At 46.4% G+C, this 56856-nt stretch carries 59 protein-coding genes, 1 tRNA gene, 1 other RNA gene, 1 pseudogene and 1 riboswitch (2 of these 63 cut by a window edge); of the genes and pseudogenes, 40 read left to right on the top strand and 22 right to left on the bottom strand.

Going from position 1 to position 56856, the window contains the following annotated elements; all coding sequences use genetic code 11:
* From DESRU_RS13940 to DESRU_RS13930, 3 genes are all read right to left on the bottom strand, one after another.
* Positions 1-1128 carry the 5' portion of an Msr family ABC-F type ribosomal protection protein gene (locus DESRU_RS13940; RefSeq protein ID WP_013842730.1) on the bottom strand. Its footprint begins 339 nt before the window's first position, so 1128 of the gene's 1467 nt are visible here — the first part of the coding sequence; the start codon lies at positions 1126-1128; the stop codon falls past the left edge of the window.
* A gap of 620 nt (positions 1129-1748) precedes the next feature.
* Positions 1749-1937: a hypothetical protein gene (locus DESRU_RS13935; RefSeq protein WP_049786759.1), complete on the bottom strand. Its 189-nt coding sequence runs from the start codon at positions 1935-1937 to the stop codon at positions 1749-1751.
* Positions 1938-2087: 150 nt separating this feature from the next.
* Positions 2088-2477: a MerR family transcriptional regulator gene (locus DESRU_RS13930; protein ID WP_013842729.1), complete on the bottom strand. Its 390-nt coding sequence runs from the start codon at positions 2475-2477 to the stop codon at positions 2088-2090.
* A 282-nt stretch (positions 2478-2759) separates the two neighbouring features.
* Between DESRU_RS13930 and DESRU_RS13925 the strand changes: the two genes are divergently transcribed.
* From DESRU_RS13925 to DESRU_RS13920, 3 genes are all read left to right on the top strand, one after another.
* Positions 2760-4439 (top strand): ABC1 kinase family protein, encoded by a 1680-nt coding sequence (locus DESRU_RS13925; protein ID WP_041275429.1) that lies wholly within the window; start codon positions 2760-2762, stop codon positions 4437-4439.
* Positions 4440-4515: 76 nt separating this feature from the next.
* Positions 4516-4668, top strand: a complete 153-nt coding sequence (locus tag DESRU_RS21815) for an S-layer homology domain-containing protein (RefSeq protein WP_081462020.1) — start codon at positions 4516-4518, stop codon at positions 4666-4668.
* A 225-nt stretch (positions 4669-4893) separates the two neighbouring features.
* On the top strand, positions 4894-5532 hold the full coding sequence (locus DESRU_RS13920) for a YigZ family protein (protein WP_013842727.1): 639 nt from the start codon (positions 4894-4896) through the stop codon (positions 5530-5532).
* Positions 5533-5609: 77 nt separating this feature from the next.
* On the opposite strand, the gene DESRU_RS13915 is transcribed toward DESRU_RS13920, so the two are convergent.
* The 7 genes from DESRU_RS13915 to DESRU_RS13890 all read right to left on the bottom strand — a co-directional run bounded on the left by DESRU_RS13915 (position 5610) and on the right by DESRU_RS13890 (position 8866).
* Positions 5610-5975 (bottom strand): arginase family protein, encoded by a 366-nt coding sequence (locus DESRU_RS13915; RefSeq protein WP_081462019.1) that lies wholly within the window; start codon positions 5973-5975, stop codon positions 5610-5612.
* A 164-nt stretch (positions 5976-6139) separates the two neighbouring features.
* Positions 6140-6223 carry a putative holin-like toxin gene (locus DESRU_RS21810; protein WP_419763399.1) on the bottom strand — a complete coding sequence of 28 codons (84 nt, stop codon included), beginning with the start codon at positions 6221-6223 and terminating at the stop codon, positions 6140-6142.
* 172 nt (positions 6224-6395) lie between these two features.
* Positions 6396-7091 carry a flavodoxin family protein gene (locus DESRU_RS13910; RefSeq protein ID WP_013842726.1) on the bottom strand — a complete coding sequence of 232 codons (696 nt, stop codon included), beginning with the start codon at positions 7089-7091 and terminating at the stop codon, positions 6396-6398.
* The gene (locus DESRU_RS13905) at positions 7088-7459 is read right to left on the bottom strand and encodes a GIY-YIG nuclease family protein (RefSeq protein WP_013842725.1); all 372 of its coding nucleotides are present in this window, start codon (positions 7457-7459) and stop codon (positions 7088-7090) included. The genes DESRU_RS13910 and DESRU_RS13905 overlap by 4 nt, the downstream gene beginning before the upstream one ends.
* Before the next feature lie 6 nt (positions 7460-7465).
* Complete coding sequence (locus tag DESRU_RS13900) at positions 7466-7819, bottom strand: DUF2087 domain-containing protein (RefSeq protein WP_013842724.1); 354 nt, start codon at positions 7817-7819, stop codon at positions 7466-7468.
* Positions 7820-7841: 22 nt separating this feature from the next.
* The gene (locus DESRU_RS13895) at positions 7842-8597 is read right to left on the bottom strand and encodes a DUF2087 domain-containing protein (protein ID WP_013842723.1); all 756 of its coding nucleotides are present in this window, start codon (positions 8595-8597) and stop codon (positions 7842-7844) included.
* 193 nt (positions 8598-8790) lie between these two features.
* Positions 8791-8866 (bottom strand) — tRNA-Met (locus DESRU_RS13890).
* Positions 8867-8992: 126 nt separating this feature from the next.
* On the opposite strand from DESRU_RS13890, the pseudogene DESRU_RS13885 reads away from it, so the two are divergent.
* The 6 genes and pseudogenes from DESRU_RS13885 to DESRU_RS13860 all read left to right on the top strand — a co-directional run.
* Positions 8993-9289, top strand: a pseudogene (locus DESRU_RS13885) (PEP-utilizing enzyme); the annotation flags it as partial.
* 368 nt (positions 9290-9657) lie between these two features.
* Positions 9658-10833 carry an ABC transporter substrate-binding protein gene (locus tag DESRU_RS13880; protein ID WP_013842722.1) on the top strand — a complete coding sequence of 392 codons (1176 nt, stop codon included), beginning with the start codon at positions 9658-9660 and terminating at the stop codon, positions 10831-10833.
* Positions 10834-10917: 84 nt separating this feature from the next.
* A complete protein-coding gene (locus DESRU_RS13875) occupies positions 10918-11811 on the top strand; it encodes a branched-chain amino acid ABC transporter permease (protein WP_041275796.1) in 894 nt (297 codons plus the stop codon).
* 3 nt (positions 11812-11814) lie between these two features.
* Complete coding sequence (locus DESRU_RS13870; RefSeq protein ID WP_013842720.1) at positions 11815-12888, top strand: branched-chain amino acid ABC transporter permease; 1074 nt, start codon at positions 11815-11817, stop codon at positions 12886-12888.
* Complete coding sequence (locus DESRU_RS13865) at positions 12881-13672, top strand: ABC transporter ATP-binding protein (RefSeq protein ID WP_013842719.1); 792 nt, start codon at positions 12881-12883, stop codon at positions 13670-13672. Before DESRU_RS13870 ends, DESRU_RS13865 begins: the two co-directional genes overlap by 8 nt.
* Entirely contained in the window at positions 13665-14372 is a 708-nt protein-coding gene (locus tag DESRU_RS13860) for an ABC transporter ATP-binding protein (RefSeq protein ID WP_013842718.1), read from the top strand. Before DESRU_RS13865 ends, DESRU_RS13860 begins: the two co-directional genes overlap by 8 nt.
* A 65-nt stretch (positions 14373-14437) precedes the next feature.
* Here the strand turns inward: DESRU_RS13860 and speE are convergent, their stop codons facing one another.
* Positions 14438-15268, bottom strand: a complete 831-nt coding sequence (speE, locus tag DESRU_RS13855; RefSeq protein WP_013842717.1) for a polyamine aminopropyltransferase — start codon at positions 15266-15268, stop codon at positions 14438-14440.
* A 298-nt stretch (positions 15269-15566) separates the two neighbouring features.
* On the opposite strand from speE, the gene DESRU_RS13850 reads away from it, so the two are divergent.
* Positions 15567-16745, top strand: coding sequence for an IS110 family RNA-guided transposase (locus DESRU_RS13850; protein ID WP_041275794.1), 1179 nt, complete (start codon positions 15567-15569; stop codon positions 16743-16745).
* 382 nt (positions 16746-17127) lie between these two features.
* Here the strand turns inward: DESRU_RS13850 and DESRU_RS13845 are convergent, their stop codons facing one another.
* On the bottom strand, positions 17128-17979 hold the full coding sequence (locus tag DESRU_RS13845; RefSeq protein ID WP_013842715.1) for a DUF6544 family protein: 852 nt from the start codon (positions 17977-17979) through the stop codon (positions 17128-17130).
* A gap of 236 nt (positions 17980-18215) precedes the next feature.
* On the opposite strand from DESRU_RS13845, the gene DESRU_RS13840 reads away from it, so the two are divergent.
* Together DESRU_RS13840 and DESRU_RS13835 are read left to right on the top strand one after the other, a co-directional pair.
* A complete protein-coding gene (locus DESRU_RS13840) occupies positions 18216-19085 on the top strand; it encodes a stalk domain-containing protein (protein WP_013842714.1) in 870 nt (289 codons plus the stop codon).
* A gap of 153 nt (positions 19086-19238) precedes the next feature.
* A complete protein-coding gene (locus tag DESRU_RS13835; RefSeq protein ID WP_013842713.1) occupies positions 19239-20069 on the top strand; it encodes a methyl-accepting chemotaxis protein in 831 nt (276 codons plus the stop codon).
* Between the two features lie 86 nt (positions 20070-20155).
* Here the strand turns inward: DESRU_RS13835 and DESRU_RS21530 are convergent, their stop codons facing one another.
* Positions 20156-20287, bottom strand: coding sequence for a hypothetical protein (locus tag DESRU_RS21530; protein ID WP_273483391.1), 132 nt, complete (start codon positions 20285-20287; stop codon positions 20156-20158).
* 270 nt (positions 20288-20557) lie between these two features.
* A riboswitch (FMN riboswitch) is annotated at positions 20558-20705 on the top strand.
* Between the two features lie 116 nt (positions 20706-20821).
* On the opposite strand from DESRU_RS21530, the gene ribB reads away from it, so the two are divergent.
* Positions 20822-21463, top strand: a complete 642-nt coding sequence (ribB, locus tag DESRU_RS13830) for a 3,4-dihydroxy-2-butanone-4-phosphate synthase (protein WP_013842712.1) — start codon at positions 20822-20824, stop codon at positions 21461-21463.
* Positions 21464-21586: 123 nt separating this feature from the next.
* On the top strand, positions 21587-22096 hold the full coding sequence (locus tag DESRU_RS13825) for a nitroreductase family protein (RefSeq protein ID WP_013842711.1): 510 nt from the start codon (positions 21587-21589) through the stop codon (positions 22094-22096).
* Between the two features lie 65 nt (positions 22097-22161).
* On the opposite strand, the gene DESRU_RS20920 is transcribed toward DESRU_RS13825, so the two are convergent.
* Entirely contained in the window at positions 22162-22305 is a 144-nt protein-coding gene (locus DESRU_RS20920) for a hypothetical protein (protein ID WP_013842710.1), read from the bottom strand.
* A gap of 182 nt (positions 22306-22487) precedes the next feature.
* Here DESRU_RS20920 and DESRU_RS13820 point away from each other — a divergent pair, with 182 nt between their 5' ends.
* On the top strand, positions 22488-23123 hold the full coding sequence (locus DESRU_RS13820) for a LysE family translocator (protein ID WP_013842709.1): 636 nt from the start codon (positions 22488-22490) through the stop codon (positions 23121-23123).
* A gap of 35 nt (positions 23124-23158) precedes the next feature.
* Here DESRU_RS13820 and DESRU_RS13815 read toward each other — a convergent pair whose 3' ends face one another.
* On the bottom strand, positions 23159-23527 hold the full coding sequence (locus DESRU_RS13815; protein ID WP_013842708.1) for a response regulator: 369 nt from the start codon (positions 23525-23527) through the stop codon (positions 23159-23161).
* 761 nt (positions 23528-24288) lie between these two features.
* Between DESRU_RS13815 and DESRU_RS13805 the strand changes: the two genes are divergently transcribed.
* The gene (locus DESRU_RS13805) at positions 24289-24606 is read left to right on the top strand and encodes a ferritin family protein (RefSeq protein ID WP_013842707.1); all 318 of its coding nucleotides are present in this window, start codon (positions 24289-24291) and stop codon (positions 24604-24606) included.
* A 76-nt stretch (positions 24607-24682) separates the two neighbouring features.
* Here the strand turns inward: DESRU_RS13805 and DESRU_RS13800 are convergent, their stop codons facing one another.
* Positions 24683-25072 carry a hypothetical protein gene (locus DESRU_RS13800; protein ID WP_013842706.1) on the bottom strand — a complete coding sequence of 130 codons (390 nt, stop codon included), beginning with the start codon at positions 25070-25072 and terminating at the stop codon, positions 24683-24685.
* Between the two features lie 187 nt (positions 25073-25259).
* Here DESRU_RS13800 and DESRU_RS13795 point away from each other — a divergent pair, with 187 nt between their 5' ends.
* From DESRU_RS13795 to DESRU_RS13765, 8 genes are all read left to right on the top strand, one after another.
* Positions 25260-25445 carry a hypothetical protein gene (locus DESRU_RS13795; RefSeq protein WP_013842705.1) on the top strand — a complete coding sequence of 62 codons (186 nt, stop codon included), beginning with the start codon at positions 25260-25262 and terminating at the stop codon, positions 25443-25445.
* 55 nt (positions 25446-25500) lie between these two features.
* Positions 25501-25678: non-coding RNA, 6S RNA (ssrS, locus tag DESRU_RS20335), on the top strand.
* A 141-nt stretch (positions 25679-25819) separates the two neighbouring features.
* The gene (locus DESRU_RS13790; RefSeq protein ID WP_013842704.1) at positions 25820-26782 is read left to right on the top strand and encodes a cation diffusion facilitator family transporter; all 963 of its coding nucleotides are present in this window, start codon (positions 25820-25822) and stop codon (positions 26780-26782) included.
* A gap of 98 nt (positions 26783-26880) precedes the next feature.
* Complete coding sequence (locus DESRU_RS13785; RefSeq protein ID WP_013842703.1) at positions 26881-27381, top strand: 2-thiouracil desulfurase family protein; 501 nt, start codon at positions 26881-26883, stop codon at positions 27379-27381.
* Positions 27382-27455: 74 nt separating this feature from the next.
* Positions 27456-27995, top strand: a complete 540-nt coding sequence (locus DESRU_RS13780; RefSeq protein ID WP_013842702.1) for a BON domain-containing protein — start codon at positions 27456-27458, stop codon at positions 27993-27995.
* 154 nt (positions 27996-28149) lie between these two features.
* Positions 28150-28575: a Fur family transcriptional regulator gene (locus DESRU_RS13775; protein WP_013842701.1), complete on the top strand. Its 426-nt coding sequence runs from the start codon at positions 28150-28152 to the stop codon at positions 28573-28575.
* 35 nt (positions 28576-28610) lie between these two features.
* Complete coding sequence (locus DESRU_RS13770) at positions 28611-29354, top strand: metal ABC transporter ATP-binding protein (RefSeq protein WP_013842700.1); 744 nt, start codon at positions 28611-28613, stop codon at positions 29352-29354.
* Between the two features lie 14 nt (positions 29355-29368).
* Positions 29369-30223: a metal ABC transporter permease gene (locus DESRU_RS13765; protein WP_013842699.1), complete on the top strand. Its 855-nt coding sequence runs from the start codon at positions 29369-29371 to the stop codon at positions 30221-30223.
* A 284-nt stretch (positions 30224-30507) separates the two neighbouring features.
* On the opposite strand, the gene DESRU_RS13760 is transcribed toward DESRU_RS13765, so the two are convergent.
* A complete protein-coding gene (locus DESRU_RS13760) occupies positions 30508-30729 on the bottom strand; it encodes a hypothetical protein (RefSeq protein ID WP_013842698.1) in 222 nt (73 codons plus the stop codon).
* 176 nt (positions 30730-30905) lie between these two features.
* On the opposite strand from DESRU_RS13760, the gene atoS reads away from it, so the two are divergent.
* From atoS to DESRU_RS13740, 4 genes are all read left to right on the top strand, one after another.
* Complete coding sequence (atoS, locus tag DESRU_RS13755) at positions 30906-32717, top strand: two-component system sensor histidine kinase AtoS (protein WP_238446303.1); 1812 nt, start codon at positions 30906-30908, stop codon at positions 32715-32717.
* Complete coding sequence (locus DESRU_RS13750) at positions 32714-34072, top strand: sigma-54-dependent transcriptional regulator (RefSeq protein ID WP_013842696.1); 1359 nt, start codon at positions 32714-32716, stop codon at positions 34070-34072. The genes atoS and DESRU_RS13750 overlap by 4 nt, the downstream gene beginning before the upstream one ends.
* 265 nt (positions 34073-34337) lie before the next feature.
* Positions 34338-35267 carry a sulfite exporter TauE/SafE family protein gene (locus DESRU_RS13745; RefSeq protein WP_013842695.1) on the top strand — a complete coding sequence of 310 codons (930 nt, stop codon included), beginning with the start codon at positions 34338-34340 and terminating at the stop codon, positions 35265-35267.
* The gene (locus DESRU_RS13740; protein ID WP_013842694.1) at positions 35264-36070 is read left to right on the top strand and encodes a TIGR02186 family protein; all 807 of its coding nucleotides are present in this window, start codon (positions 35264-35266) and stop codon (positions 36068-36070) included. The genes DESRU_RS13745 and DESRU_RS13740 overlap by 4 nt, the downstream gene beginning before the upstream one ends.
* 106 nt (positions 36071-36176) lie before the next feature.
* On the opposite strand, the gene DESRU_RS13735 is transcribed toward DESRU_RS13740, so the two are convergent.
* Complete coding sequence (locus DESRU_RS13735; protein WP_238446302.1) at positions 36177-37457, bottom strand: acetyl-CoA hydrolase/transferase family protein; 1281 nt, start codon at positions 37455-37457, stop codon at positions 36177-36179.
* A gap of 429 nt (positions 37458-37886) precedes the next feature.
* Between DESRU_RS13735 and DESRU_RS13730 the strand changes: the two genes are divergently transcribed.
* The 3 genes from DESRU_RS13730 (at position 37887) to DESRU_RS20330 (ending at position 40509) form a co-directional block, all read left to right on the top strand.
* A complete protein-coding gene (locus tag DESRU_RS13730) occupies positions 37887-38045 on the top strand; it encodes a hypothetical protein (protein ID WP_013842692.1) in 159 nt (52 codons plus the stop codon).
* A 22-nt stretch (positions 38046-38067) separates the two neighbouring features.
* A complete protein-coding gene (locus tag DESRU_RS13725) occupies positions 38068-39084 on the top strand; it encodes a sulfite exporter TauE/SafE family protein (protein ID WP_013842691.1) in 1017 nt (338 codons plus the stop codon).
* Positions 39085-39160: 76 nt separating this feature from the next.
* A protein-coding gene (locus DESRU_RS20330; RefSeq protein ID WP_143758727.1) for an IS3 family transposase occupies positions 39161-40509 on the top strand; the annotation gives its coding sequence in 2 pieces (ribosomal slippage) (positions 39161-39614 and positions 39614-40509; 1350 coding nt in all).
* 55 nt (positions 40510-40564) lie between these two features.
* Here the strand turns inward: DESRU_RS20330 and uraA are convergent.
* The 3 genes from uraA to DESRU_RS13700 form a co-directional block, all read right to left on the bottom strand.
* The gene (uraA, locus tag DESRU_RS13710) at positions 40565-41845 is read right to left on the bottom strand and encodes a uracil permease (protein WP_013842690.1); all 1281 of its coding nucleotides are present in this window, start codon (positions 41843-41845) and stop codon (positions 40565-40567) included.
* A gap of 170 nt (positions 41846-42015) precedes the next feature.
* A complete protein-coding gene (gene upp / locus DESRU_RS13705; RefSeq protein WP_013842689.1) occupies positions 42016-42654 on the bottom strand; it encodes a uracil phosphoribosyltransferase in 639 nt (212 codons plus the stop codon).
* Positions 42655-43016: 362 nt separating this feature from the next.
* Positions 43017-43274 carry a glutaredoxin family protein gene (locus DESRU_RS13700; protein WP_013842688.1) on the bottom strand — a complete coding sequence of 86 codons (258 nt, stop codon included), beginning with the start codon at positions 43272-43274 and terminating at the stop codon, positions 43017-43019.
* 183 nt (positions 43275-43457) lie between these two features.
* Here DESRU_RS13700 and DESRU_RS13695 point away from each other — a divergent pair, with 183 nt between their 5' ends.
* The 3 genes from DESRU_RS13695 to DESRU_RS20915 all read left to right on the top strand — a co-directional run bounded on the left by DESRU_RS13695 (position 43458) and on the right by DESRU_RS20915 (position 46001).
* Positions 43458-43937 (top strand): cell division protein SepF, encoded by a 480-nt coding sequence (locus tag DESRU_RS13695; protein WP_013842687.1) that lies wholly within the window; start codon positions 43458-43460, stop codon positions 43935-43937.
* A gap of 410 nt (positions 43938-44347) precedes the next feature.
* Positions 44348-45490: a DUF3885 domain-containing protein gene (locus tag DESRU_RS21345; protein ID WP_013842686.1), complete on the top strand. Its 1143-nt coding sequence runs from the start codon at positions 44348-44350 to the stop codon at positions 45488-45490.
* Positions 45491-45650: 160 nt separating this feature from the next.
* A complete protein-coding gene (locus tag DESRU_RS20915) occupies positions 45651-46001 on the top strand; it encodes a hypothetical protein (protein WP_049786757.1) in 351 nt (116 codons plus the stop codon).
* Between the two features lie 179 nt (positions 46002-46180).
* Here DESRU_RS20915 and DESRU_RS13680 read toward each other — a convergent pair whose 3' ends face one another.
* Positions 46181-46939: a tRNA lysidine(34) synthetase gene (locus DESRU_RS13680; RefSeq protein WP_013842685.1), complete on the bottom strand. Its 759-nt coding sequence runs from the start codon at positions 46937-46939 to the stop codon at positions 46181-46183.
* 142 nt (positions 46940-47081) lie between these two features.
* On the opposite strand from DESRU_RS13680, the gene DESRU_RS13675 reads away from it, so the two are divergent.
* The 6 genes from DESRU_RS13675 to DESRU_RS13655 all read left to right on the top strand — a co-directional run.
* The gene (locus tag DESRU_RS13675; RefSeq protein ID WP_013842684.1) at positions 47082-47240 is read left to right on the top strand and encodes a small, acid-soluble spore protein, alpha/beta type; all 159 of its coding nucleotides are present in this window, start codon (positions 47082-47084) and stop codon (positions 47238-47240) included.
* 223 nt (positions 47241-47463) lie between these two features.
* Positions 47464-47601 carry a hypothetical protein gene (locus DESRU_RS20910; protein WP_013842683.1) on the top strand — a complete coding sequence of 46 codons (138 nt, stop codon included), beginning with the start codon at positions 47464-47466 and terminating at the stop codon, positions 47599-47601.
* A 457-nt stretch (positions 47602-48058) separates the two neighbouring features.
* Positions 48059-48616, top strand: coding sequence for a 4Fe-4S dicluster domain-containing protein (locus DESRU_RS13670; protein ID WP_013842682.1), 558 nt, complete (start codon positions 48059-48061; stop codon positions 48614-48616).
* A gap of 39 nt (positions 48617-48655) precedes the next feature.
* Positions 48656-49504 carry a CoB--CoM heterodisulfide reductase iron-sulfur subunit B family protein gene (locus DESRU_RS13665; protein ID WP_013842681.1) on the top strand — a complete coding sequence of 283 codons (849 nt, stop codon included), beginning with the start codon at positions 48656-48658 and terminating at the stop codon, positions 49502-49504.
* A gap of 28 nt (positions 49505-49532) precedes the next feature.
* Entirely contained in the window at positions 49533-53984 is a 4452-nt protein-coding gene (locus DESRU_RS13660) for an FAD-dependent oxidoreductase (protein WP_013842680.1), read from the top strand.
* Positions 53985-54000: 16 nt separating this feature from the next.
* On the top strand, positions 54001-56856 hold the 5' portion of the coding sequence (locus DESRU_RS13655) for a CoB--CoM heterodisulfide reductase iron-sulfur subunit A family protein (protein WP_013842679.1). It continues 168 nt past the right edge of the window; the window shows 2856 of its 3024 coding nt (coding positions 1-2856); the start codon lies at positions 54001-54003; the stop codon falls past the right edge of the window.

Here is a 56856-nt window from a genome sequence, read left to right as displayed (position 1 = left end):
AAAGGCTATGACACATTGATCACGGTTGAATTTATAGCCGCTTTGGGCAAAATAGCCAATTTCTGCCTTTGGAGAAACGGAGATGCCGTCTTCCCGATTCAGAATCATATGGAACAGAGTCGTCTTACCTGTCCCGTTCCCTCCGGTGAATGCTACCTTCCCTCCAAGGGGAATTTGAAAGGAGGTGCTGTCGAAAATCACTTTATCAGCAAATCGTTTGTTGATTTCTGTTCCTGTAATCGGATAGGGATTATGCAGAGCCAGGGCCTGGCTTTGACGGAAGCGAACGGTTCTGACTTTTTCAGGAGCCTGCACCTCCTCCATGGCAGCCATGCGGTGTTCCATGGATTTAGCGGAGTTGTAGAGAGATTTTTGTTTGCTGCCCATGGTTTTCTGATGCCCTAGGCGGCTGCCGCTTTCTGTCATCCCTTTTTTAGCGGTTTCTTTGGATTTTTGATCAATCTTCCTTGCCTGCTTTCGCTTTTCTTCGGCGGCTCGCTCCAGGCGTTCCCGCTCGGATACAAACTGTTCGTAGCGAACCGCCTGATTTCGCCGTTCTTCCTCTTTCTGATGGAGGTAATTGGAATAATTTCCCCAATACTCAGTGATTTTGCCGTCCTTTAGCTCCCAGATTTTATTCACGACGGCATCAAGAAAATAGCGGTCATGGCTGATGATTAGCAGCGCGCCTGAAAAATACTGGAGCTGACCGATAAGGAAATCAATCCCTTCTCGATCAAGATGGCAGGTGGGTTCATCGGCAAAAATGCCATGCACCTGACAGGAAAGTGCCTGTGCCACTTTCAGCCGAGTCTCTTCACCGCCGCTCATGTTTTGCTTATCCAGCTTGTTGACGCCGAGTTTGCTAAACAGGGCATGATCCGTGGAGCACTGAACATGCGCTTCTTCCAATTGAGGAATGTGTGCAAAATTTCCTGAGCGTTTTACCCTGCATCCGGGCGGCGTGAATTCCCCCAGCAGCACCTTGAGCAGAGTGCTTTTTCCTGCTCCGTTGCTGCCAATCAAGCCGATACGGTCATAATCATACAACTCCAGTTCATTAATATCCAATACCTCGCGGCCTGTATATTCCACACAAATATCACTTGCTTTTAATAATAATTCCATTGTTGTTCCTCCTGTTTTAAATCGCATATTTTCATTGAGTGGATCGCAGGAAAATCCTGCGATTTAAACAGGATGGTTTATATAAAGATATAATACATTGTGGTTGCTCCTTCTTTATTTTTATTGTTGATTTTATTTCCGATTTCCCGATTCAAGCAATAAAAAATACAGGCCCAAGTCCGCAATGCGGGCTTTGGATCTGCATATCAACGAGAAAAGGCAAACAAAGAGAAAGGGATAGCGGGAAAAAGCCATACCTAACCTGTATCCATGCCCTGATTCGTAAAAATAAGCACAACAAAAAGCCCACAATCGTGGATAGTTTTACCACTTTTTTATTGCCGGCTTATCTTAAACGAATAGAATGCAAAGATACTTGTCTCCTTTATTAATACAATTTTATTTTAATATAGCATTTTGATTTTAATATTGTCAATTTGCATTAATATCCTTAATCCGTCAACGTACGTGGCGTCTCAAGAAAAACAAGACATCAAGCACCGTCACAAGAGGATGTTCATATTGGGAACAATGATTTGAATGATTTGGGGATAAAACGACACGAGCGAAAACTGGCCCGCTGTTGCACCAGTAGGCTTATCTGACGAAGCTGTTAAAATTTAAAAATGAATTGTTCCTCCGATTTCATACAGTGCTCCGGGGACCAATTCACAGCCCATGACATATTCATCAGGAATATTGGGTTTGTGTTTGATGCCGAAATGAGCCGCGGATTTAAAACCAAATCGATGGTAATAAGCAGGATCGCCAACAAGAAATACAGATGTGTATCCCAGCTTTTTTGCCAATTGCCAGCTTTCCTTGATTAAGCTGGAGCCAACTCCTTTGTTTCGATGATCATATTTATGAAGTCCTCCATTAAATACTGCAAGTTAACCGCTTTTTATTGCATTTGCACAGATTGTACCGTTAAAGAAGCCGGGATCTAGGTGCTGCTTCTATTTCTGGGGGCTTAGGACTTTTGGACTGCAATCTCCTATGATATCATAGTGCGCCAATTTTTTGTTGACTAACTTTAAAAGGTCCGTGTATTCCTGAATGTGTGTTTCAATAATTTCTTTCTGCTTGAGAATAATCTGACGCCTTTGGGGTACGGTATCTTCTCCCAGGCGGCATAGATCCACATAGTTCTTGATATAAGCGATGGACATCCCGGTGGCTCTCATACAGCAAACAAGCTGAAGCCATTCCAGGTCAACGTCGGTATAATCTCTAACCCCGTTTTGAGCGCGCTGAATCGAGGGTAAAAGTCCTTCTTTTTCATAGTAGCGTAGTGTATAGGGGGTTATATTAAACTTTTCAGATACTTCTTTAATGGAATAGCTCAACTTTTTCACTCCTCAAAAGGGTTTTGAATTTTAGCTCAAAGCATCAATTGTATAGATCAATCTTATTATATAGTTTGTTGTTCGCCGGAATCAATATTCTTTCTCTAGGGCCATGGAAAGGCCGAATTTATTTCAGGAATGAATGGAGGGGGCCAAGGGACCGGTACTTGTTTCAGACGATGAAAAACCCGGCTGAGAAGTATGCAGATCCTGTGAAGAGGGGATATTCCTAATAAGAATTGAAAAGCGTATAAACAGTCAAACTGTTTATCGTCAGGGGGTATGCAGTTGGGCAGGCGCATCCGGCATATCAACCGGTACCGGGAGATCGCTGCAGCAATGATTAGTCAGGGATTTCATTATATTGTTGAAGAGATGGGCTTAATTGAAAAAGTGCCCTATTATCAACGGTTACGACCGCTGGCAAGAGATAAATCATCCGGGGGTATCGGGGAACGCATCCGGCTGGTTCTCCAACAGTTGGGCCCAACCTATATCAAATTAGGGCAGATTGCAAGTACACGACCGGATATTCTCCCTCCGGCAATCCTTAGTGAACTGGAAAAGCTGCAGGATAAAGTCCCGCCTTTTTCCTTTGCCCAAGTAACTTCAGTGATAGAACAGGAACTGGGAGCTGAACTGGAAGAAATTTTTGAGCAATTTGATCCGGACCCCCTGGCGGCGGCTTCCATCGGACAAGTTCATCAGGCGGTTCTGCGAACCGGTGAGAAGGTTGCGGTAAAAATTCAACGTCCCGGCATTGCTGCCAATATTGAGACCGATTTAGAGATTTTGTATGAACTGGCCCGTCTTGCGCAGCGGCGCTTTCAGTGGGCGGAAGCCTATCAAATTGTGGATATTGTTGATGAGTTTGCGAAATCTCTTGGTAATGAACTGGATTATACCATTGAAGCACGTAATGCGGAAAAAATTTATAAACAATTCCAAGATAATGCTCAAATTTATATTCCTAAAGTATATTGGGATTATTCTAGCAAAAAGGTACTGACTGCAGAATATATTGCAGGCATCAAAATTAGTGAAAGAGATTCTTTAGCCCAACAAGGTTATCATCTTTCTCTTTTAGCCGAGCGTTTTGCCAAAGGGATTTTTCACCAAATTTTTATAGAAGGTTTTTTTCACGGTGATCCCCATCCCGGCAATGTAGTGGTACTGCCCGGAGAGATCATTGCTTTTTTGGATTTTGGTATGGTCGGGCGCCTTAGTCCCGATATGAAATATCATCTATCTTCCATCGTAATCGGTCTTATGCGTCAGAACTCGGATGATTTGCTCAAAACCCTCCTGCGCATGGGGATTGTTCCCGATGATGTGAATATGGTAAAGCTGAGGGACGATATAGAGATATTAAGGGAAAAATATTACGGAGTTCCCCTAAGTCAAATCAGTCTGGGGGAGGCAGTCAATAACATCTTTGCGGTTACCCTGACCCATAAAATAAAAATGCCTGCAGATTTCGCCCTGGTAGGGAAGGCACTGTTGACCATGGAGGGGATTGCTGAGAAATTAGACCCCAAATTGAGTATTCTTGATATTGCCCAGCCCTTTGGACGGAAATTGTTAATGGAACGGCTGCGGCCAATGGGGATGGCTAAAACTTTAGGCAAAAACGCGGCTGATTTTGCTGAACTTCTCTTAAGTATACCTAAGCACTTCCAGGATTTAAGTGCTGTTATTAAACGAGGGCGGTTGGGCCTGGAGGTTTCTGTTCCGGAAATGGAACTCTTTTTAAAGAATCAAGACCGGATGGGGAACCGCTTGTCTTTCAGCATTATTCTGCTTGCCTTTAGTATTATTATGGCCAGTATCATTATTAGCCTGCCGTTGGCCGGCCAATCCTCCCCTTTATGGAAAATTCCCATTGTGGAAATTGGTTTCGGCATGGCTATGCTAATGTTCCTCTGGTTGCTTTATGCCATTGTCCGCTCGGGTAAGCTTTAATTTCCTTAAGCAGCAAATTATCCTATGATAGGCATTAAAACTGAACCGTGGTGATCATGGGCTTACGGAAACGGAAATGCAAAACCTGCTCATGAACTTTAAAGATGATGCAAGGATTGCTTCCTGGGCTCGCGAAGGTGTCGCTGTGTCGGCAAAAACCGGAATCATACCGGGCAATAGCGACCAAGCATTTGCACCTCAAAGTAATGCCTCCAGAGCGAAAGCGTAGTCATTCTAAAAGGGCTACGCAATCTCAATAATACGGAAGAAGGTGTCTCAAAACAGATTTAACCTGTTAGAGATACCTTCTCTTATATGGCGGCATCCCTAGGCCTAAATACGATCAAACTCCATACAGAGGCCGGCCAATTATTGCAAAAACTTTATCATTGGCGGACGATAACTTATAATACTAGTATATATTGCGTATTTTAGAGCCCGGAGAGGTGTTTTTATGTTACCTGTCTATCGTACTGTAAAGCAAATGAGTGAGATAAAGATAGAAATCAACAAATCCCTGTTTATTGCCTATGCCAGCCCTGCCGAAAACGAAGCAGCGGCTGTCAGCTTCATTGGAGAGATTAAAAAGCGGCACCGAGAAGCGAGCCATAATTGCTCGGCCTATGTAATCGGCCGGCGTGCAGAGCAGCAAAAGGCCGATGACGACGGCGAACCCTGCGGCACGGCCGGCAGACCAATATTGGAAGTGATCAATAAGTCCGGTGTTAAAAATACCGTTATTGTTGTCACCCGTTACTTCGGCGGCGTCAAGCTGGGCGCCGGCGGACTGATTCGCGCCTATACCCAGGCCGCAGCCGCCGGGCTGGAAGCGGCCGTTATTGTGGAGAAACAGCTCCATACCCGGCTGGCTATTGAAGTAGACTATGCTTTACTGGGAACGCTGGAAAATCAATTACGGCTTAATCATTATCCCATTGAAACCAAAGAGTACACCGCCGTAGTCAAACTTACCGCCCTGGCCCCCAAAGGCCAGGAAGACAAACTCAGCCAACTGGTGGCCGACTGTACGTCTGCCCAGGCCATTGTCCGGGAAACCGGCGCAATATACCTGGAGGTCATGCCGGAAATATGAGCAAAGACCAAGTCTGCAAGTCCTTCAGAGCGCCGGCGGAAACCTTGATTTTCTTGACCTCAGGAGAAAATAATATTTTAAAGCATGATTCCCATATGAATGATTTCTTCCAGAATTTTAATGGTTTTCTTTTCCGATGGCTGATATTCAACAAGGCATAAGCCAATGATATTTAGTTTTTCATGCAGTTCTTTTAACAAAGTCGAGAGGGTTGTCACTGTTAACCCTCCGGGGGGAGGGACTGGAACATGGGGAAAGGCAACAGGATCAAGTGCGTCCAGGTCGATGTGAACATAAATATTTTGCGACCCTTTGGATTGAATGACATTCATAACATCATCAATCTTAGCTTCAATATCCTCGGTTTTTAACACCGTAATATTTTGTTCATGAATATTGGCAGCTTCCGGGTATAGAGGACTTTGTTGAAGAAAACTGGAAATTCACTTGAAATTGTGGTATCATCTTTTCAAGTGAACTATAGAAAATAAAAAGACTGTAGGTGCGGTAACACCCACAGTCAGGTACAACGGTGTCTCTAAAGGGGCCGGCCCATATGTCTAAATAAGAATAGACCTCCCGCTGCTTGGCTAGGCTCAAGGGAGGTCTACATCTTTCTCTCATGCGACAACATAGCAACGATTAAGATGCCAAAAGTTAGCATCAGCATTAACGCTTCAAATGCTGTCATTAACTCACCCCCTGTCTTAAGGGGATGAGCCAGACCACCCTTGAGGAGCCTTTTCCATTGTACAGGAATATTATACCATAGACCCTTTGACCAAAGTTACTTTTATTTGTTCTAATAAGGAGTTTAGAAGGATTTCTACGGAAGTAAAAAGAGACAAAAAAAGGAAAGCCTTTTATTGGCTTTCCTTTTTAAATACAGTATTATTCGCTATAAAGCTTTGCTCCAACTGTTTATTCGTGCTATCCGACAATTTCAGGTGGGTAGCAATTTCATTCCCTGCCTTTTCTAAAAGCTGTAGGTAATTGGACAGGGCAGGTCTCAATTCTTCAGGGGGATCCGTTAGAAATTTTCCTTGAGGGGCATAGATTTCCCCAATTAAGTCTGTGTGCGTCTTAAGAGCCACCCGCTGAATCCAATGAGAGATTACTTGAAATTCCGTCTGATCGGGATAGCCGCAGTTGGCAATCATGACGAACTTAGGGGTTGTTGTTTCCACGGGCTTTGATGGTTCACTTTTTTCCCTTGATGCTTTCTGGGAATGAGGATTACCCGTCATTGTCAGTCGATCCATAAATACCTTTAACATCCCTGAAATATTTTCAAAATATACGGGTGTGGCTAAAACAATAACTCTTGCACCGCCCACAAGGGACAAAACCTCCATCATATCATCCTCTATTACGCATTGTCCGGGATGATTAAGCCAACAGGAGTGACAGCCTCTACAGTGTTGAATCTCTTTTTGGGCTAAAAAGATGTTTACTGTTTCCGCCCCTGCTGTCCGCGCTCCTTTTAAAAAGGCGCTGACCATAACGTTTGTGTTACTGGCTTCTCCTTTAGGGCTCCCGTTAATGGCTACAATTTTCATGGCTGCGTCTTTTTCCTTTCTTTTAGCTGATGATAGCCCCGCGGATCAAAGGGCTGAAGCTGATCCAGCCATTTTTCCTCAAGCTTTTTTAAAGCGTCTTTGGCATTGAAATAACCTTCTTCCTTTTGCTTCAAAACTTCTAATACCTCAAAAACAAAGGAGTCCGGGCCAAAGGTGTTCCATTCCTGCTGCAGTAATTTATTCTGGTGACAATTATGCTCTAATTGAAAGCGTTGTCCATTCATGATATTAAAATCTAGGCAGCTTTTTAGAAAGACTTTTTCGTTTTGCATGTTTTTAATTTGGAATACACCCGCAGGGGTTTTGTTTTCCTTATATATTTGTTTTAATTCCTTTTTATGATCCATAACGTTCTATCCTTTCCGGGTATTTTTATCCCTTAACCAATATTGACTGCCGTCCGGCTTCCGATTTAAATAACCATGTTCAATTAAATATCTTCTTAAAGTGACGTAATCATCGTCAATGGCTTTTAATATCTCATTCACTTCTTTTTCTCCATAGATTCGGTCCCTTTTAAAGTTTTTAGCAATTTCCTGGAGAGCCATGAGACTTTCCGGTACTAATTGAAAAAACTGTCCATCCTTGGTATCCATGCTGGTTTGGATAACAATTTTTTTCTTTTGAGGGTTGTTATTCTGAAGAGCTTCTTCTGTTTTGAGGATTTCAGTATACAAAGGTTTAAATTCTTTTTTATGATCGCTCATGTTTATCTTTTCCTTTTAATTTTTATTTCTTGAGCCAATATTGACTGCCGTCCGGTTTTCTATCTAAATAACCGTATTCGATTAGGTACCTTCGCAAGGTGACATAATCATCATAAACATCCTTCAATATTTCGTTAATTTCCTTTTCTCCATAGATATATTCCCGTTGAAACCGTTTGGCAATTTGCTGCAGAATAACCAATTTTTGCTTTTCCCTTGAGGGAAAGGTACTTAAAGAGCCGTCTACCCCCTGGGGAAAATATGTCTTTAGTATTTTTTCCCTTTCATCCCGGGTAATATTATAGCGGTCATCTACCATGCGGGCCGTCTGATGAAAATTGATAAAGGCAGGTGCGTGACTGTCTTTTTCTTTTAAAAGTTCCATCATAACTAAAAACACTTTCGCCTGGCGCTCCTTTTCTTTCAATATAAAGCGATGATTACGGATGGTTGCGGCACTGCCGATATTCATTTCCTTCTTAACTTCCTCGTCACTTTTTCCCTGATAAAAAAGTCTCAGAAGGTTGTTTTGATGTTCTGTAAGACCGGTAAATTTTTTATCCAACTGGATTAAATACTCAAATACCGAGCCGTGGGCCTGCTCAATGTGGCTATGCATATATCTGCGGGCTTCATAAAAAATACCCTCCACAGGGTAAACAATCCCTTTCTCGATTTTTTTACCGCAAAGCAGGCAGATGTAATGGTTCTCTTTTTCAATATATCCATTTTTCAGTTCTTCCTGAGAAGCATTCCAAAACAAGTCTGATGTACTCATTAATAGACACAACCTTAAAATGTTTTATTTATTTATAAACATTTTATTATTATGTCTATAAAATGTCAAGTTGAGGAGTAATGCGATGAAATATTAAAGCCCGGAGCTACAATGCCATGGTAGGCTCCGGGCTTAGAAGTATAAGGTTTCTTAAAAACAAAAAAACCCTACCGATTGGCAGGGTTTAAATTCTTGGTTGCGGGAGAAGGACTTGAACCTTCGACCTTCGGGTTATGAGCCCGACGAGCTACCAACTGCTCTATCCCGCGACAACTTGTTTAGTATACCATTAATATGAGTCTTTGTCCAATTAATTTTTTTAAAATTAGATGGTCTGCGCAGTTAACCTGAGAAAATGGGTAAAGCTTTACGAGAAATTAACCGTTCCGGTCGATGGTGATATAGAAGGAAGCGTATGTATTCTGAAGCACCTGGAAGAAGGACATTTGCTGCAGTCCGGTGAAATTTTAGTGGCAGCCACCACCAATATCGGATGGACCCCCCTTTTTCCAAGGGCTGCCGCCCATTATTACCGACATCGGCGCGCCTTTGTCCCATGCCGCTATCGCAGCCAGGGAGCTTGGCATTCCCGCTGTGGTGGGCTGCGGTAATGCCACCATAAGGCTTAAGACGGGGATCGGGGATGGTAGACGGCGGACAGGGAAGTTGTACAGATATTGAAGCAAATCTAGTTGTTTAATTGAAAAGGGCGCTGAAAAACGAGCGAAGCCGGCTTGTGTTTGATATTTATACAGAAAACAAGTTGGCCGCGCTCTTATTATTCGGAAAATACTGTTAATTAAAATGGTGATAATGGCAAATAATTATACACTAACGGTTTGTCAAATGAAGAAATTTAATCAAATAATGACTAATTTTTAGAACAAGTAATGTGTGTAATACATAAACTATCAGAATCAAAAAATACGGCCGAATATCAAATTGCGCCCGGTTTAAAAAAGTAATAGTATACGAAAAGGAGATTATTATCCACTCAGAGAGGACAAAGAGAGGGTGGGGGGATCTCGTACATAAAGATTAGGGAGGTCGTCCGAGGAAGATGTTCAAGAAAAGGTATATGGCGCTTGTGGCTGTTCTGCTGGTGGCGGTGATGGCCCTGGCCGGATGCGGCGGCGGTGGCGAGGAGAAAGACGCCTCGAATTCCCAAGCATCCAACGTGATTAAAATCGGGGTTTATGAACCCCTTACCGGCACCAATGCTGCCGGCGGACAGATGACGGTTGAAGGGATCAAACTGGCGAATCAGTTATTTCCTGAAGTGAACGGCAAAAAGGTAGAATTGTTCATTGTTGATAATAAGAGCGAAAAACAGGAAGCGGCCAATGCGGTCGAGCGGCTGATCAGTAAAGAGAAGGTTGACGTAATTATCGGCAGCTACAGCAGTTCCCTTTCCATGGCCGGCGGTCCCATTGCCAAAGATGCGGGAGTTCCTGTTATTGGCTGCTCTCCCACCAATCCCGCAGTTACTCTGGATAACGACTATTATTTCCGGGTCTGCTTCATTGATCCCTTCCAGGGAACCGTAATGGCAAACTATGCCGTTGAAAAACTGAATGCCAAAACTGCGGCCATCATTCAGGATGTGCAGCAGGACTATTCCGTAGGTTTAAATAATTACTTTGAAAAATCCTTTAAGAAGCTGACCGGGAATGAAGAGGCCATTGTAGCCAAAGTGAACTACAACAGCGGCGATAAAGATTTTTCTTCCCAGTTAACCACAGTAAAAGCTAAAAATCCCGATGTAATTTTTGCCCCCGGCAATTTCATGGAATGCGGTATTCTGGTTCAGAAGGCCCGTGAGTTGGGCATTACCTGCCCCATTCTGGGCGGCGATACCTGGGAGGCTGAAGAATTCCTGAACAGCGTGAAAAACACCCAGGATATTTATTTCAGCACTCATTTTGATTCTGAACATCCGGTAACCGATATGTCCACCAAGTTTATGGAAGAGTACCAAAAGGCTTATCCGGATAAACAGGTCAACGCTTTTGGCGCATTGGGCTTTGATGCTTATATTTTAGCCTTGGATGCCATTAGCAAAGCCGGTTCCACCGATCATAAGGCCATCCGGGATGCCCTGGCCGCCACCAAAGACTTTAAAGGAGCCACCGGTCTGATCACTTTGGATCAAAACGGGGATGCAACCAAAACGGCCATTATCAAAAAAGTTGAAGGCGGCAAATTTGTTTACGAGGGTAAAGTTGACCCTAAATAGTGAAAGTACAACCTAGGTCACCAGACTCCTCTCCCGCTTGCGGGGGAGGAGTTCATGCTGTTTAGATGGAAGGGGCTATTTTCAATGACTGGAGAAGTGTTTCTTCAAAACCTGGCCAACGGTATTTCTTTGGGGAGCTTGTATGCTCTGATTGCCATTGGCTACACCATGGTTTACGGTATCCTGCGTCTAATTAACTTTGCCCATGCGGATTTATTAATGGTAGCCGCCTATGTGGCTTTTTACGGTATCTTACTTTTTTCCTTACCCTGGTGGCTGGCCTTTGCCCTGGCCGTAATCTTTACGGCTTTACTGGGGATGAGCATTGAGAAAGTGGCTTACCGTCCCCTGCGGGACGCACCGCGTATATCTGTCTTAATTTCTGCCATCGGTGTTTCCTTTCTTTTGGAAAACCTGGGCATTGTGGCCATCGGGGCCCGGCCAAAAACCTTCCCGCGGCCGGAATCCATGGTTTGGAACATAAATGTAGGAGACATTTCTTTCCTATCATTAACCGTGATTATTCCGGTGGTTACCATTCTGCTGTTGGTGGCGGTTACCTATCTGGTGAATAAGACCAAAACCGGCACCGCCATGCGGGCTGTTTCCAGAGATTTTGAGGCAGCCAGTTTGATGGCCATTGATGTTAATAAAGTTATCAGCACGACCTTTATTGTTGGTTCCGGGCTGGCCGGGATCGGAGGGATTATGTGGAGTTTACAATACCCTCAGATTGATCCTTTAATGGGCGTTTTTCCCGGGCTGAAATGCTTTATCGCAGCGGTTATGGGGGGGATCGGCAGTATTCCCGGAGCTATGCTGGGAGGATTTATTCTGGGGATGGGTGAAGTGTTCCTGGTGGCTTTCATGCCTGAATTGTCAGGCTACCGCGACGCCTTTGCCTTTGTTGTTTTAATTTTTATCTTATTGTTTAAGCCCACCGGAATTCTGGGTGAGAATGTAGTAGAGAAGGTGTAGCCCATGGACAGCAGACAGGGTATCAAAAGAATTTTAAGTATTGGACTGATTGTATTTAGCGGTGTTTTAATTTTTATTGCTCAAATGTATCTGGACAGTTTTCAGGCCAGGGTGTTGAACCTGGCAGCCATTTTTGTTATTTTAGGCGTTAGCATGAACCTGGTCCTGGGATTTACCGGGATGTTCTCCCTGGGTCACGCCGGTTTTATGTGTGTGGGCGCCTATGTTTCCGCCGTATTAACCATGTCGCCGGCCAGCAAAGAGCTCATTTATTATATGGAGCCCATTATTTCACCCCTGGGTCAAGTGCACTGGCCGGTCCTGCCGGCCATTCTGGCAGCCGGTTTGGTGGCGGCCTTATTTGGATTTATCATTGGTTTTCCCGCTTTGAGATTGAGGGATGACTATTTGGCCATTGCCACTTTGGGTTTTGGGGAGATTATTCGCATCATCTTCACCAATACCATCAGCATAACCAACGGCTCCCTGGGTTTAAAGAACATCCCTGCCATTAAAAGCATGTGGGTTTACTGGGGATTTGCTATTGGCACCATCTGGATTTTAAAACAACTGATTAACAGCAGTTGGGGTTACGCCTTTAAAGCCATCCGGGATAATGAGATTGCCGCCGAGGCCATGGGCATTGATATTTTTAAACACAAGCTGATGTCCTTTACCATCGGGGCTTTCTTTGCCGGTATTGCCGGGGCTTTGATGGGCCACCTGATTACGTCTATTGATCCAACTATGTTCAGATTTTTATTTACCTTCCAAATTTTATTGATTATTGTTCTGGGAGGCCTGGGCAGCATTACCGGCTCGGTCATTGCCGCCGTGGTTGTGACGGTAATGATGGAAGTGCTGCGTTTTGTGGAACAGCCCATGGACTTCTTCGGAGTGGTGATACCGGGGATTCCCGGCATGAGAATGGTTATTTTTTCTCTGCTCTTGCTGGGGGTCATTTTGTTCTATCGTCAGGGCCTGATGGGCACCCGGGAGTTTAACTGGAACTGGGTTTTAGATAAACTGGGCGTTGGTAGAAACCGTAAGGAAAAGGGGGTTCGATCCGATGGGTAATCCGGTACAGGACAGCATATTATTAACAGACAATATCACCATGCAGTTTGGCGGGTTAAGGGCGGTATCCGATTTAAACCTCAGTATACAGCCTAAACAAATTGTTGGCTTGATTGGTCCCAACGGGGCCGGCAAAACCACGGCCTTTAATATGATTACCGGGGTGTACAAACCCACCAGCGGCCAGGTCCATTTTAACGGCAGCGATATCACCGGGTTAAAGCCCAATCAAATTACCGACCGGGGCATTGCCCGCACCTTTCAAAATATCCGTCTTTTTTCCAGTATGACGGTATTGGAAAATGTTATGTTAAGTAAGCATGTGCGTTTAAAGGCCAACCCCATTGAAGCTATTTTGGGGCTGCCTAGATACACCCGGGCCAGAAAACGCCAGTTTCAGGAATGCATGGATCTGCTGGAGCAGGTTCAGTTGGCCGACCTGGCCCAGGAAAAGGCTACCGCCTTATCCTACGGCAAGCAGCGCCGGCTGGAAATTGCCAGAGCCCTGGCCACCCAGCCGGCCATGATTCTGCTGGACGAACCGGCTGCCGGCATGAATCCCCAGGAGTCCCTGGAATTGATGGAGTTCATTGCCAAAATCAGAGATCAGTTTGGCCTTACGGTATTAATGATCGAGCATCACATGGAAGTGGTGATGGGCATCTGTGAGCAGATTGTGGTGCTGGATCACGGGGAAACCATTGCCCGGGGGACGCCGGTAGAAATTCAAAATAACCAGCAAGTCATTGAAGCTTATCTTGGGGCGGTGGAAGAAATTGCTTAAGATTGAAGATTTGCATGTTTATTATGGCGGCATTCATGCCCTCAAGGGAATTCACCTGGAAGTGCCGGCCAATAAAATTGTAACCCTGGTGGGAGCCAACGGGGCGGGTAAAAGCACCACCCTTCGGGCCATCAGCGGGCTGGTACCCATTACCCGTGGTAAAATTACTTTTCAGGGTGAAGAGATAACCAAAACCAAGACGGTGGATATTGTAAAGAAAGGCGTTACGCTGGTTCCCGAAGGGCGAAGAATTTTTGCCAATCTAACGGTTTTGGAAAATTTAAATATGGGTGCCTTTGCCCGTAAGGATAAGGAAGAAATTAAAAAGGACATTGAAAAAATTTATGCCATGTTTCCCCGTTTAAAGGAACGGGAATGGCAGGCGGCGGGGACCCTCTCCGGCGGGGAGCAGCAGATGCTGGCCATCGGCCGGGCCTTAATGTCCAGGCCCACTTTGCTCATGATGGACGAGCCTTCCCTGGGTCTGGCTCCTTTGCTGGTGAAGGAGGTTTTTAAGATCATCAGGGACATTTATCAGGACGGCATGACCATTCTTTTAATTGAACAGAATGCCACAGCCGCCCTGCAGGTGGCTGATTACGGTTATGTCTTGGAAACCGGCAATATTGTTCTGGAAGGACCGGGAAAAGAATTGGCGGCCAATGATGAGGTGAGGAAGGCTTATCTGGGCAAGGCCTAGGGCTGATCCATAGAAACCATAAAAAGGAAGATTTCTGCCAATGCCGGCAAAAATCTTCCTTTTCTTTATTTGTAAAGCAAATGCTCAATATATTTGGGTAATACAAAGGCAGCCTGGTGAATCTCCGGGGTATAGTATTTCGTATGTATATTCAACATCCTGTCCGGATCAATGTTGGCCAAGTCGTACTTTTTCGAACCGACGGTAAAGCTCCAAAAACCGGCAATATAACTGGGTTCACAGGTTAAATAAGGTCTGGTTAGGGGGAAAACCTTCCCCATGCTGCGGACTGCTTCTCTAAAATGAGAACTAAAGGTTGGAGAACCGGTTTGGGAAACCATAAGGCCATCTTCTTTTAAAGCTTTGAACACATCCTGGTAAAAATTCCTGGTGAAGAGATCCAGGGAAGGACCGCTGGGGTCCGTACAGTCCACCAGAACCACATCGTAATGGGAGTGATATTCCTGAATATATTTCAGTCCGTCCGTATAAAAAAGGTTCATCTTGCTGGAACTTAGAGCCCCGCTTATTTCAGGCAGCCACTGCCTGCAAACCTCGATGACCCGTTGATCAATCTCCACCAAGTCAACGGACTTTACGGAAGGATGTTTCAATATCTCCCGGGCTGCGCCCCCGTCTCCGCCGCCGATAATCAGTACCCGTTCCGGTTGGGGATGAATCATTAAAGGTACGTGAGCAATCATCTCATGATAAATAAACTCAAATCTCGTGGTGGTTTGTACAACATTATCCAAAAGGAGTGCGCGGCCCAGTTCCGGGGCTTCCACAATGGCAATTTCCTGGTAGGGGGTTTGTTCACGATATAAAACCTTATTTAAGCGCCAGGATACTTTGTAATCATCGGTGTGATTTTCGGTAAACCAGAAGTCCAGCATACAATTCCCTCCTTAATATGTTGTCGAATCATTGAATCACCTTGTATAATGGAGTCCGGAAAGGGCTCCATTACCTTTCTCCCGATTATGGGTTAAAATGTTGTCTGCGCTGTGGATTGGTTTGATCACCTACAGCGGTACGGCCGACTGGTTATACCTTAGAGGCTACAACCACAGCTTCATGCTCATTTGTTTATCGGTTGGATAGCGCATTGGACGCTTCATATCGGACAAGGATACATTCAGCATGAAGTGCGTGGACACACAGCGCCAAAATCAATCAATGGGAGATGATTCTTTGATCTACGTGGGTATCGATGTAGCGTCCCGGAAACACGACTGCTGCATCCTGAATCGCGATGGCTCCGCCCTCTTTGAAAACTTCACCTTTACCAATGACCGCAACGGTTTTGAGACGCTGATAAGCAACATCGTTTCCTTAAAATCGGCTTCCGGATCTCTAAACGTAAAAATAGGGCTGGAATCCACCGGCCATTTCAGCACGAATCTCACAAACTTTCTCATTGGACAGGGGTTTGAAGTCACTACCTTCAATCCCCTCCATGTCAATCTATACCGTAAGGCACAGACTCTGAGAAAAACCAAGACCGACAAGTCGGATGCAAGATTCCTGGCTGCCATGCTCTTCTCCGATGACACCAAGCCCTATTCTCCCGCATCATATCATATCTCCGAGCTGAAAGCACTAACCCGGCACCGGTTTCGTATGCTTTCTATACGCTCTAAACTGAAAACGTCCTATAACCGGCAGCTTACGATCCTCTTTCCGGAGCTTCATACGGCCGTCTGGTCCATCCATCAGAATTCTTGTCTTGCCCTCCTCAGCCAGTTCCCCTCCGCTCAGGCCATCGCCCAATGTCATTTGACTCGCCTTACGAGCCTCCTTGCAGAAGCCTCACAAGGAAGGTATGGCAGAGAGAAGGCGATCCAGATTCGTGAGCTTGCCAAGGTTTCTATCGGTTCCTGCTCTCCTGCGCTCAGCTTCGAGCTGGTCCAGACGATTCAAACCGTCCGTTTTCTCCAGACTCAGATCTCTGCCATCGATGCCCGTATCAGGGAGGTTATGGTGGCGCTTGATTCTCCCATTCTCACGGTACCGGGCATATCTTATACCCTTGGAGCCATCATCCTGGCCGAGGTCGGCGACATTACTCGCTTTGCCACTCCGGCTAAGCTCCTTGCTTTTGCCGGTCTGGACCCTTCTACTTATCAGTCCGGTAAGTTCTCCGCCAATTCCACTCCGATGGTCAAGCGCGGTTCCTCTTATCTCCGCTGGGCTTTAATAAACGCCGCTAGACTTATTGCCATGCGCGACCCCACCTTCAAGTCTTATATGGCGAAGAAAAAATCCGAGGGTAAGCATCAATTTGTCGCTTTGAGCCATGTCGGCAAAAAACTTGTTCGTGTGATCTTCAGTCTGCTTAAAAACAACTCCATTTTTATCCCTCAGGCCTAACCATTCCTTTCTCTTTTTGCTGCCGGATATCCCGACAGTTTGCTTAAGCATGCCTTTTTTCGCTACTACTTTTTTACTTCCTTCTCTTATTTTTCTCTTGACTTCATATAGTTGGTCTCCTCAAAGTAAGTACCAAAACGTTAGTTATTATATCATTTATAAAATCGTTCTCAAAATGCCATTTTATTGTGAAATATTTTGATATATTTAGTATCGCTTATAAGGTTGCGGCTTACCAAATTATCCAGTTCTTTAAGCGGGATAGGGACCTTTGAAAAAAACTTATGTTTTAGAGATAAAAAATAGGGCTCGGCTTGTGTACTTTGCTTCTGTTATGCAAAGACGAAACCGGACCCGGACCCGGACCCTTAAGAGCAACTGCTTATTTAAAGTTCCAACAGTTATATTCAACTTCTTTCACGTTGAAGCGGGCATAGGGATAGTCCCCCGCTGCCAAATGCCAGACGCCTTCCCCATAGGTTGGAAGCTTTACCCCGTTGATCTCGGCGTAATCTCTGACCGGAGTTGACCATCTGACTCTTTGATAGGATTGGCCTACCGTGGTATAGTACCGATCGTCGGTAATAAAATTGGTTAGTTCTCCCCGGGTATTAAAATATAATAAGGCAGATACTTTGCACCCGTTATCGTTAAAAGTGCCTTTAGCCGTCCAGGCATCCACGGTTTCCCATTGGATTCTTTTATCAATCAGGGTGGCGGGCGCCATTAAACACATATCGTTAAACAAGGTGACCGTTTCACTGATATCCATTTCCGGGCCTTTGGCATCGGCCACTGTAAATAAAGATGCCAGTTTAATCAGCATGTTGCCCTTGCCGTTCTTGTAGGAATCCAGACCGACGATGGGCAGGCCGAACATTTTGGCCTGGATCAGGAACATGCGGGTAGGAGATTCATCAAAAAAATTATATTGCTGGGTTTTAATCTTAAGCCAATCTTTTTGAGGATCCATCTTCATTTCACCCTCAAAGGTAATTCGAACATTTTGTATTTTTTCTTTACCGTACACACCCACATAGGCAAGATACTTTTGAACCGGTTCCGGCAAATGCCGGCTATCATTTTCAGTTACAATAAGGTTTTCCGATCTTTTAATACGATTTAAACCCTGCACAACCTCTTGTTTATAGATCCTTTTTATGCCCCGGGATTGATAGATTAAGACAAGGACGATCAAGAACAAGAAAAGGAAAAAGATCAGTTTCTGATCCATGGGATCACTCCTTTTTCAATGCTTATGAAAAACTTGACCCGAGGGTAATTTGCTAATGTTATCATGCCACAATCCCAATGATTAAACAAAAATTATTTTTAATTAGTATTGGGTGGCTGGAGGAGAGTTGGGGTGTTCCCCGGTTGTCAATTTAAAAGGAATAGAAAAGGAACCATATTGCATCTCCAACGTCTAATTAGGTAAGCAAATTTTTATCAGCCGGGGAGGGATTTCATTTGAGACGAAAATCCTTAGGGTTTTTAGCCATAATTTTTTTAGCCGTTGGAGTATTTTTGCCGGTAGCCGCCTTTGGAGCCACCAGCAGCTTAAAAATTGGTCTGCCCAATCAACAGGTGGAGGATATCCAGGTTACGGAAACAAAAGAAGAGGTGTTTAAAAAGAAGGGCACCCTGGATTTTGTTTTGCCCAAGGGGGTTACCTTTACTTCTATGCCGGTGGTTGAGGTTTCGGACGGGGATTTGAAAATTGATTCCATCGACAATGATTTTAATTCAGAGGGAAGAGAGTACATTGCAGTGAAAGTGAAAAGTGAGAGCAGTGTGCCCAGTACCATTAAAATTTCCGGCATCCGGCTTACGGTGGATCGTTCGGTTCCGGACGGTCCGGTGTATCTGGAGCTTTCCGGGGAGGCCATCAATGAAACGGCCTCGGTTTTTCCCGGAAGTGACGTCTTTAAAATACAGCTTGGGGAGGTTGTTGGCTTAACCTCGGATCAATCGGTTGCTTTCAGTGTTGGCTCCCAGGTTTATTATGATAACGGCCAGGCCAAGGTAATGGACGCGGTTCCTTATATTAAAGACAGCAGAACCTTTGTACCCCTTCGTTTTTTACTGAACGCCTTTGGTATAGAGGATGAAGCCATTGCTTTTGACAACGGGAAAGTAACCATTCATAAAGGATCTCAAACCATTGAATTGTTTGTGGCCCAAAAACAAATGATTTCCGACGGCAAGACCGTGGCACTGGATGTTTCTCCGGAAGAACAGCAGGGACGGGTCATGTTACCTGTACGGGCTGTGGCAGAAATTTTGGGGGCTCAGGTTTATTTTGCAGAGGATCAAATTATTATGACCATGGCGCAGTAATTGAGCAGGAGCGATACCGCCTCTTTAAGGGCGGTATTTTTTATGCCGGAGATGAATGGAAGGGTTATGATTGTAATGGATTCCTGCAGGAATATATTCCATAAAGTAGAACTTATAGACAATAATCGACAAATAAAAGAGAGGAGCCTGTCTGTGGCAGAATATAATTGGGCAAATGCGATTAATTTATTAAAAAGTGTTAAAACATTACTTGGATCAGAATACGCAGTGGTTGTAAGTGATCTGGAAACCTTTAAATACTACGAACCGGGTACTTCTCTCGATCACGGTGTAAAAGCCGGAGATCCCATTAAACCGGGAAGCATGACTGAGAGGGTGCTTCAGGAGAAAAAACGTGTTGTAACCAAAATCAGTGATACCAGCCTTTACGGGACGGCCTATTTGGGTCTGGGTTGTCCCATCTATGATACGGAAGGCAATGTCATCGGCAGTGTAAGTGTTTTCCAACCAACCACCACCCAGGATATTCTGGTGGAGAATGCCCGAAAATTGGAAGAATCGCTGGATGTCATTGGACAAACTACCGGTGGTTTAACCGCTACCTCCCAGCAGTTGGCAGCCACGGCGACCAATTTGTCCGGACAGGCGGATTCCATTAACCATAGTGTACAAAAGACCGATGCAGTGCTGAACTTAATTAAGGAGGTGGCGGCTCAAACGCATCTGCTGGGCTTGAATGCAGCCATTGAAGCGGCCCGGGCCGGGGAACAGGGCCGGGGTTTCAATGTGGTTGCGGAAGAAATTCGTAAATTAGCGGCCAGGACCACCGGGTCCGTAAAGGAGATTGCGGAAACGCTGAACGTCATCAAAGAGGCCATAGGCGATTTAAGCGGTCAAATCCACCAAATCGCTGCGGCTTCCGAAGAACAAACCGCTTCCGTAGAGGAAATTTCCGCTTCAGTTAATGAGATTGTTTATATGTCCAAAGAGTTATATCATATTGCCGAAAGATTAAATAAATAAAGGATTTCTATTTCCTTTATTCATTAAATTGGTTTTTTGTCCCAAAAATCAGCCCCTGGGCAGGTTCTCCCAGGGGCTGGCGGTAATTAGTCTTCGGATCGACAAACTCCAAAGCTGCCTCCGCATAACAATAAAATAAGAATTAAAAAGATGATAAAAGACATGTTACCCAAACCACCGCCACAACCATCATCACAGCCACCATATCCAAAGCCCATTGTATAGCCCCCTAAAATTTATTCGAGCCTTTTTACCCGATGGTTATTATATGGAGGCTTTGATTGAATCGTTACAGCCCATCATGGAAATACTAAATTTGCCTAAGGGCAAATATATTCTCCGTTTAGGCCCGGTCTCATTGTGCCGGGCCTATAAATATTTTCCTATAAGCAAATATCCGTGCTTTTATATATATTGACAGGCTTTGCCGCGTTTCCGAAAGGGATGGTTGACAAACCGTAATGCCGGAGTATACTACAAAATAAGTGACTTATTCTCAGGGCGGGGTGAGAGTCCCCACCGGCGGTATCCCAATGATCAATGGGGAGCCCGCGAGCGCCCTTCTTTTTTGAAGGGGTCAGCAGAACTGGTGAGAGGCCAGTGCCGACGGTATAGTCCGGATGGAAGAGGATAAGACAGTCAGCCTATAAACCTCAGTCAACCTGAGGCATGTTTGTGTTGCTTGGTGTTTGCTGCCTGTCTCATTGCCCCGATTCTGGTAGGTCCGACTATTCTATAGGAGGCGTATTACTTTGAATCAGACTTTACTAACCCAATTTGGTAACCCGGAGGAGCGGGTCGAGAGGGCTCTGGACGCACTGCGCCAGGGCCGTGGTGTTCTGGTAACCGATGATGAACAACGGGAAAACGAAGGGGATATTTTCTTTGCTGCGGAGTCTCTGACGACTGGTCAAATGGCCATGTTGATTCGTGAAGGCAGCGGGATTGTCTGTCTTTGTCTGCCGGAGGAAAAAGTTCGGGCTTTGGAACTGCCCATGATGGTTCAAAACAACACCAGTTCTTTTCAAACGGCTTTTACGGTTTCCATTGAAGCCGCCCGGGGAGTTACTACCGGAGTGTCGGCCGCTGACCGGGTTGCCACGGTAAAGGCGGCCGTTGCCGATCAGGCAGGCCCCCAAGACCTTCGGCGCCCCGGCCACGTCTTTCCTTTAAAAGCCAAGCCGGGTGGGGTGCTGGAACGTCCGGGCCACACCGAAGCCAATGTTGATTTAATGCGGCTTGCCGGATTAAAACCTTACGGTGTACTGTGTGAGCTTACTAACCCGGATGGTACCATGGCCCGTTTACCGGAAATTTTGGCCTTCTCCGAAAAAAATGATATGCCGCTGGTTACTGTAGAGGATGTAATCCGTTATCGGGAAATGAACGAATAAAAGGATAAGAGAAATGTCTTTCCGGCATTTCTCTTATCGTTATTTTTGCAGTTTAAGGATTTTGTAGGACCTACAGATAAAAGGAATTGGAAATTCATATAATAATGACAGGGAGGGATTTATGTGAACTTTCAAGAGCTTATTCAAAAAAGATACAGTGTCCGGGCTTATAAAAGCGATCCGGTTCCCCCGGAGGCGCTGCAGCAGGTTCTTGAGGCGGCACGCCTTGCGCCCACTGCCGTAAACAAGCAGCCTTTTCAGTTGATTGTAATTCACACAGAAGGCAGGAAAGAGGAGTTAAAGCGTATTTATAAAGGCAATTTTTTCAGTGAGGCACCGGTATTAATTTGCATCTGTGTGATTCCTGCCCAGGCCTGGTCCAGAAAAGACGGAAAGAACTATGGCCTGGTTGACGCAACCATTGCTATGGATCACTTAATTCTGGCGGCAACAGAGCTTGGGCTTGGGACTTGTTGGGTGGCTGCTTTTGACCCGGATGCCGCCCGTGAAATTTTGGGACTACCCGATGAGGTTGAGCCAGTTGCTTTCACTCCATTGGGGTATCCGGTGGACACGCCCACCCACACCAGCCGCAAGCCCTTGTCCGAATTGGTAAGATATGAACGCTGGTAATTTCCTCTGTTTATCGTTTCATGGTACATTATGTAGAGTCACCCGGAAATGGGTGACTTTTCTTGCTAAGGTCTCTTTTCAGCAAGAATTTCTAAGGAGTTGGCGATTCTTTTCATGATACACAGGAAAGGGATGGTTAGACCGATGGAAGTTAGCATGAATAAGCCAATTCCAGCATGTCCGTGATGATATCGATGAAAATAATGCATCCAAACACCTCCTTAGACTTTAGTTTTAACTTTTCTATAAAAGAAAAACGGTAAAGATATTGGGAATTGGACCATTTCCTTTCTTAAATTATAAGGGATTTATAAATCTTTTACCCAACCTTGTATTTTCGTTGATTGATCGATAAAATAAGGCCAATAGATTTTACCGGGAGGTTGCTTACATGGATATAATGAATATTTTGTATTTTCTCGGAGCATCTGTCTTGCTTACGCTGATGCCCGGCCCCGATATTCTTTTTGTTATTACTGAAAGTATATCGAAAAGCCAAAAAACCGGAATTTTTATAGCTCTTGGATTATGTACCGGTCTGATTGTGCATACAACGGCTGCGGCTTTGGGAATTGCGGCGGTATTGTATCATTCGGCGGTAGCCTTTCAAGTGGTTAAGTTTGCCGGGGCCTTGTATCTTTTTTATCTTGCCTGGCAGGCCTTAAGGGAGAGAGGAAACAGCAAGGAAGAGGTTCTTTCCGCCTCTGCACAGCAAACTTTTTTTGCCCTGTATCGCCGTGGAATTTTCATGAATCTTTTGAATCCAAAGGTCAGCCTCTTCTTTTTAGCCTTCCTGCCGCAATTTGTTTCACCCCGGGCAGGTTCAGTAGCATTACAAATGGCCTTGCTGGGAGTCCTTTTTATGCTGCAGTCCTTGGTTGTTTTTACGACAGTTGCCTTGTTGGCCAATCGATTTGGTAAATATCTCTTCAATCATGAAAAATCAGCTCTTTGGATCAATCGGGCTAAAGCCGGAATATATACTTTCTTAGGTGCCCGCCTAGTGTTTTTAAGCAAAGAATCATAATAGAGAGACTCAATCATACTGTATCCGTCGGCTTTCTATAAGCTGCCCATGACCGCTTCAATGCTTTTTAATAAACGGTGTTCTGCTACCGGCTTAATTACAAAATCCCGGGCACCTAGAAGCAAACACTCTTTAAGATAGGCAGATTGCCCCATGGATGTAACCATAATGATTTTCGCTTTGCCGTCAATACAAAGAATTTCATTCAGAACTTGTACCCCGGTGATGTCCGGCAGATTGATGTCCAGAATAACCAAGTCCGGTTGAAGCTCCGGATACATGGCAATGGCCTCGGAACCATTGGTCGCTTCACCCACTACCTCATGATTATGGCTGGTAAGGATGCTTTTAAGAAAAGTTCTTTGTAATAAACTATCATCCACGATAAAAAAACGGTGACGCATTTTTATACCCCCATTAGAAATTTAATGGCGTTAAATTAAGTTAACCTTCAAATGGAATGGATGTCAATGGTTAAGGGACAATATTGTTATGTCAATAAAGATATTAAAATACTAACCCCTGGCCGCAGCCAGGGGTTTTTCAAAATCGAACTTCCAGGGCGCCCAAGCACCTGACGGTAAAATCCGAGACGGATTAATCTGGGGCCGTGGAATCCTCTTTGCTCCATAATATGGAAGTCAAGTTCTGTGTGTTACAAGGTTGCTGGTACTTTATATTTTTTATCCTGATGGTAAAACACGTATATAAAAACTCAAAGGAGGGTTTATGACGCTGGAAAATTCCTGGTTTAAGGAAATCCCTGTTACAATTACCGTCTGCAATGCAGAGGGGCCAGAAGAAAGATAAAGGAGATGCTGGAAAAGCAGACCAGCAATTATTATATCATTCAAGAAGAAGGAAAAAATTTTATTTATCCAACCCCATGGTATCAAGAGGGAATTTTTATGGGAATTACCGAGATGGTTTTGAAGTTCCTCCGGAGATCCCTAATTTTGTTCGTAAATAAACCAATCATACGTGGAAGATTTGGGGGGGCAATGGCAGAAGCGAAAATAGGGATGCAATTTTTTACAGTTTTAATGTTTAATAACCATTGATAAGTGGAATCTTAGTAACAGTTTCAGTATCCATTTGATCTGTAAAGTCATAGCCTAGGCTAAAGAATTAGTTTCAGATCAATTCAGAGGGGAGTTGTTTCGTCATGCCTGATTTTGGCAATCCCTTTGCGGGCTTTGCGGCCAAACAAAAGCTGACCCAAGGGGAATTAATCCGGGCCATAAGGTTCTTAGTGGCTGCGGAGTATGAAGCGGTGCAGCTTTACATGCAGTTGGCCGAATCCACCGACCACACCTTAACCCAAGAAGTACTCAAAGATATTGCTGATGAGGAACGGGTCCATGCCGGCGAATTTTTAAGATTGTTAAAAGAACTGGCCCCGGATGAAGAAAAGTTTTACCAGGAAGGCGCCGAAGAAGTGGAAGAAATGATTAAAGAAAGCCAAAAGAAGAACAAATATTAGCAGGCCACCAAAGAAGCAGTAAAAAACCTGGCTTCCTCAACCTTATCAGGCAGGAGGCAGCCAGGTTTTTACTGCTTTATTTCCAGGGTTTTAAATAAAATAATGAGCGTATGATGCGAAAACGTAGACCGGAAGAGCGCCAGGGTTTTTCACAGAAATGGGGTGCCTCCCCGCCATGGGAATGGACTGCGGTAGTTTTATTATTTTTCGTCTGTTTAAATTTTAAGGCATTTAAATTAGGTGCGGCTTTGGAATTTTCCTTCTCGCCCAACCTTGCTCCGGTGCTGCGCCGCCTTTCTTCTTTCATGTCCTGAGCTGCTTTAAGATTTGGGCACTGAGAGTACCTGCCGGAGACACAATACTTATTCCACCAGTTTTCAGGCACCGATACGGAAGTACGGGCAAAACCGCTGCTTCTCAAGGCATCACAAGCACAGACGCCGGTTGCATGGGGACAATTCCTCATGATGATTACACTCCGTTTTTAATTATGTTAACCCCAAATTTTGGACAATGCAACACCTTATTCCATGGTTTTGCTTTAAATCTAAAAATGTTGCAAAAAGTAATAAAAAGTATATCGCCAAAATGGTATGATAATAAGCAATATTATTTTTAGCACCTGTATTTAATAGCAATGGAGTAGTGGATCAATGAATGCTCTGGAACTAAAAGAAGCAATGTTTCAAACCCGGCTGGAGATCTTTGAATTAATGTATCAATTAAAAATCAGTTCTTGTGAGACTGAAAAAAAGGAAATTACTAAAAAGATTAAAACCTTGCAAAGGCTGCATTACTGGCAAATCAGACAATTAATGCATCTGGAAGAAAAAAATTAACTCTTGTAGCGAACTGGACTTTTTGTTATGATACTTTTGGCCAGCAGAAAAAAATCAGTTCCTGCTTTGTGCGTTGCTTGTTGATTTTTAAACCACAGTGTGTTTTAAGGGAGCTTCGCTTAAACCGTGTATACCAGGCCGCCGGAGAGTGGAAGGTAGAAAGGGTTTAGAGGGCACCCACCTGTGAGAAGCAGGTATTAAAAACACCAGGCGGACGGCTAAGCGGGTAGCATGTTAATCCCCGGGGTATGGATGACCCCGGGGATATTGTTTTTAGAAAAGATGAATTCTCCCGGGCGCAACAAGTTAAAATAAATATGCCGGACAATCAAAGGCCGTAATAGGATTAAAAATTTATGACAAGGGGTGGAGTAATGGCCCACAGCAGTGAAGCGGCAATTAAAGCGGCCCTTTTGGCCAACGGTGTGATCATGCTGATGAAATTGGGCGGGGCGATTCTCAGCGGCAGTGCTTCCATGATGGCTGAGTTTAAGCACTCGGTGGGGGATTGGGCCAACGGCTTTTTTCTTTTGATCGGCATCAGGCAATCTCAACGTCCGGTGGATGATCGTTATCAGTTCGGACATGGCAAGAGGGTCTTTTTTTGGAGTTTTATTGCCAGCCTGGGCATGTTATTTATTGGTGGAGCCTTATCTATCTACGGAGGAATTGAAAAAATAATTCATCCTGAACATTTGAAATATATTGGTCTTAATTTAGGCATCGTTGGCATCAGTATTTTGTTTGAATGTTACTCCATGTATATGGCGGTAAAGGCGATCATGCAGGAAAGTGGAGAATCGGCAAGGGGAATAAGCATGTTTTGGCGGGTATTTTCTGTACTGGCCAAAGCTACTCCGGCCACGCGCTTTATCTTTTTAGAGGATACAGCGGCCTTAATGGGGCTGATTCTGGCGGGCAGCGCCATTATTTTATCGGTTTTAACGGGAAATATTCTTTTTGACGGACTGGCTTCTATTTTAATTGGCATGATGCTTTTGTTGATCGGCTTGGCTACGGCCAGGGAAAATGTTGCTGCAATCTTGGGTGAAGCGGCTGATCCGGCCTTAATACGGCAGGTGGGGGATTATGTCTTAGCTCTGGAGGGGGTTAAGGATGTTCACAGCATACGATCCATGTGCATTGGTCCTAAGAAGTATCTGGTGGAGCTGATTATTGAGGCCAATGAGCGGCTCTGCCTGACGGAGTGTGATCGTATCAATCAGAGGGTTTCAAGGTTGTTAAAGGAACAGTTTGAAGAAGTGGCTCATGCTTTGGTGAGCATCATCAGTGATAATCATATGAAAGACTGGGCCGGTAAGCCTGTCTTACCATAAGTTTCAAGCAGCCGGGATAACTTCCGGCTGCTTTTTTATGCCTACAATGGCCCGGTTTTTGTGTTAAAATGGGGTTATTCAAGAAGCGGGGGAAAACCATGATCTTGGTGAGTGCTTGTTTGGCCGGTGTAAAATGCAAATATCACGGTGGTGATAACCGGGTGGAGGAAATTGCCGGGCTGGTTGAAAGGGGCAAGGCCATTGCCTTATGCCCGGAGGAACTGGGGGGGATGGGCACGCCCAGGGAACCGGTGGACATCGAAACAGAAGACGGGTTTGCGGTTCTGGCGGGTACAAGCCGGTGCCTGTCGGAAGACGGCCAGGATGTAACGGATCTGTTTGTTAGGGGAGCGCAAAAGGTGCTGGAGATGGCCCTGGAAGCCGGTATACAACTGGCCATTCTAAAAGAGCGAAGTCCCTCCTGCGGAAGTTCAAAGATCTATAATCGGACTTTAGAAGATCACGCAGCGGACCGGCGCACTCTGGTGCCAGGGATGGGCGTTACCGCTGCCCTGTTGACCCAACATTCTATTAAAGTGATTTCCGAAGAAAAATTGACCCGCCAGATATTGCAGGATATTGCTGAAGAACATTTTTAATTTTATTTTTATAGTGATTGATCTTCTTTTAGGGGAATAATAAAAATTAACTTAGCCCCGAAGGAGATGAAAAGATGTCTAAACAGCAGGACCAGGAATTAAAGGCACAGGTTCAGGCCTTGATTGATCAGACCAACGGATTAAAAGATTATGGGATTAAAACTCTGGTGCAAAAGGGAGAAGTACATCTGTCGGGAATGGTGGATACGCTTCACGAAAGAAGACAACTGCAGGAATTGGTATCTCGGGTTTCCGGAATTAAAAGCATTGAAAACGGGGTAACCATCAGCACGGACGGTCAGATTAATGATGGTGAGGTCACGGCGGAAGTTTATCAGGAAATGGCCCATGGGAATGTAAATTTAAAGCATATCGGGGCCGAAACCGTAGGTGGAACGGTATTCCTGCGGGGACGGGCCAATAACTCGGAGGAAATACAGAATGCCATGGAAGCGGCAACCAGAGCCCGGGGAGTCAGGGACGTAATTAATCAAGTGCAGATGGTTGAAGAGGAAGATGCTTCTCTGAAAGAGATTTTTCATAGTCAGGTCAACAATGACCGTGAAGAAAAGGATGTAAAAGACGGGCTGGATATTGAAAATACACTGATGTAGTTAACGGGAACCCCAGGGGTTCCTGTTTTTTTAGAAAAGCAATTTGAATATTTCTGAATAGATAAAAACTGGACCCAAGTACATATTCTTGAGGAAATGGTATATTAGTAGTATAATTTTAATAGTAATAATTACGAATTAGGAGGGAACACCCTTGACCGGTGAAATGTATTTCCTTAACCAGCTCCAAGCCAAGGGTTATAAAATAACGCCCCAGAGACAAGAGCTGCTAAGGACCTTTTTGGAAAGTCAGGAGAAGCATCTAAGTGCCGAGGATATTTATAATCAAATTGTTAAAAAGTTTCCCAGCATGAGTTTGGATACGGTTTACAGAAATTTAGCCGTGTTGCAGGAACTGGGGATTTTGACGGAGTTAAACTTTGGAGACCGGAAAAACTTATTTGAGATGAACAAAGCCGGACATCACCACCACCATCATCTGATCTGCACCAAGTGTGGTGAATCCCAGGAGATTGACTTTTGTCCTTTGAAATATTTAGATCAAAAGGCAGTAAAAAACTTTAAAATGGAAAAACATAGTTTTGAAATTTTTGGTATTTGTGCAAACTGTATGGAATAAGTCCTCTAAGGCCATTGAAAACGGGAGTTTGGTTTATGAAAAAATCCATTGTAGCATTGGAAAAGGTAAGTTTTTCTTACGGGTGCCACCCGGTATTAAACAACATTAGCCTGGCCATTGAACCGGGTGAGGCGGTGGGCCTGGTAGGTCCCAACGGAGCCGGGAAAACCACCCTGCTAAAACTTATCTTGGGGCAGTTAAAGCCTCAAGGGGGCAGGGTATATATTTTAGGTGAAGAGGCCCATCGTTTGAGGCGGCGGCATCGGGTCGGTTATGTTTCCCAACGGGCGACCCATTTTAATAACGACTTTCCGGCCACACTGAGGGAAGTGGTTGCCTCCGGTCGGGTTGCCGGCCGGGGCTTGTTCAGGCCGTTATTGAGGACGGACTATGCTGTAGTGGATCGGACATTGGAAATGTTGGGTTTAAAAGAATATCAAAACCAACCGGTGGGCTGCTTGTCCGGTGGGCAGCAACAGAGGGTGTTTATTGCCAGGGCCCTGGTGGCGGAACCGGTCATGCTGGTTTTGGATGAGCCAACCGTAGGAATCGATGCGGCTGCTGTGGCCGCTTTTTGTGATCTTCTGCGGAGCCTGAATCGGGAACAAGGCCTGACCCTGCTGATTGTTTCCCATGAACTGGAGGAGTTGTCCTCGCTGATCACACGCCAATTGTATTTGAACGGACAACCCTGTGATTGCAGTTGTCATTCCTATACCTCTCCTCAACTTCAGCAGCAAAACTGCGTCAAAGGTTTGGAATTAAATTATGCCAAATAAAACGGGAGTTAAAGATGGAAATCTTTCAGTATGAGTTTATGCACCGGGCCTTTTTAGCCGGAATCATCGTTGGCCTCATTTGTCCCACGGTGGGTCTGTTTGTAACCCTGAGAAGGATGTCCATGATCTCGGACGCACTGTCCCATGTCTGTCTATCAGGGATTGCAGCAGGCCTAATGACAGGGATACATCCCATTTTAAGCGCTTCGGCTTTTGCTGTTGCCGGTGCCTTGGCCATCGAAAAATTAAGAGATGCCTTTAAAAATTATTCCGAAATATCCATTGCCATTATTTTATCCACCGGGGTTGCCCTGGGGGCCATCTTGCTGGATTTAGGCAAAGGGTACAGTGCTAATTTTATGAGTTATCTTTTTGGCAGTATTGTGGCCATCAATGTGAAGGACCTGCAAATCGTGATGATCATGGGATTTTTTATCCTGGGTGTGATTTTGCTGTTAAAAAAAGAGCTTTTTTATATTTCCTTTGATGAAGAGTCTGCCCGCATGAGCGGTATAGCGATAAAGCCCATTACCGTTACCTTTACCGTATTGACGGCCCTGACCATTGCCATTGCCATTCGGGTGGTGGGGATTTTACTGGTTTCTTCGCTGCTGGTGCTGCCGGTGGCAGCGGCCATGAGATTGGCGAAGAGCTTCCGCATGGCCCTGATCATTTCCGTGATCCTATCGGAAATGGCGGTGGTGATCGGTCTGTTCGCTTCCTTTTATATCAACCTGGCTCCCGGTGGAGCCATCGTGATGACCTCGGTATTTTTGCTGCTGGGGACCCTGGTCCTATGTCAGTGGCAGCGGTACCCGGTTAAGGCGGGTCAAAAGGTGCAGCAGTATCAGGAAGAAAGCAGTCTATAAAACATTGAAATAAATGTCGCAAAACTATTTTTCAAAAGCGCGCCAAAGAACCGGCTAATAAAAATAGAACACGGATTGAACGGATGATACGGATTTACGCGGATTTTAAATAAAGATTTAAAAATCCGTGAGATCCGTGGGAATCCGTAACATCCGTGTTCTATTTTTGTTATTTTTTAGAAAAAGAGCTGCGTAATACGAACCATCCTATTTGCAACCGCCATTCACTTTGCAAGGGGTTTATTTCCGATTCTTTAGCCGCAGAACCGCAGGACCGAGAAAAATTAATCCCGGTTAATATCGTGCTTCATATCCCGCATGCCGGTTTTAATGGCGATACCCATCTTGACACTTTTTTGTGTTCCGTGGCGGTGAACACTATTTAATTGGGCTTTCTGGGATTTAATTTCCCTGGCTTGGGGATGACCAACCGGCCGGTGCAAATTTTTTTCAATTTCCGGCAGTTCATGGATTTCTCCTTTAGGATATTGATCAATGGTTGTCATTGGCTTCACCTCCCTGAATTTAAGTTTATTTTGCCCAAATAGCACCAGCTAATGACCAGGATTTTTTAATGGAACATTAAAAGCTGACATGCTAAGATAGGTACAAACCAAAATAATCAGGTGAGATGATGATCAATAAATTTAAAAATCAACTTATTTTTCTCATTGCTATTTTTATGATACTGCCCATTTTAATTATCGGCGCCATGCATTATATGACCAATCACACCAAACCGGTGGTTTTGGATGAACAACGGGAAAATTTATCCCAAGCAGTGCTTGAATTATCCCAACTGCTGCCGTCGGATATTTCTTTGCTCATGAAGAAACAAACCGTGGCCAGTGCCCCTAACCGTACGGAACAAATTAAAGCTTTAAACAGGGAACTGGCCGGTGCGGCCATGAAGGTATTTCAGAAGTACCCCGGGATTGAACTGGGGTATTACTCGCCGGATGTTAAGGCCGTGGTGGTTCAGATGGGTCAGGACGGTCATCTGCCTTATATGGATTTTAAAGACATACTGGTGGATGTTTCCGAGGATACCCAGTGGTCGGAGCAAGCCCAGTGGAAGGATGCCTTTGACAAAGTGATCTGGACCCGGAAACCGCTGGAAATTGTCTTGGGATCACCGGGAAACCAGAAGCTGGTTATTTTTTCGCCTCTGCTGGCTGAGGATAAAGTACAGGCTGTGGTATGGGCCGGAGAACGTCTGGGGGGCATAAACCAGGAGATCCTGCAGGCCGAGAGCTTTGCCTATACCGTTATTTTCTTTGGGTTTATGCTGGGGCTTTGCAGTACGTTCTTTTTGCTGAAGAATTACCTGGATACAGTGGCGAATATTAAATTGGGGCTGCAAAAATTACAAAATGACCTTACTTATCATATCCCCCCTTCCATGGGGGAATTGGGGGAGATATCTAAAGCCATTAACGACCTGGCCTCCAGACTGGTGAGTGCCCAGAACTACAATGAAAGCATCATGGCCAGTATTGATGCCGGAATTATTGCGGTGGATTTAAAGGGCAAAATTGTCAGTTTAAGTTCCACGGCCCGTGAAATATTTCAACTGCCGGATAATGTACTGGAGCAAAAATATACGGAGGTCTTTCCGGTTGATTCAGACATTGTCAAAATGTTAAGCGCTTGTCTGGAGGGCCGGGAGACCAAAGATGTCATGACCTCCATGGCCGGAGCAAAGGAAGTATACCTGCTGGCCAGCACCTCCATTCTCTTTGATACCAGGAAGAGGGTAGTGGGGGCGGTTTTAAGCTGCCGGGATGTAACACTGCGGAAGCGGTTAGAAGAACAAATGAGAAGACAAGAGCGGTTGGCCTCCCTGGGTAAACTGGTGGCAGGGGTTGCCCATGAAATTAAAAACCCGTTAACCTCCATCAGCGGCTACATCCAATTCTGGCAGAAAAGCAAGGCGCCCACGGCAGAGTCCCTGAATACTATTTACCGGGAGGTCCGGCGGCTGGATTCCATTGTGAATAAGCTGCTGTTCTTCTCCAAACCAACCCATACCACACCGGTACCGGTTCAGATCAATTCCTTTATCCGTAAAATATTAAACTTTTTTACCGAGACCCATCCCGAGCAGTTTAAGTTTCATTTTATTCCCGGTGAAAACAGTACCGAGGTCCATATAGACCCGGATCAAATGGAGCAAGTGCTGATGAACATTCTTTACAACGCGGTACAGTCCATGCCCAAAGGAGGAGAGGTAAGGGTTTCCACCGGGTATCTGGCCGAAGAAAAAATGACTTTTATTGATATTGAGGATACCGGCTGCGGGGTTTCTGAAGAAATTACCGAGAAGTTGTTTGATCCTTTCTTTACCACCCGGGCCAAAGGAACCGGTTTGGGGTTGACCATTGCCCATGAAATTGTGCGGGCCCATGGAGGAAGGATCGAGATTAAAAGCAAACCGGGGCAGGGAAGCACCGTGCGAATTTGTTTTGTTAGCAGGGGGGACGATCAAGCATGACGCAAAAACGGATTTTGGTTGTGGACGATGAGGAGGGTGTAAGACAATTCCTCTATGATGTATTAACCCACGAAGGTTACCGGGTGGAAACCGCAGTCAACGGAGAGGAATGCTCGGTGAAACTGCAGCAGTACAAACCGGATGTTGTAATTACGGATATTCGTATGCCGGAAAAAGACGGCTTTTCTTTACTGCAGGAAATTAAGAGCACCGGTTTAAATACTCCGGTTATTCTCATGACAGCCTTTGGTACTACCGATGTAGCCATCCAGGCCATGAAATTGGGAGCCTTTGATTATATCATTAAACCCTTTAATTTGGATGAAATGATTCAACTGGTTCGGAGGGCCGTAATGCAAATTGACTCGGTGGCTGCTTTTCCCGGCGATACCGGTAAAAATCACAGTGAGGTGAATATTATTGGCAGCTCACCGGTGATGCAGGCTTTATATAAAGATATTGGGCGGGTTGCCGACAGCCGGGCCACGGTTTTGATTCAAGGAGAAAGCGGAACCGGCAAAGAATTGGTTGCCAGGGCCATTCACTATAACAGTTCCCGCCGGAATAAGCCTTTTATTAAAATTAATTGTGCCAACCTGCCGGATAACCTGCTGGAGAGCGAGTTATTTGGTTATGAGAGGGGTGCTTTTACCGGCGCAACTTCAAAAAAACAAGGAAAGTTTGAACTGGCCCACCATGGAACCATCTTTTTTGATGAAATTGGCGAAATCAGTTTGTCCACCCAGGCCAAACTGTTAAGGGCTATTCAGGAGAAAGAGTTTGACCGGATTGGCGGAACAGAGACCATCAAGGTGGATGTTCGGATTTTGGCTGCCACCAACAGAAAGCTGGAGTTGAGTGTTAAAGAGGGCGGTTTCAGGGAAGATTTGTTTTTTCGGCTGAATGTGGTGAACTTGTTTATTCCGCCTCTTAGGGAAAGAAAAGAAGATATTCCTTCCCTGGTGGCTCATTTTTTAACCAAATATAATCAAGAATTTAACCGTCAGGTGAAAGGCTTTTCGGAAGAGGCCACCCGAATGCTGATGAAATATGAATGGCCGGGAAATGTCAGAGAACTGGAGAATCTCTGTGAGAGGGCCGTTATCATGACCCGGGGCACCATTATTGTCCCGGAAGATATTGAATTTACCGTTGGAGAGAAAAAAGCAGCCCCCTTGTTTATGAACCGGAGCGAGCAAAATCTGCCTCTGAAACAAATTGTTGCCGATGTAGAGCGTCAGGTTATTTTAAAGGCTTTACAGGATAACAACTGGTGCCGCTCCTCTGCTGCCAAGTCCCTGGGTATTAACCGCAGATCCCTGTATGCGAAAATAAAGGAATTGGGGTTGGAGTGAGCAAAAGTTGCCCACCGGGTTGGGCAACTTTTGCTCGTTTGTCATTACAAAAAACAATATTTAATCAATGAAATGGCCTGTTGAAGGCTATTTTTTTTGTTTGTTTTAGAAATTGTGATAATGAATTATTTTTATGGGAGAATGAAAGCCATACAAATCAAAAGGGATGAAAGGATGGAAGAAAAATTTAAAATCTTTTGTTTCTACCCGGTATTTTGGCATGGCATTTGCTAATTAAGCCGATAGGAAGCAGAGGTGGCATTGAATGATGGATAGTTTGTTTTTTTCAGGAACGGTAATTTTTTTACTGCTCGGGGCAGCGGCAGGACTGTTTTTGCCCATTATCGGCAATATTGGAACCCTGATGATATTGCCTCTAATCATCATGATTACAGGAATTCCTCCGGAAATGGCCGTTCCCATTGCCCTGGCGCATTTGGCGGCCCTGTGGGTCCCTGGAGTGGTGGGGAGGTGGCAGTCCGGCAATGTGGATGGTAAACTGCTCCTTTGGCTGTTGCTGGGAATGATCCCCGGCATTACACTGGGGAACTGGATCGAAGGAATGGCAGTGCATGGCACCTGGTTTACGGATATGGTGCTGGCGCCTTACCTGCTGCTGTTGGTTGGCGCGGTCATTTACCGCCTGCGTCCCTTTCCTATTTTGCCTAAACCTGCCAACCGTCAAAGAAAAAAAGTGGTTCAATGGGTAACGGGTCTGCCGGCAAAAACCCTTTTTAACACCAGTGGTATTTCCATATCCCTCTTCGTTCCCCTGGGACTTGGTTTTATTTTTGGACTGACAGGAAAGATTTTTGGACCGGTGGCGGTGCTGCTGCTCAGCCCGGCCCTGATGGTTTGCCTGGATATACCCGTCCTGTGCGCCGTAAGTACCGCGGTGGTGTTTCATTTTATCGGCATGTTAAGCATTTCCCTAACCGGTCGTTACATGTTGCTACCCCTAAATTTACAAATTTTACTTTGGTTATTCCTTGGCACGTCCATGATTTTTTTGGGGTTATCCTTTTTTATGCAAAAGAAAAAACCTTACCCGGCACCGGTTGCCGTTGTTCTGGTGTTAATTACTTCAGCAACCCTCTGGGCGCTGATAACCAGTCAACCGGATCTTGGTCCGGTCATTAAGCATTTTAGTTTCCCCATACAGCTTCTGGGATGGTTTGGAGGTGTTCGAGGGTGAGAAGTCTCTTCATAGTAGTAGCCCTGGCCCTGGTATCGCTGCTGATCCCGGCCTCTGCCAGAGGGGAAAACCTAACCTGCAGTCTATCCCGGCATGAAGTGAGCGTAGGATTAAATCCCTCGAAGAAAACCATTCAGGTTTTTGGTCAGGCACCGGAGAATTTGCCCGTAATCATCCGGGTAGAGGGGCCTAACCGGCCTGTTCTGGTAAGCCAGTTTCAAAATGATTCTTTGCTGAAATGTTCTGAAGCGGAAGTTCAGGGGCTGCCGGGTTTTTATCAGGTATTGACATCTCTGCCCATCGAAGAGATAAGCCGCCATCACTGGGATGAACTGGGAATTAACCCGGAATATAATCAACTGCGTGCCAAGGCTTGGGTCCGGATGCGGCAGGATATGGGCAATCTTTCCGAAGCAACCTTGGATGATTATATTAGCCTGGCTTTAAAAAATAAAGACGAGAAGCATTTATTTTCTCTGCGCCAAGGTGTCATTCAGAGAGACGGCCAAAATTATTTTTCCGAAATACAACTGATTTCCGGCATGCCCTTAGAGGAAATCCGGGTTACGGCTTTTCTTTTGGATCAGGACCGGATTATTTCCCTAGAACCTCAACTGCTCCAGCTTAAACCGGATTCTCTGTTATCCATTGGTTCCAAGGAGTTGTCCATGAATGCGGTCACGGTAATTGCCTTTCTCATGATCCCGATGCTGCTGTTGATGATTGCCACGGTACTGGAAAGGATTCAGCAGCACAGGGAAAGAGAAAAGAGAGCCCGCCTGTTAAGGCAAATATGGCAGTAAAGAAACCGCGTTGCTAAACGCGGTTTCTATGAAGCAGGAATATTAAAATAAAAAATATAAGTCCATGGATCGTGCTGATGTCCGGACTGGCATCAGCAAAGATTGGTCAGCGTGTTAAACCGGATTTCTTAGCAGCCTCGGAAAGGCCGTCCCGGTGATCGGGGTGAGCAATGCCGATTAAAGCTTCAGCCCTTTGGCGGAAGGTTTTTCCCTTTAACTTGGCAATACCAAATTCCGTTACAACATAATCAACATCATTTTTGCTTAGGCTTACCACAGAACCACTTTCCAGCATGGGAACAATTTTGGACCTGCCCTTATGGGTGGAGTGAAGCACCACGATGCTTTTACCGCCGGTTGCGCGCATGGCGCCCCGGGCAAAATCCACCTGTTCGCCCGTACCGGAATAGAGTTTGGGACCAATGGGTTCGGAAGCACACTGACCCAGCAAATCAATCTCGTCCACCGAATTAATGGCCACCATGTTGTCATTCCTGGCAATGATTAACGGGTCGTTGGTGTAGGAAACCGCATGCATTTCAAACATGGGGTTATTGTTCATGAACTGATACAGCCGCCGGGTCCCTACGGCGGAGCTGCAGATGATTTTTCCGGGATGGACATTTTTTCTCCGGTTGGTTACCGCCCCACATTCCACTAAATCCACCAGGGTATCGGTTACAAAATGGGTGTGAATACCCAACCCCTTTTTTTCCTTCAGACATTGGGCGGCGGCATTGGCGGTGCTGCCTAATCCCAGTTGAATGGTAGATCCATCATCGATCAGTTGGCACACATAGTCGCCAATGGACTGGTCGATGGAACCAATAGTTGGCTTGGGCAGTTCCAGCAGGGGGGTGTAGTCCTCCACAATCATATCCGCCTGGGATATATGAATGACACTATAACCCATGGTCCTTGGCATATTGGGATTTACCACCAGGATCACTTTTTTAGCACAGCCTGCGGCAGCAATGGTGTAGTCTACCGATACGCCGAAACTAAAATAACCATGCTCATCCATGGGGGATACCGTCCCCATGAATACATCCACATCCAAATCCCTTATAAACTGGGGATATTCGTAGAGATAACCGGGCATTACCCCGGCCCGCCCTTCTTTTACGCCTCTCTTAACAATGCTGCTGGTCAGCCAAGAAACATGCCGAAAATGACGCTCCATACCGGCCTTAAGGTAAGTGGCTTCTCTCAAGGGCAGCATTTGGTGTACCCGCACATCTTTCAGTTCTGCTCTTCGCTCAAACAGGGCCTCCATTAATACTTCAGGTTCTGCCGCCCCCGGGGGAACAACGATGTTGTCGCCGGAGGAAATAACCCTGACTGCTTCGGCCGCTGAAACCAGTTTTTCCGTATATACAGCGGTCAATTTTTCAGATCCCTCAAAGAGAGGGCCAGCTTTAAACCAGACCAAACAATCACCTTCAGTCTTTTTTTTATTAAGTGAATTATATCACTTTGCTTTGCTCAATGGAAGAAGTTGTTGTCATGGATTATAAAGAACAATTTGTAAAATTGGCTTAAAAACATTTTAAATTAATTCAAAAGAGATTTGACATAGGGCGTCATAATTATCTTTATTATAGCAAAGATGGAGCTTGAAAAGATAATTTAGTTATGTTAGCATGACGGTGACAAATACACTTCGTCTTATGTGCCGTAAAGGGCCGTAAGCCGTTGCGGTAAAGTGAATTACATCACAAAATTGTCATTACATTTATAAGGCTGTTTTGTAAATAACTAAAGATTTGCTTGAAAGGAATTTGTCGCTATAGGCTATGGAAGGACGGGATGGCAAATGTTTGATAGCTTAAATGAATATATTGTAGCCATTTATCATCTGCATAAAGCCCAGTACAGTTTGCTGGTGGTTAGTCTTATGGCCTTGGTGGGTATTTCCGTGGGCCTGTTTACCGAGATCCTATTACGGTTGTTGGGTATTAAAGGAGAGCAATGATTCTTGATTCGGAGGGATTGGGGTGCTGCATCTACCCATTGCCAATGCGGATGTAAATATTTGGGCCTTACTGCTGATCGGATTCTGTGTAGGCGTACTGGGGGGCTTTTTTGGTATTGGGGGCGCCTTTATGGTTACGCCTGCTTTAAATATATTTGGTTTTCCTATGGCCTTTGCCATTGGTACCGATATTGCCCATATCTTTGGGAAATCCATTGTGGCCACCTACAAACACGCCCTGCTGCGGCATGTGGATTTTAAATTGGGGCTCATCATGGGTTTGCTGGGGATGTATGGGGTTTCTCTGGGCAAACAGTCGGTACTGTACTTGGAAAAAATCGGTCAGATTGGGCCGATCATCCGACTGATTTACATTATTCTTTTATTTTTAATCGGCACTTTTATGCTCTGGGAATACTATCATTATTCCCGTTTGTCCGATGAACTGAAGAAAAGGGAGAAAACCCATTATAAGTTGATCCGGTGGATTTATAAAGTGAAAATACCTCCTTTTATTTCCTTTCCCACTTCTCAGGTTTATGCCGTTTCCCTCTGGGTAATTGTTTTTTTAGGTGTCTTTACCGGCTTTATTTCAGGATTTCTAGGAGTGGGGGGCGGTTTTGTCCGGGTTCCCCTGTTCATTTATTTTCTGGGCCTGCCTACCGTAATGGCGGTGGGTACAGACTTATTTGCCATTTTAATCTCTAATTCCTGGGGAGCTTATATTTATGCTTTATCCGGCAAGGTGGAAATTGTAGGCGCTTTGGTTATGTTAATCGGGGCTGCCGTTGGCGTTCAGATCGGATCTGTGGCCACGGCCTATATCAACAGCATGAAAATCCGGTTGTACTTTGGGGTGATGCTGGTGTTGGCGGGTACCGCCGTGCTATTAAAGCAGTTTCATTTGTCCATCCTGGCAGGGTACCTAATGCTTAGTTCGGCAGCGGTTCTCAGCGGCATTATTATTTTCCTGTTGATCTCTGCAGTAAACCGCCAGGTCTGGCGGCAGACCCGCATAGAAACGGATAAATATCCTTAAGCAAAAAAGCTCCCTTTTTTGAAGTGCACCCCAAATGTTGGAGAAAAAAACTAACACTTGGAGGTGCACTTTTCTAATGACAAAATACAGCGATGAGTTTCAGCTTAGGCTTGTAATGGAAGTCGAATCAGGACAATCCATAACTGTTGTAGCAAGAGCACATGGTATTCCCAAAAAGAACTTACAGCGATGGGTTTCAATTTATGAACATGGTGGTATTGAACAACTGTTATTAAAAAAACAGCATTACTCACAAGAATTTAAGATCTCCGCTATTGAATATCGCTGGCAGCATCACTTATCCTATAGACAAGCAGCTGCCGAATTAGAAATTCCTAACGAAGGTACTCTGTATCAATGGGAAAAGCGATATTTAGAAATGGGTTCGGCAGGTCTGCAAGCCACCAAGAAAGGCAGGCCCCCTAAAATGCCAAAGAAATCTGAGAAACTTAAGCGGAATCTGACTAGAGAGCAAGAGCTGGAAGCTGAAAATGCTCAGTTACGCATGGAGAATGCTTACCTAAAAAAATTAAATGCCTTAGTTCAGGAAAGAATCGCCCGCGAAAGTGGGAAAAAGCGGCTGCCATCAACGAACTAAGGCAGGAATTTAACCTGATGGCATTACTCAAGTTTGCCAGCCTGCCCCGGAGTACCTTCTACTACTATCTAAAAGCTATGGACAGGCCTGATAAATACGAAGAAATCAAAGCTGTAATCCAAGAAATATACCACGCTCATAAAGGCAGATACGGCTACCGGAGAATCACCCTTGAACTGCATAATAGAGGGTACCGTATTAACCATAAGACGGTCTTAAAGCTGATGGGGCAATGCAACATCAAGTGCCAGGTGCGAATACGCAAGTATCGCGCCTATAAAAAAAAGTTGGGTAAAGTAGCCCCCAATATTCTGCAACGTGATTTCAAGGCAGATAAACCGAATCAGAAATGGGTTACTGACATTACTGAGTTCTCCCTATTTGGAACAAAGCTGTACCTCTCTCCGATCCTTGATTTATTTAACGGAGAAATCATCAGCTACAACATATCAGACAGGCCGACCTTCCATCAGATAATAGATATGCTGGATAAGGCATTCTCAAAGATTCCTGACAACACAAACCTTATCTTCCATTCAGATCAGGGCTGGCAGTACCAGATGAGAAACTATCAAAATAGGCTTAACAAAAAAGGAATTATCCAGAGCATGTCACGCAAGGGTAACTGCTTAGATAATTCAGTAATGGAGAACTTTTTTGGTCTTTTAAAATCAGAATTACTCTATCTTCAAGACTTCGATTCAGTAGAACATTTCCGAAAGGAGCTCGAAGATTACATAGATTACTATAATAATCAAAGGATTAAGTGCAAACTGAAAGGACTGAGTCCTGTTCAATACAGGATCCAGTCCTCCAGAGTTGCTTAATTATCTGTCCAACATTTCGGGTTCAGTTCATTTCGGGGAGCTTTTGTCTGGATGTTTAAGGATTGCCGTCGGTTTCGTTGTTGAGTTTCAGGTTCTCCAGAACCCGGAACAAAATGCTCAGGAGAATGGCAACCACGGTGGCCAGGCCCATACCCTTGAGGCTGACGGCGCCGAGCTGGATTTGCGCCCCGCTTACGCCAATGATTAATACTACGGAAGTAAGGATGAGGTTGGAGGCTTTACTGTAGTCTACCTTTGCCTCAACCAGCATGCGAATACCGGAAGCGGCAATAATACCGAACAACAGCAGGGATACGCCGCCCATGACCGGGGTGGGGATGCTCTGGATAGCTGCGGCCAGCTTCCCTACGAAGGACAGGATGATGGCCAGAACAGCCGCGCCGCCGATCACCCAGACACTGTAAACCTTGGTGATGGCCAGTACACCGATGTTTTCACCGTAGGTGGTGTTGGGGGTGGAACCGAAAAAGCCGGAAAACAGTGTGGACAAGCCGTTCCCCAGAAGGGAGCGGTGCAAACCGGGATCTTTGGCTAAATCCCGGCCAACAATGTTGCTGGTGACAAAAAGGTGACCAACGTGTTCCGCAATTACCACCAGGGCAGCCGGGATAATAATCATAATGGCATTTAAATTAAAGGAAGGGGTGTAGAGGGTCGGCATGGCAATCCATTTGGCTTCCGCAATGGGAGCCAGACTGACCAAACCCATAAAGATGGACAACACGTAACCGGAAATAATGCCGATAAGAATGGGGATGATGGCCAGAAAACCGCGGAAGACCACGGAACCCAAGACGGTAACGCCCAAGGTGAACATGGAAACCGTAATGACCTTGGGATCAGGAACGTATTTGATAGTGGCGTCTGCCGCAGCCAAACCGGCCATTTGAGCCGCTACCGGGGCCAATTCCAAGCCGATGACCGCCACAATGGCGCCCATGGCAGCCGGCGGGAAGACCACATCAATCCACTTGGTGCCTACCGCCTGGACAATTAAAGCCACCGCTGTAAAGATGAAGCCCACCGCGATAAATCCACCCAGGGCAGCACTGTAATCGTATTTGCCGAGCACCAGCAGAACCGGCGCCAGGAAGGCGAAGCTGGAACCCAGATAGGCGGGAATGCGGCCTTTACATAGGAATAAATACAATAGAGTGCCAATTCCGTTAAATAAAAGAATAGTGGCAGGATTCACTTCGAAAATAATCGGTACCAATACGGTTGATCCAAACATGGCAAATAAGTGCTGAAAGCTTAGGGGCAGGGTTTGCAACAGAGGGAGTTTTTCATCCACTTGAATTTCTCGTCTAGCCATTTCCCGGTTCCTCCTTGGTTATTTTATCATATAAAAAGCTCCTTACAGAGTTCTGTAAGGAGCGCGCTTTTCAGTCAGGATACGGGTGTATCCCTCTTAACCGCTACCTTATTAGTATCTCTGTACTAACTTAAAGGTGCCAAAAAACGGTAGGTTTTATCCAATTTTTGCTACAGTAAGTATAACCGATCTCCGGCATCCCCACAACCCGGGGAAATATAGCCAATATTGTTAAGAACTGGATCCAAAGTGGCGGTAACAATTTTTACATCCGGAAATCTTGCAGCAATTTGATTGATTCCTTCTTTTACGGAGAAGGCGCAGACCACTTTTATTTTATGATGCTCAATACCGGCTCCTGAAAGGACTTCCAGGGTTTTAACACAACTGTTGCCGGTGGCCAGCATGGGATCCAACACAATAATTTGTTCAAAATCCGCAACATTCCGGGGAAGGCTGTTAACGTAGAGTTTGGCCTCTAAAGTTTCATGATCCCGAGACATACCAATATGGGCCACCTTGGCCTTGGGCAGGAAGGTTAAGAAGCTTTCAACCAGGCCCAAACCGGCTCTAAGGATGGGAACCAGTAAGATTTTTTCATCCTTTAGGATGATGGCCGGAGATTCAACTTCCATGGGGGTGGTGACTTTGGATTCAAAAACCGGCGCATCTTTCAAGGCTTCTACAGCCAACAGGTATCCTAAACGGGTAATGCTCGAACGAAAGGCTACAATATCACTTTCTTTATCACGCAGTTTGCCAACTTGTTCATCTACCAGAGGATGACGAAGAATGGTAAGGTTTTGCATGTGGTTCGACTGCCTCCTTGTGTTCCGGCAGCACCGCCTTGTTGTATACTGATTCAGGTAGGATTATGCCAGATATTTTTTTCCAAATATCAAAAATTCGATTCAAAAGGACAAAATCCTCTTTATCATTTAAAAATAATTATGAGAGATTTCGGTGGGGTTTCCCAATTTAAAAGAGAGTAGGAAACGACATAAAAAAACGCGCCAAGGAATAAGGAAATAACACAAAACAATCGGCTAATAAGAAGTAGAACACGGATTGAACGAATAATACGGATTTGCGCGGATCTTATTTAAATATTAATTCAATCCGTGAGAATCCGTGGAAATCCGTAAAATCCGTGTTCTATTCTTTTTTATTTTTAAGTGAGTTCCAGAGGTTCCTGGCTAAGAAGGTGATCCCATTTATGGGGCAGGTAACCTATCACCAGATGACCGTTTACATCAATGGCCGGGCATTCATCACGGCCCGTTTTCTGCAGCAGTTCTCCTTTGGCGCCGCTATCCTGGATGTTTTTTTCTTCAAAATGAAGGTTTTTTTCCTTAAGATATTTCCTGGCCTGATCACATTCAGATTGCTTCCAGGGGGATACAAAAAGAGTTACGTGGTAATCTGCCACATCAAATACCTCCTTTTTACCGATTCAAATCTAGTTTGCCCAGGGAATCAGGAATTTCATCACTTGTAAATAGGGCTTTCGTCCTATAGAAAATTAGTAATTTTTTCCGTATGATACCAGTATAGCTCGTTTTATGTATACCAGATCAATCATTTGGCGATCTGGCTGAAAGGAGAGGGTCTTTTGTCGAGTAAAATTGTGGACAAGTTCCTTAGTTTTATAGGTTTTGAAGAAGTGGAAGAAGAGATTCCTGAAAAGGGGCCGGAGCTGTCGAATATCAAAGAATCGGGTATCCGGAGCAAACTAAGTGCCCGTCCAGAGCTGGCAGCCGTACCTCCGAGCCGCCAAACCAAAATCGTATCCACCCAGCCCAAAACCTTTACGGATGTCCAGGTGGTGGCAGAGCATCTGAAAGGCGGCCAGCCGGTGATTGTCAATCTTTCTCAGGTTCAGCCCGAAGAAGCTCAGCGTATTTTGGATTATGCCAGCGGCGTATCCTTTGCCTTAAATGGTTCCGCCAAAAAAGTAAGCGGGGAGATTTTCCTGTTTGTTCCCAGCGGAGTGGACATTATTGGTGCGGGAGACCTGAGAAACTTTACGCAGGATACCGAATCGCCCGAAGCAAAGGCCGCTACCCGTTGGTTTAAATCCGAATCCGCTTAATTTCATTATGTGTAGCCGCTCCACAGAGAGTAACTGTGATGTTAACATAAAGCCTCTTGCCATTTTAAACGTTGGCAAGAGGCTTTACTATACAAAACTTAATGTAACGGTATAGACCCGGTGTTAGGAAAAAAAGTGTTTGAAGGCAAAGGATTAAAGTGAATAAAGCACATTGAAATCAGCAAGTACCCACAAAGAGAGCAAGGAAGGCCGGGAGGGTGTCTATAAGTTTCCTTCGGGAATAGAAGGAATTTAATGATCTTCGCTTCCTTATTTTACGATTCGTAAAGTAACAGCGGAAGTATGCTGAGACGGTATATTTATGTGATATGAGGATTTACGAGGATGGCAACCAATCTGAATTAGGATGACGATTCCATGATGGGTTTTGATGGGAGAGAGATCAACCGATGAAGCTAAAAAAACAGTTACAGGCGGTATTGGAGCAGCACAATAACTATGACGGCATCCTGTTTCAGTTGACGTCCCCCTATGCACTGCATCAGCGACTGGCTCCGGGTAGTCCTTATAGACCGGAAAGTTTTGGAGCGGGCGTGAGCTCCGGCTATGTGGAGCAATGCTTGCAAATTGCTGCTGAACTGTATGGAAGACTGCCTTTTGGGAAGCACCTGCTTGTAGTCTATGAGGATGCATACAATGAAAAAAACACGAATGAAATTGACTTTTTTGAAAGCTGCCTGATGGCATCCAGCAAAGCTGAAACCGATATTTTTCAATGGAAGCACCGTCCGGTGGAGGGCGGCTTCCCCACCGGACAAGATGTAAACAACGAATGCCATACCTGCACCCGCAGGATGTATGCCGCAAAGGGGATTGATACGGAGCGCCTATTCCGTGAAATCATTCTTTCGGATATTGGCGGTCAATATGCTCTTGCATCCAAGGTGTTTGTCGTGGATGTGGATTCCGCCTGTATCTTTCATCTTTACGACGACCGGGGGCTTACGGTTTACACGCCGGATGAAACTTTATTTGCGTACATCGGGCCAGAGCATGATGATGTCCCGGGCGAGGAATTCCTCTTTTCTATTGGCACGGAAGCCTTTCACTGGATCAATGGCGGGGATGATCCGCAGGATTTATGCCTGCACGGGATAACCTCTGTGACCATCGGCGCGGAAGTGTTTTCCTACCCTTGCGCCGTCAGTGCAGCCGCTTTGCGGATGCTGAAAACCTTGACAGAGGACCATCAGCCGACCTATTGCGAACAGATGCTTCCCTGCTGCGGTCATAGCTTGTGCGCAAAAGAGACGCTGGACGAGGTGACCATCAGCGGATGTGAGAACGGTATTGATTGGACGGTGCGGCATGAGGGGGATCAAATACGCCTCATCACACCGAGCGGGAGGGAAACTCTCCTGAACTTATCTCTTTACCGCAAAGAAATTTGCCGGTTTGCCGATGGGGTGGAAGCCTTTTATCAAAAATCCTTGCCCAAAAGAACCGGCCATGATTTAGATAAAAATGGCTACCAAGCTTTTTGGAACGAATGGCATCGACGTAGAAAAGGATGGGGTATGCTTCCAAGGTAGCTTTAGAATAACATGGAACAAGGGGGAAAAGCGTGAGTCTCTATCAATTCTTAGCCAGCGACAGCCCACTGAAGGCAGTGGAAAACAAGAATATCGAGCTGTTATCCATCGAGGAGGCGGAAGCAAGAGGCCTTCCCTGCCCAATTGGTATTCCGCAGATATGGCCATCGACCGCAAAGAGAAGATTGTTCTTTATGCGCCGGATGAGGACTGCCTGGGCGATATAGAGATTACAGGTGATTCCACAAATGTCGGACAGTATTCGGATAAGCGCTTTCATTCTTCTCTGCAGTGGAATTTCACAGAAAAGCGGGCGGAACAACTCCTGGAGTATATTGCAGAGCATTTGAAAACAGCCGCTGAAATCGAACTATGGAATATCTGGCTGGATGAATACGATGCTCCTACGATTGTTCAACGCTCACTGAAGGAGTTAACCGTAGCGGATATCAAAGCGGTACTGGGGCAAAAAATATATAAAAAACCTGCTTGTTTAGTGGTGCGATTGTAGAATATTTCAGTGCAAATTCAATGTGCTGACACGACGGAACAAAAGACCTTGATTCGCTACCGGGACATTGGAATTCGATGCTGTTGGGAAGATGTAAAAATAGCAGTATAACAGGAAGGCAGCCGGCAAATTTTGCCGGCTGCCTTCCTTAAACCCGGGATTCAGCTTGTATCCCGGGCCTAACCCCAGCGGCCTTTCTTGTTTTCTTTTTCCGGCCAGAGATTTTTCGGATTGAAGTTGTGCAGTGAAGTTAAAAACTTTTCACGGATGTCGGGATACTGTTGAGACAGCGCCTCAATTAATTGCTTGGTTTCCTCCCGCTTGGTTTTTTTGTTCGCCGGGCAAGGATTATGAACCACCGGGATATTTTCCTGGGCCACTAATTCCAGGATCTGGCCCTCGGTAACGTAAACAAAGGGACGAATCAGGGTGAGATCCGAGCGGTCCAGGTAGGTTTTAGGAGAAAAGGTTTTCAGATTTCCGTTGTACAGCAAGCTCATAAAAAAAGTTTCAATGGTATCGTCCAGATGATGAGCCAAGGCCACTTTATTAAAACCCAGGTCATTGACGGTATTATAAAGGGCTCCCCGGCGCAAGGTGGCACAAAGGGAACAGGGGTTGGTCTCCTGGCGGATATCAAAAATAATGGTGGCAATATCCGTTGGCTTAATAGTCAAGGGGATTTCCAAACGGCGGCAGTACTCTTTTAAAGGTGCAATGTCCGCGCCCAGACCCATATCTAAATGAACGCCATGAAGTTCAAAGGGAATTTTTTTTAAATATTTTTGGCGGTAGCGGTTTAGACAAAACAGTAGGGCACTGCTGTCCTTACCCCCGGAAAGTCCCACCACCACCCGGTCTCCGGGTTCAATCATTTTATAATGGGCGATGGCACGGGTAACTTGGGTTAACATTTCCTTTATTAATGTTTTTGACATGATTGATCTCCTGCTGTCGTTTTTGTTTTGTTTGCTCCAATACTTCAATTATTGACCCTTAAAGTAAAAAAGTCTAGAAAAACATTTTGCCTGTATAGAGTGTGCCCAGGAGGGTCAATTTAATAGTGAGGGGGGGTAAAACATGAGTAAATATATGAGTGATGCCCTGAAATATGAGTTGGCCCAGGAGATGGGCGTGGCTGATCGTATCCAAGGCAGTGACTATGGGAACCTGACCTCGAGAGAGTGCGGTAACTTTGTGAAGCTGGCGATACAAAGGGCGGAGCGCAGCATGTTGTAAACTTCCCTGATAAGGAGCGGTCCACAATCCTGTGGACCGTTTTCTTCATCCTTATAGGAGTCTGCAAAGCCATTCAATCAGTGAGCAAATAGGCGTAAGATAAAGGAGTCTCATCATCTTTAAGGATCAAGGCAATTTAAGGCAAAAGCTTGTGAATAAATGAACTTTACCCAGAGAAAGGAAAGGGATATACTGTGTATACAGAATACAGGGAGGTGTTCTTATGATAGGACGTGACTATGAACACTACTTACAATCCACGGCAACCAATAATAAACCCTGCTTTGATTTTCGATTCTGGCTGGTAGTAACAGGGCTTGGTTTTGTACTTCCCCTGGCGGGTTTTATTTTAAGGGGATAGCCGGTGGGATGAGATCCCTTTTTAAAATTTAAATCAGGATGTTTTATGATTTGAGATAGACGGAGGTTAGACCACAAGGTCTAGCCTTTTTTGTGTTCATATTTATCCTTTTGCAACTTTTGATTTTCGCCAGCGAAAATGCAAAAGCGAAAATTATTCAATTTATGGTGAGGGCGAAATAAACCTTAATTTAGGATAGGCTAGCATAAAAACTGGGACCATGGATAAATCCTTATAAATCAAGGACTGTAGAATTTCAAAATTATTCTGAATTAATCGGATAAAAGTAATGGCGAGAAAAAATAAGAATGATAGCGAAATGCAATAAAATATAGACTAAAACCCATAATTTAGCTTTATTAAGGGTCTAGTCAATATCCCTGAGAGTTTGTTCAAAATATAGCGTGTGATAAACTAAACTAAAGTAAATTCGAAATGAAATAAAGGGGGTGGACCTATGTATATTATAACCGATGGAGTTTCCCAGGCGCTAGACCTAAATTTCACAAAGCAAATTAAAGAACGCAGCGGACAGGAAATTGAGGCCTGTTTCCAGTGCCAGAAATGCGCCTCCGGATGCCCCATTGCTGAATACGGAGAGGTTGATACCAACCAGGTGCTGCGGATGATTCAATTTGGCTTAAAGGATGAGCTGCTGAAAAGTAAAGCCATTTGGGTCTGCGTGGGCTGTGAAACCTGCGGCGCCCGTTGTCCAAACGGAATCCGCATTGCGTCCGTCATGGATGCTTTACGGGAAATGGCCATTGAAGAAAAGGTTGTCCCGGCAGAAAAAGACATTCAACTGTTTCATCAATGTTTCCTAAACTCTGCTCAGTCATTGGGCCGAGTTCACGAAGGAACCATGCTGATGAAGTACAAGCTAAAAAGCGGACATCTTTTGGACGATGTGGGTGTAGGCGTGAAATTGTTTTTTAAAGGAAAGTTAGCCCTGTTTCCCCACAGTGTTCCGAGCAAATCCGATGTTCAGCGCATTTTTGAATGGGCCCAGAAATAGGAATGGGTGATTACGGTATTGTGGAAGGTAGGGATATTGATGAAATTGGCCTATTATCCGGGCTGTTCCCTGGAGGCTACCGCCAAGGAATATGATCGCTCCGTCCGGGCTGTCTGCAGTGCGTTAGAGGTGGAACTGGTGGAAATACCGGACTGGACTTGCTGTGGCGCCACCTCGGCTCACGCCACCAACCACCGACTGGCAGTGGGCTTACCGGCCCTGACGGTCAAACAAATTCAACAAATGGGGCTTGAATGCGCAGTGCCCTGCTCCGCCTGTTTTAACCGCCTGAAGAGTGCTGAACACAGCATGATCAACGATCTGTCCGTCCGGGAGGAAATGGAAAAACTCCTGAACTTTAAATATGATGCCCAACCCCGGACCCATGATTTGTTGGCTGCTTTGGTGGAAAAAATTGGTCTGCCGGCCATTAGCAAAAAAGTTCAGAAACCTTTAAAAGATCTGAAAGTTGCCTGTTATTACGGCTGTTTGTCGGTTCGGCCCGGTGAAATAACCGGCATCGACAGCGTGGAAAATCCTATGCAGATGGATAAATTGATGAAAGCCTTAGGAGCCACGCCGGTTCAGTGGTCCTATAAAGTGGATTGCTGCGGGGCAGGACATTCGGTGGCCAAATCGGCCATGGTCACCAGCCTGTCAGGCAAGATCCTGGCCAAGGCCCGGGAAGCGGGCGCCAACGCGGTGGTGAATTCCTGCCCCCTCTGCCAGACTAATTTAGAGATGCGCCGTCCCCCGGGCGAAGATATCCCGGTATTTTACTTTACTGAATTAATGGGGCTGGCCTTTGGAATGACGGAGGTGCGTGATTGGTGCAGCAAGCATCTGGTGGACAGCAGCAAACTCATCAATTCCGTACTGGCCGGGTAACTTCGTAAAGGGATGGAGGTTAACGTAGATGAGCAACGTCCAAACCGATAATAACATGACCGGTGCAGTGATGGTGGTGGGAGGCGGCATTTCAGGAATGCAATCCGCTCTGGACCTGGCTGAATCCGGTTTTAAAGTTTATCTATTGGATGAAAAGCCTGCCATTGGGGGCACCATGGCCCGGTTGGATAAAACCTTTCCGACCAATGACTGCGCCATGTGTATCATGTCCCCCAAACTGGTGGATACCGGTCGCCATAATAACATTGAGATTATTACCGGGGCCAAAGTAAAGGGAGTCAGCGGGGAACCGGGCCATTTTAAAGTAAAGGTTGAACAAAAGGCCCGTTATGTAGATATTGCCAAATGTACCGGCTGCGGGGATTGCGCCCGGGTTTGCCCGGTGGAACTGCCCAATGAGTTTAACGGCGAGATTGATACACGCAAAGCTACTTATAAGCTGTATGCCCAGGCCACGCCCAATGCCTTTGCCATTGACAAGCGCGGGGTCGCCCCTTGTAAAAACGCCTGCCCTGCGGGAATTAACGTGCAGGGCTATGTGCAGTTAATTAAATCGGGAAAATTTATTGATGCCTGGAAAATGATCTATGAAGAAATGCCTTTCCCGGCCATCTGCGGCCGCATTTGCGCTCACCCCTGCCAGACGGCCTGCAACCGGGGTCAGGTGGATGAACCCATACAAATTGCCACTTTAAAAAGATTAGCCGCGGACATGGCTTATCAGCAAGATCTCGATCAACTGCCCCTGCCGCAAAAGGAAGCGGACCGGGAAGAAAAGGTCGCGGTGATCGGTTCCGGCCCGGCGGGTTTGTCTGCAGCCCATTTCCTGGCTTTGAAGGGATACCGGGTCACCATATTTGAGGCCCTGCCGGTTACCGGCGGCATGATGCGGGTGGGCATTCCGGAATACCGTCTGCCGAAAAAATGGGTGGATTTGGAGATTGATTTGATTCGGCGGCTGGGCGTGGAGATTAAAGTCAACACCGCCCTAGGGAAGGATATTACCCTGGACGGATTGTTTAAAGAAGGATATAAAGCCATTTTTCTGGGAGTCGGCTGCCAGAAGGGAACCAGCATGAGAACCCCCGGGGAAGATCTGAAAGGCGTTATCTCCGCGGTGGATATGCTGCGTGAAATTGGTTTGGGCCAAGAAGTGAAAGTTGGACGCAAGGTTCTGGTGGTGGGCGGCGGCAACGTGGCCATGGACGCCGCCCGCAGCGCCCGCCGCATGGGGGCGGAAGTGCATGTCCTGTACCGCCGGACCCGGGGTGAAATGCCTGCGGCAGCGGAAGAAGTGGAGGAAGCCATTGAAGAGGGCATTCAATTCCATTTTAAAACCCTGATTAAAGAGATAAAAGGCAAGAACGGGAAGATCGATGTGGTTGAATCCATTCAAGTTTTGCGGATGGAAAAGGATCAAAAGGGCCGCTGGGTGCCTGTTTACGGTGATGAGATTACCAAGTGGACCGGCGTGGATACCGTGATCTCGGCCATTGGCCAGGCTGCGGATTTATCCTTTGCCGGAGACAAACCCCTGGCCAATGAATGGGGCAGCCGCATTGTGGCGGATCCCGATACGCTGGCTACCAATGTACCCGGTATTTTTACCGGCGGGGATGTTTTCACCGGTCCGGCTCTGCTGATTGATGCCGTGGGAGCCGGTAAACGGGCGGCGGAAAGTATTCACCGCTATATTCAGGGTGAAGATCTCCGGGCCGGCCGGCAATTTAAGCTGCCCGAAGAAAGAATTTCTCCCATACCGCGGAAGGCGGAATCCTATGCCCCGCAGCCCCGGGTGAAACAGGGGCACGCTCCGGCGCAAAGAAGGTCTGCCGGCAGCGAAGAGGTTTGTCTGGGCTATACTCCGGAGCAGGCTCAAGCCGAGGCGGAACGCTGCTTAAACTGCGCCGTTTGTTCCGAGTGCATGCAGTGTGTGGATGCCTGCCTGCCCAAAGCCATTGACCACAGTATGCAAGACCGGGAACTGGAGCTGGAAGTGGGGGCTCTGGTGATGAACCCCGGCTTCAAACCCTATGATCCAACGGACTTAAAACTGTATGGTTACGGCCGGCTGCCCAATGTGGTGACCAGCATTCAATTTGAACGGATTTTGTCCGCCAGCGGTCCCTTTTCCGGGCATATGGTGCGCCCGTCGGATCACAAGGAACCGGCTAAAATTGCCTGGATTCAGTGTGTTGGTTCCCGTAACGAAAGGATTGGCAAGGGATACTGCTCGTCGGTTTGCTGCATGTATGCCATTAAGCAGGCCATTATCGCCAAGGAGCACAGCCATGACCCCCTGGAAGCAACACTGTTTTATATGGATATGCGTACGCCGGGCAAAGATTTTGAACGCTACCAGAACCGGGCCAAGGAGGAGCATGGCGTAAGATTTGTCCGCTCCCGCATTTACGGCATTGATCCGGTTCCCGATGACAGCGGCGATGTATTTATTCGTTATGCCGATGAGAATGGCCAGATTTATACGGAAACCTATGATATGGTGGTCCTCTCCATCGGACTGTCCGCCCCGGAAGGAGCCCAGGAACTGGGCGAGGCCGCCGGCATTGAACTGGATTCCTACGGTTTCTGCCGCAGCGATGAATTCAGCCCCGGCTGCAGCTCCCGTCCAGGTATCTTTGTCAGCGGGGCTTTTGGTGAACCCAAAGATATTCCGGAAACGGCCGTGGACGCCAGTGCCGCCGCCGCCATGGCTTCCCGTCTGTTAGCGCCGGCCCGGGGCACTCTGGCGGCGGTTCAGGAGTTCCCGCCGGAGAAGGATGTCAGCAACCAATTGCCCAGGGTGGGGGTGTTTGTCTGCAACTGCGGCATCAACATCGGCAGTGTAGTCAAAGTGCCGGAAGTGGCCGCCTTTGCCAAAACCCTGCCGGGTGTGGTTCATACGGAAGAATTCCTGTTTAGTTGTTCCCAGGATAATATTGATAAAATCAAGGAACGGATTAAAGAGCACGACTTAAACCGGGTGGTGGTGGCTTCCTGCACGCCCCGGACCCACGCGCCGCTGTTCCAGAGCAGCATGAAGGAGGCGGGGCTGAACCCTTATTTGTATGAGCACGCCAACATTCGCGAGCAGTCTTCCTGGGTACACCGGGACGTTCCCGAAGAAGCCACCGAGAAGGCCAAAGATCTGGTTAAAATGGCGGTGGCCAAAGTGAGGCTGCTGAAACCGGTACAAACTTCTTTTATTGATGTAAACCAGCGGGCCCTGGTGGTGGGCGGCGGTGTGGCCGGTATGACCAACGCCCTGTCCCTGGCCGAGCAGGGATTCCCTGTTACCCTGGTGGAAAAGAGCGGTGAACTGGGCGGCAGAGCCATGGAATTGCGCTATAGCCTACGGGGCGAAGATATTCCCGCCTTTGTGGCGAAGCTCAAGAACGATGTGGGAAATCATACGCTAATTGATATATGTATAAACGCTCAAGTTGAAGAGGTGGCCGGTTATCTGGGTAATTATATCACCACCCTGATTAAGGAGGACGGTTCCAAGGAGGAGGTAAATCACGGCGCGGTGATTATCGCCACCGGCGCCGATGAAATTGAGCCGGCGGATTACCTTTACGGCAGCAGTCCTGCGGTAATGACCCAAACCCAGTTGGAGCAGAAGTTGGCGGATCAAGGTTTAGGAGATGCCGGTACGGTAGTGATGATCAACTGTGTGGGTTCCCGGGAGCCCGAACATCCCTACTGCAGCCGAGTTTGCTGCACCCATGCCATTAAAAATGCCTTAAAAATAAAGGAGTTAAACCCCAAGGCCAATGTGCTGGTGCTCTACCGGGATATTCGAACCTATGGCTTTAAAGAAGAATACTACACCGAAGCCCGCCGGAAGGGAGTCATCTTCATTCGCTACAGTGTGGACGACAAGCCCAAGGTGACCGCCAACGGCAACCGGGTTAAGGTGACGATAACGGATCATGTGCTGCAGCAGCCCATTGAAATCGATGCGGATATTCTGGCCCTGGGCAACGGTATCAAGCCCCGCCCGGACACCGAGCGGTTAAGCCAGTTGTTTAAAGTGCCGCTGAATGCCGACGGCTTCTTCCTGGAGGCGCACATGAAGCTGCGGCCGGTTGACTTTGCGGCGGACGGATTGTACCTGTGCGGACTGGCACATGGTCCCAAAAACATCAGCGAAACCATTTCCCAGGCCAATGCGGCCTCAGTCCGGGCGGGGACTTTGCTTTCCAAAGGCCGGTTGGAATCCCTGGGCATCACGGCGGAGGTGGATTTGGAACTCTGCAAGGGCTGCGGAATTTGTGTCGAAGCCTGTGTCTATGGTGCCCGGGTATTGGATGAACGCAGGGGAGTGGCCCTGGTTCGTGAGGTGCTGTGTCAGGGCTGTGGCGCCTGTGTGGCAGCCTGCCCCAGCGGCGCCACCCAGCAGAAGGGTTTTGAAAAGGAACAACTGCTCGCTATGATGGATGCGGCTTTGGGATAGGAGGTTGGAAAAACCTATGACGGATAAAAACAAAATTGGTGCGGTACTGGTTGTGGGCGGGGGCATCTCCGGGATGCAGTCCGCCCTGGACCTGGCCGAATCCGGCTACCGGGTTTATCTGGTGGAGAAGAAGCCCGCCATCGGGGGTACTATGGCCAGGCTGGATAAAACCTTTCCCACCAACGATTGTGCCATGTGCACAATGTCCCCCAAACTGGTTGACGTAGGCCGTCACCTGAACATTGAAATTATTACCGGTGCCGAACTGGTCGGTCTGGACGGGGAACCAGGCAACTTTAAAGCTACCGTGGCGCAGCAGGCCCGCTGCGTAAGTCTGGAAAAATGCATCGGCTGCGGCGCCTGCGCCGAGGAGTGCCCGGTTAAAGTGAATGACGACTTTGACGGCGGCCTGGGCAAGCGTAAAGCCATCTACAAGCTGTACGCCCAGGCGACGCCCAATGCCTATGCCATTGACAAAAGCAAGTGCTTAAAGATTAAAAATCCTAAAGCCTGCGGGAAATGCCTCAAGGCATGTCCTGCCGGGGCCATCGACCACAGCATGCCGGATACCCGGCTGGAATTGGCGGTGGGCGCGGTGATTCTCAGCCCCGGCTTTGAACCCATGGACGGAGAGCTGCGGGGAGAATTCGGCTGGGGTATCTATGCGAACGTATTGACCAGCCTGCAGTTTGAGCGTCTGCTGTCTGCCAGCGGTCCCACCATGGGGCATCTGGTACGCCCTTCAGATCATGTGGAACCCAAGAAAGTTGGCTTTATTCAATGCGTGGGCTCCAGGGACAGCGCCAAAGGCAATCCTTACTGCTCGGCGGTATGCTGCATGTATGCCACCAAACACGCCATTATTGCCCAGGAACATGAGGAAGGCCTGGAAACTAAAATTTTTTATATGGATGTCCGGGCCTATGGCAAGGATTTTGAGAAATATTACGACCGGGCCAGAATTCAGCACGGCGTCAAGTATGAAAAGGCCATGGTTTCTTCCATAAAAGAAGATCCCAACACCAAAAATTTAATCGTTCGCTATAGGACTCCCGACGGGAAGTTTGCTGAAGAAGAGTTTGATATGATGGTTCTCTCGGTAGGCCTTAAACCATCCTCCGGCAATGCTCAACTGGCTAAAGCCTGCGGTATTGAGCTGGATCCTTACGGTTTCTGCAAGACCCTGGAATTTGCTCCGGGCCAAAGCACCCGGGAAGGCGTCTTTGCCAGCGGCGCTTTCTGTGCGCCCAAGGATATTCCCGAGACCGTGGTGGATGCCAGCGCCGCCGCAGCCAATGCCGCTCAATTGCTAAGCGACGTGCGGGGAACCCTCAGTCAAATCAAGGAATACCCGCCGGAAAGGGATGTTACCCAGGAGGACCCCAGAATCGGTGTCTTTGTGTGCAACTGCGGCATCAATATCGGCAGTGTTGTCCGGGTGCCTGAAGTAGCTGAGTTTGCCAAAACCCTGCCCGGCGTGGTGCATACCGAAGAATTCCTCTTTAGTTGTTCCCAGGACAGTATTGAAAAAATTAAAGAACGGATACAAGAGCATCAATTAAACCGGGTGGTAGTGGCTTCTTGTACGCCTAGAACCCATGCTCCCTTGTTTATGAGCAGTTTGAAGGAATCCGGATTGAACCCCTACCTGTTTGAACAGGCCAACATCCGGGAGCATTCCTCCTGGGTGCACCGCAATTATCCCGAGGCAGCCACCGAAAAAGCCAAGGATTTGGTTAAAATGGCGGTGGCCAAAGTGAGGCTGCTAAAACCTGTATATACCTCCTTTATGGATATTAACCGTCAGGCTCTGGTCATCGGCGGCGGTGTGGCCGGTATGACCAACGCCTTGAATCTGGCCAATCAGGGTTTCAAGGTTATTCTGGTTGAACGTACGGATAAATTGGGCGGCAATGCTTTGGAGATTCAATACACCATGAAGGGCAACCGTCCCTTGGAACTGGTGGAATCCCTGATCAGGGACGTGCAAAATCACAGCAATATTGATTTGAACCTGAATTCCAATATTAAAGAAGTGGCCGGTTACCTGGGCAACTATAAAACCACTCTCAGCACTCCCGGAGGCGACAAAGAAGTGTCCCACGGGGTGGTGATTATTGCCACCGGAGCCGAACTGGCCACCACCGGCGAGTATCTCTACGGACAGCATGAGGCGGTCTTAACCCAGAGGGAATTAGAGCAAAAGCTGGCGGGTCCCGGTATTGGCTCCGCCCGGAACATTGTCATGATTCAATGTGTGGGTTCCAGGGACAGCGAACGCCCCTACTGCAGCCGTATTTGTTGTTACAGCGCCGTTAAAAATGCCTTGAAAATTAAAGAACAGAATCCCGAGGCCAATGTCTTTGTACTTTACCGGGATATTCGCACCTATGGCTTTTATGAAACCTACTACGCCGAAGCCAGAAAGAAAGGGGTTGTCTTTGTTAGATACACCCTGGAAGAGAAACCCCAAGTGGAAGCGCTGGGCGATCAATTGAAGGTTTCTATAAAGGATCCGATTTTAAACCGCAAGCTGGAATTGGAGACCGATCTGCTCATTTTAAGCACCGGACTGATTCCGGCCCAAGGCACGGATGGCTTAAGCCAAATTTTTAAGGTTTCTTTAAATGCCGATAATTTCTATTTAGAAGCCCATATGAAACTACGTCCGGTGGATTTTGCCGCCGATGGTTTATACCTGTGCGGTTTGGCCCACTCACCCAAGCTCATTGAGGAATCCATTGCCCAGGCCAATGCCGCAGCCGTGCGGGCTGTAACCATGCTGTCCAAAGATAAGCTGGAGTCCCTTGGCAACGTGGCGCAGGTCAATCCGAAGTGGTGCAAAGGTTGTGGCCTGTGTATAGAGGCTTGC

The sequence above is a fragment of the Desulforamulus ruminis DSM 2154 genome (assembly GCF_000215085.1).
In the GTDB taxonomy this organism is placed as follows: domain Bacteria; phylum Bacillota; class Desulfotomaculia; order Desulfotomaculales; family Desulfotomaculaceae; genus Desulfotomaculum; species Desulfotomaculum ruminis.
Note: the sequence above shows the minus strand (reverse complement) of the source record. Positions and strands in the feature narration are given on the sequence as shown.

Bases quoted from the DNA above. Each gene is read 5' to 3' on its own strand.
- DESRU_RS13925 (WP_041275429.1), top strand. From the start codon at position 2,760: ATGCAGTTGGGCAGGCGCATCCGGCATATCAACCGGTACCGGGAGATC.
- DESRU_RS21815 (WP_081462020.1), top strand. From the start codon at position 4,516: ATGCAAAACCTGCTCATGAACTTTAAAGATGATGCAAGGATTGCTTCC.
- DESRU_RS13920 (WP_013842727.1), top strand. From the start codon at position 4,894: ATGTTACCTGTCTATCGTACTGTAAAGCAAATGAGTGAGATAAAGATA.
- DESRU_RS21810 (WP_419763399.1), bottom strand. From the start codon at position 6,223: ATGACAGCATTTGAAGCGTTAATGCTGATGCTAACTTTTGGCATCTTA.
- DESRU_RS13910 (WP_013842726.1), bottom strand. From the start codon at position 7,091: ATGAAAATTGTAGCCATTAACGGGAGCCCTAAAGGAGAAGCCAGTAAC.
- DESRU_RS13905 (WP_013842725.1), bottom strand. From the start codon at position 7,459: ATGGATCATAAAAAGGAATTAAAACAAATATATAAGGAAAACAAAACC.
- DESRU_RS13900 (WP_013842724.1), bottom strand. From the start codon at position 7,819: ATGAGCGATCATAAAAAAGAATTTAAACCTTTGTATACTGAAATCCTC.
- DESRU_RS13895 (WP_013842723.1), bottom strand. From the start codon at position 8,597: ATGAGTACATCAGACTTGTTTTGGAATGCTTCTCAGGAAGAACTGAAA.
- DESRU_RS13880 (WP_013842722.1), top strand. From the start codon at position 9,658: ATGTTCAAGAAAAGGTATATGGCGCTTGTGGCTGTTCTGCTGGTGGCG.
- DESRU_RS13875 (WP_041275796.1), top strand. From the start codon at position 10,918: ATGACTGGAGAAGTGTTTCTTCAAAACCTGGCCAACGGTATTTCTTTG.
- DESRU_RS13870 (WP_013842720.1), top strand. From the start codon at position 11,815: ATGGACAGCAGACAGGGTATCAAAAGAATTTTAAGTATTGGACTGATT.
- DESRU_RS13865 (WP_013842719.1), top strand. From the start codon at position 12,881: ATGGGTAATCCGGTACAGGACAGCATATTATTAACAGACAATATCACC.
- speE (WP_013842717.1), bottom strand. From the start codon at position 15,268: ATGCTGGACTTCTGGTTTACCGAAAATCACACCGATGATTACAAAGTA.
- DESRU_RS13845 (WP_013842715.1), bottom strand. From the start codon at position 17,979: ATGGATCAGAAACTGATCTTTTTCCTTTTCTTGTTCTTGATCGTCCTT.
- DESRU_RS21530 (WP_273483391.1), bottom strand. From the start codon at position 20,287: ATGGGCTTTGGATATGGTGGCTGTGATGATGGTTGTGGCGGTGGTTTG.
- DESRU_RS20920 (WP_013842710.1), bottom strand. From the start codon at position 22,305: ATGCATTATTTTCATCGATATCATCACGGACATGCTGGAATTGGCTTA.
- DESRU_RS13820 (WP_013842709.1), top strand. From the start codon at position 22,488: ATGGATATAATGAATATTTTGTATTTTCTCGGAGCATCTGTCTTGCTT.
- DESRU_RS13815 (WP_013842708.1), bottom strand. From the start codon at position 23,527: ATGCGTCACCGTTTTTTTATCGTGGATGATAGTTTATTACAAAGAACT.
- DESRU_RS13805 (WP_013842707.1), top strand. From the start codon at position 24,289: ATGCCTGATTTTGGCAATCCCTTTGCGGGCTTTGCGGCCAAACAAAAG.
- DESRU_RS13800 (WP_013842706.1), bottom strand. From the start codon at position 25,072: ATGAGGAATTGTCCCCATGCAACCGGCGTCTGTGCTTGTGATGCCTTG.
- DESRU_RS13795 (WP_013842705.1), top strand. From the start codon at position 25,260: ATGAATGCTCTGGAACTAAAAGAAGCAATGTTTCAAACCCGGCTGGAG.
- DESRU_RS13790 (WP_013842704.1), top strand. From the start codon at position 25,820: ATGGCCCACAGCAGTGAAGCGGCAATTAAAGCGGCCCTTTTGGCCAAC.
- DESRU_RS13785 (WP_013842703.1), top strand. From the start codon at position 26,881: ATGATCTTGGTGAGTGCTTGTTTGGCCGGTGTAAAATGCAAATATCAC.
- DESRU_RS13780 (WP_013842702.1), top strand. From the start codon at position 27,456: ATGTCTAAACAGCAGGACCAGGAATTAAAGGCACAGGTTCAGGCCTTG.
- DESRU_RS13770 (WP_013842700.1), top strand. From the start codon at position 28,611: ATGAAAAAATCCATTGTAGCATTGGAAAAGGTAAGTTTTTCTTACGGG.
- DESRU_RS13765 (WP_013842699.1), top strand. From the start codon at position 29,369: ATGGAAATCTTTCAGTATGAGTTTATGCACCGGGCCTTTTTAGCCGGA.
- DESRU_RS13760 (WP_013842698.1), bottom strand. From the start codon at position 30,729: ATGACAACCATTGATCAATATCCTAAAGGAGAAATCCATGAACTGCCG.
- atoS (WP_238446303.1), top strand. From the start codon at position 30,906: ATGATACTGCCCATTTTAATTATCGGCGCCATGCATTATATGACCAAT.
- DESRU_RS13750 (WP_013842696.1), top strand. From the start codon at position 32,714: ATGACGCAAAAACGGATTTTGGTTGTGGACGATGAGGAGGGTGTAAGA.
- DESRU_RS13745 (WP_013842695.1), top strand. From the start codon at position 34,338: ATGATGGATAGTTTGTTTTTTTCAGGAACGGTAATTTTTTTACTGCTC.
- DESRU_RS13730 (WP_013842692.1), top strand. From the start codon at position 37,887: ATGTTTGATAGCTTAAATGAATATATTGTAGCCATTTATCATCTGCAT.
- uraA (WP_013842690.1), bottom strand. From the start codon at position 41,845: ATGGCTAGACGAGAAATTCAAGTGGATGAAAAACTCCCTCTGTTGCAA.
- upp (WP_013842689.1), bottom strand. From the start codon at position 42,654: ATGCAAAACCTTACCATTCTTCGTCATCCTCTGGTAGATGAACAAGTT.
- DESRU_RS21345 (WP_013842686.1), top strand. From the start codon at position 44,348: ATGAAGCTAAAAAAACAGTTACAGGCGGTATTGGAGCAGCACAATAAC.
- DESRU_RS20915 (WP_049786757.1), top strand. From the start codon at position 45,651: ATGGCCATCGACCGCAAAGAGAAGATTGTTCTTTATGCGCCGGATGAG.
- DESRU_RS13680 (WP_013842685.1), bottom strand. From the start codon at position 46,939: ATGTCAAAAACATTAATAAAGGAAATGTTAACCCAAGTTACCCGTGCC.
- DESRU_RS13675 (WP_013842684.1), top strand. From the start codon at position 47,082: ATGAGTAAATATATGAGTGATGCCCTGAAATATGAGTTGGCCCAGGAG.
- DESRU_RS20910 (WP_013842683.1), top strand. From the start codon at position 47,464: ATGATAGGACGTGACTATGAACACTACTTACAATCCACGGCAACCAAT.
- DESRU_RS13670 (WP_013842682.1), top strand. From the start codon at position 48,059: ATGTATATTATAACCGATGGAGTTTCCCAGGCGCTAGACCTAAATTTC.
- DESRU_RS13665 (WP_013842681.1), top strand. From the start codon at position 48,656: ATGAAATTGGCCTATTATCCGGGCTGTTCCCTGGAGGCTACCGCCAAG.
- DESRU_RS13660 (WP_013842680.1), top strand. From the start codon at position 49,533: ATGAGCAACGTCCAAACCGATAATAACATGACCGGTGCAGTGATGGTG.